We start from the raw sequence: 50,032 nt of genomic DNA on the forward strand, positions 1-50,032 counted from the left end.
CCTTCAAGCATGAATATCCGGAATTTGGCTTAGAAGCGGAAGTGTATCATCATACTGAAGTCATCTTCAAGTTAATCCAAGAAGGTCGTATCCAACCTACTAAAGAGGTAAAAGAAGCAATTGCCTATCACGATTCTTGCTATATCGGCCGATATAATAACATTTTTGATATTCCACGACAAATCTTAAAATCCATTCCTGGAGTCAATGTGTTGGAAATGGAGAGAAACAAGCAGGATGCCATGTGCTGCGGAGCTGGTGGCGGCAATATGTGGATGGAAGAGACCCAAGGGAAACGGATTAACATTGAACGAACAGAGCAAGCCCTTCGACTAAGTCCAACGACGATTGGAAGCAACTGTCCTTATTGCTTAACCATGATGAGTGATGGAACCAAAGCCAAACAAGTGGAAGGACAAGTAAAAACTTTGGATATTGCGGAGATTGTGGAGCGTTCTTTAGCAGGATAATATGCGATCTAAGGTTTTACCTCGGGGTTCTGTAGAAAAAGGGATGATGTGAAATAGCTAGTTATTTTACTTATTATTCAGTAACGAAGTTGTGATTCTAGTAAATTTCCCTTTTGAACATCATAGTATCTACCTTTTTAATTATGAATGAATATGGAATGTGAGGTCAAATGATATGAAAAAACATCTGTTTATTAATGGGGAATGGATAGAAGCAAAACAGTACCATGCTCTGTATAGTCCATATAACGGGGAACAAATTGCAGAAATTCCTTTTGCCAATGAATTCGAAGTGGAAATGGCCATTGAAGCAGCGGAAAATGCAAAGACATTAATGGCCAAAATGCCGGCACATCAACGGGCAACTATATTGGAGAACCTAGTCAGACTGCTGGAAGAAAATCAAGATGAATGTGCTCGTCTCATTGCACTGGAGGCAGCGAAGCCTTGGACAACGGCAAAAGGGGAAGTTGCACGGACCATCATGACCTACAAATTTGCAGCTGAAGAAGCGAGGCGCATTCATGGCGAAACCATTCCGATGGATGCAGCCCCAGGTGGGGAAGATCGGGTGGCCTTTACGATTCGTCAATCCTTAGGAGTGGTAGCGGCGATTACTCCATTTAATTTTCCGATGAACCTGGTTGCGCATAAAGTGGGGCCTGCCATTGCAGCAGGAAATACGATTGTGTTAAAACCTGCAACGCAAACGCCTTTGACTTCCCTGTATCTGGCAGAGTTATTGAAAAAAGCCGGACTGCCTAATGGAGCTTTGAATGTGGTAACGGGAAGCGGCAGTAAGGTAGGAGAACAATTAATTCAAGACCCACGGGTAAAAGTGATTACTTTTACCGGCAGCCCAGCTGTTGGTATCGGGATCAGAAATAAAGCCGGACTGAAAAAAGTCACGCTTGAACTCGGTTCAAATTCAGCTCTTATTGTGGATCAGGGAGTGGATATCGATTCGATCATCCCTCGAGCCGTGACGGGTGCGTTCGCATTTGCTGGCCAGGTTTGCATTTCCTTGCAAAGGGTGTATGTTCACGAAGAGCTTTATGATTCGTTTGTGGAGAAGTTTGTGGCGCAAACCCAAACATTAAGACTTGGAAATCCGCTTGATCCTGAAACGGACGTTTCGGCGTTAATCAGTCCTAAGGATGTCGAACGCTCTCTACAATGGATTGAGGAGGCCAAACAATCAGGTGCAGCGGTTGCTATTGGCGGTGCTGCACAAGGGAATATTCTACAGCCAACGGTTCTACTCAATGTAAGTCCGAAAGCAAAGGTTTCTTGTCAGGAAGTCTTTGCTCCGATTGTATTGATTAATAAAGTCTCCAGCGTACAAGAGGCGATTGAATATGTAAATGACTCCCGATACGGCCTACAGGCGGGGATTTACACCCCGAGCGTGGCAACAGCCTTACAAGCAGCAGAGTCATTAGAAGTGGGTGGGGTTATGATCAATGATATCCCAACCTTTCGTGTCGATCACATGCCTTATGGCGGGGTCAAAGAAAGTGGGGTCGGACGTGAAGGTTTGAAATACGCCATAGAAGAAATGACAGAAATGAAATTGGTATGTTTTAAGAAATAGCAATAATCTATGAAAAGGGGTAGAAAAAATGAAAAAAACAGCTGGAAGATATATTAATTTAACCATCTCCATTCCTGGACCGAAAGCCTCCGCGTTGTTGGAAAAGAGAAAGACAAATGTCCCTCAGGGCGTATCCAATTCAGTTCCGTCTTTTGCTGCCAAAGGAGAAGGCGCACTTCTTACCGATGTTGACGGTAATACCTTTATTGATCTTGCAGGAGCCATCGGGACATTGAATGCCGGCCATTGTCCGCCCAAAGTGGTTGAAGCCCTTATTGAACAGATCCAAAATTATATTCATCCCGGTTTTAATGTGATGATGTATGAACCTTATATTAACTTGGCGGAGAAGTTAAATCAAATTACGCCGGGGTCCCATGCGAAGAAGACATTCTTTTTGAATAGCGGAGCAGAAGCCGTAGAAAATGCAGTGAAATTAGCTCGAAAATTTACCGGTAGAAAGGCGATTATCTCCTTTGACCGTGGATTCCATGGACGAACCTTATTAGCGATGTCTTTGACTAGCAAAGTCAAGCCGTATAAGTCCGGCTTCGGGCCATTTGCACCGGATACCTATAAAATGCGATATCCGTATTATTACCGGGCACCACTAGGTGTAAGCACGGAGGAGCTCGACCAGCTTGTATTAAATCAATTAGAGGAGTTTTTCTTATCCGAGGTACCTGCAGAAGAGGTAGCGGCGATCATCATGGAGCCTGTACAAGGGGAAGGTGGATTTGTTGTTCCTTCAAAGACATTTGTACAAGGGGTGAAAAAAGTATGTGAGAAATACGGCATCTTATTTATTGCCGATGAAATCCAGACCGGATTTGGGCGGACAGGGAAAATGTTTGCGATGGAGCATTTTGATATCGTGCCGGATATGATGACCATGTCTAAATCGATTGCGGCAGGTCTGCCTATCAGTGCCGTAACGGGAAGAGCAGACATTATGGATTCGGCAGCGCCAGGTGAAATTGGCGGAACCTATGGGGGAAGTCCATTAGGGTGTGTATCAGCTCTTAAGGTCATTGAGATGATGGAAGAAGAGGGGCTTCTGGACAGAGCACAGGTCATCGGCCAGACGATTATATCCCGTTTCGAGAAGATGAAGGACCGATTCCCATTCATTGGAGAAGTCAGAGGATTAGGTGCGATGTGCGCAGTGGAATTAGTGAAAGATCAAGCAACGAAGGAGCCGAATAAAGAGTTAACGGCACGGGCTGTTCAAGAATGCTACCGCCGAGGAGTGATCGTATTAAGTGCCGGATTGTACGGTAACGTACTGCGCTTCCTATCTCCATTGGTCATTACGGATGATCAATTAATTGAAGCTTTGGACGTTATTGAAGAAGTTTTGGCTGATCTCGTCTAGTTAATCCCTGCTAAACTTGCTTATATTATTTGATATAAGCAGGTTTATGGAGTGTTTAACACTCTACTTCTCCTAACAAGTGGAAGAGGTTTTCATCTCCATCCCAGTTTGAGGGAGCGTTAGCTCCCTCTTTTTTTAGGATGAAAAATCAGAGTATTAAAATTGAGTAAACATTATAGAGAGTGGATGTGGATAAAGTGAGGCTTAAAAGTATTCAAATGAAAATCATGATTCTTATGATTCCCATCTTAAGTATTCTCCTCATTGTCTTAGTGAGTCTCGCTTATCTTCAGTCTAAAAATCTATTGACTCAACAAATTCACCAAACGATGCAGAAACAAGCTGAGTCCGTTTTGAGCAAGACAGAAAATCACTTGCTTGCACATAGTAAACTATTACAATCGTTGGCAAAAGCTATAGAACCGATTTCTACTTTTTATTCGCTTGAACAATATCAATCTATTTTGAAGAATTCTCTAGTAGCGAATGAAAATACTCTCGGTTTAGGGGTTAACTTTGAACCTGAAAAGTATAAGAGAGGTACTATTTATTTTTCTACTTATGCGTACCGGAATCAAGGTGCCATCGAAATCACTCAAGAGTTTAATAGTCCCTCCTTTGATTATCCGAACCAAGAGTGGTATCAACTTGGCAAAACAATAAAGCAAACCTCGGTACCCTTATTTACTGATCCATTTTATGATGGAACCATAAATATGACCTTGGTAACGGCCGTTTCTCCGTTTTTTGATCAAAAGGGAAATTTCTCAGGTGTAGTTGTTGGGGATGTTACCCTAGAATATATCCAGAATTTAATAAGTGATATTAAGGTAGGGAGTTCTGGTTGGGCATTTCTACTAGAGCAAAAAGGGACTTATATTGCCGGTCCTGATACAGAACTCATCATGAAAACAAAGATAACAGAGCATCCTAATTCCTCCTTATCTACTTTGGGTAAAGATATATTAAATAAAACCCAAGGTACAGGAGAATTTAGTACAGAGAAGGGGAAGAATATCGTCTACTTTATGACATTACCTTCTACTCATTGGAAATTAATTTTGGTAGTTCCTGAATTAGATCTTATGGGACCCATTAATGAATTATTAAGCAGACTCATTTTCATCAGTTTGATCGGTCTTGTTATCATTGTGTTTACAATCTACTTGTTCACAAAATATCTTTCTAGAAGAATAATAACAATCAATGGATTGCTGCTTGAAATGGCGAAAGGAAATCTTATCCAGCAAGCAGCTGTAGATAGTGAAGATGAGTTTGGTCAAATGGCTCAATCCTTTAATACCATGAACCAGAATTTTCGGTCCATGATTTCACAAGTTACGAATTTAACAGATCAGGTAGCGGCTTCTTGTGAACAACTATTGGCAGGTGCTGAAGAAACCGGAAAAGCAACTGAACAAATCTCTTTTGCAATCCAGGAAGTAGCAACAAGAAGTGATGGACAAAATACACAACTAGAGAATGCGAAACATTCTATAGCTGAAATTGCTGAGGGTATGAGTCAAACCACAGCTGCTATTCAAAAGTCAGCTGAGTACGCAAGCACAGCGAATCAAAAGGCCATAGCAGGAAACCATGCTATTGATAATGCATTAGAGCAGATGAGTGTGATTGAATATACATCCAAAACCGCAGCAGAAATGGTATATCCCTTGGGGGAAAAGTCCAAAAAGATTGGACGTATCGTCTCTATAATTACAAATTTATCTAACCAAACCAACCTACTTGCTTTAAATGCAGCAATAGAAGCCGCACGAGCAGGAGAGCATGGGCGAGGATTTGCTGTTGTTGCTGATGAAATAAGGAAATTAGCTGAACAATCTAATCTCGCAAGCAAAGAAATTGGCCATCATATTGTGGAAATTCAGGCAGGAATTTTACAAGCTGTACAATCCATGCAAAATGGAACTGATGGGAGCATTAAAGTCGAACAAGCAGGAGAGTTGTTCCGAGATATTAACTATATGATTTCTGAAATCTCAGCTCAATCTGAGGGTTTATCGGCCATTGTCAAACAGATAAATGATGGTTCGCAGACCATAGTAACATACGTTGAAGAAATATACACCCTTTCCCATCAAACCGTAGAGAACACTCAAAATGTGGCTGCTTCAGCACAGGAGCAAAATGCGGCAATGGAGGAAATTTCCTCAGCAGCGAAGCAATTAACACGAATGGCAGAGGATCTTAAAGTATCTATACAGCAATTTATCGTATAACAAAGTTTTCAAATTGATTCTTTAATAAAAGCTGAAATGGAACAAAACCAATGATCAATTTAAAGGGGATGGAGAATTTGTCTATACGTGTCCGTTTTGCACCCAGTCCAACAGGGCATTTACACTTAGGTGGTGCTCGCACCGCATTGTATAATCACTTATTGGCTAAAAAGTATGGAGGAAAGTTCATTATTCGGATTGAGGATACGGATCAAACACGAAACGTGGATAGAGCGGATATTGGGTTTTTGGAAAACCTGAAATGGTTGGGGTTGGATTGGGACGAAGGTCCGGATATCGGGGGAGAGTACGGTCCTTATCGCTGTATGGAGCGTTTGGATATCTATAGAAGATACGTAGATCAGCTGCTCGCGGAGGGGAAGGCTTACCCTTGCTACTGCACGGAAGAAGATCTGCAAGCTCAACGGGAAGAATCCCTCCTGCATAATCAAACCCCAAAATATAATGGACATTGCTGGCATTTAACTCCTGCTCAAAAAAGCATCTTCGAGCAGGAAGGGCGTTCCAAAACGATTCGATTTCATGTTCCGGAAGGTCAAACCATCGCCTTCTGTGATGAAGTTCGGGGGCGGATGCACTTTCAATCGGATGAGATTGGAGATTTTATTGTGGTGAAATCCGATGGGATCCCTACTTATAATTTTGCGGTTGCGGTGGATGATCACCTAATGGAAATTACTCACGTGATACGAGGAGAGGAACACATTTCAAATACGCCTCGGCAGCTCTTGATTTATGATGCTTTTGGTTGGGAAAAGCCGCGGTTTGGACATTTGCCGTTGATTTTAAAACCGAGCGGAAAAAAACTTTCCAAACGGGATGAGTCGATTATTCAGTTTATTGAGCAGTATCGTTCATTGGGCTTTCTTCCGGAAGCAATGAATAATTTTCTCGCTTTGCTCGGATGGTCACCAGGAGGAGAGAAAGAACTTTTTACAGACCAAGAATTGATTCAAGCTTTCTCACACGATCGAATCCAAAAATCCGGGGCGATTTTTGATAAAGCAAAGTTGGATTGGATGAATCACTACTATATCAAACAAGCGGATCAAAAAAGATTAATAGATCTAGCCATTCCAATTTTAAAGGAACAAGGTCTACCAGCAGACACCCTCGATAGGAAGTGGATGGGGGACTTGATTACTCTTTATCAGGAACGCTTGTCACATGTAGGGGAATTGGCTAAGCTGGCCGAGCCGTTATTGAAAAGGGACATCGAGTATAATGACCAAGCGGTTCAAGTATTAAAAGAAGACCAAGTCCGGTTAATCATAGATGCTTTCTTTTCGAAAGTGAAAGAGGTACACCTTTGGAGCGGAGAAAATATCGCCATACTCATGACGGAAATTCATAAAGAGACAGGATTACGAGGACGCTCTTTATATTTGGCGATTCGTGCTGCGGTATTAGGGGAAACCCAAGGGCCCGATCTCATTCAGTGTTTGTTTTTATTGGGCAGAGACCAGGTGATAAGGCGCTTGCAAAAACTATCATTCATTATTGAATGAAAAGTTTAAATCTGGTGTTGAAGCAGTTGGAGGTATTTTTTTATCGGATGTTCCAGTCGAAGAGGTAGCAGCGATTATAGCAAGAGGTATTTGCTGACTTGGCCAAGTTAAATATTGCTAGACCGGCTTATTTAATTAATAAGCCAGTCTCTGGAGTGTTTAACACTCTTACTTCGATAGTTGTGAAGGGCTTGACAAGTACTCCAGATAATCCTATCTATTGGAGAGGCGACTCTCCTTTTTTTATTTGATTTATTTATATATGACCGGGAAGTGGGGGGATATCTGGAAAGTGGAGAGCTATTCTCCATCAAACAAATCGATAGAGAAGCTTCCTGTAAAGCTTGGAGTATCAAAAAATCATTTTTTTGCTTTCGTTAAATTATAACTTTGTCTTATCATTTCGTATATCTCTTCCTCTGGAATGGTACCGTCCAGAATAATAGAGTTCCAATGTTCTTTATTAAGATGGTATGCCGGTACTACAGAATTGTAAATTTGACGCCAGAAATCAAGATGACCAGGTTTACACTTTACATTGATCCAAATATGCTCATCTTTTTGAAAGATCCATGCAAAAACTTTCTTGTTTTCTTTGTGCCGCATCAATGTCCAATTTTTATCACGAAACGGATAATCTTCATACGTGTTTTCCAATTTCAAACAGTATTCAATAGCTTCCTCTCTCAGTTTCATTGTTTACTACTCCTCCAACACCGGAATATGCAAAGCTTTCTTAAGTTAAGCCGCACCGTTAGATTAATTATAGTTCCAACAAACATCATAATTTTACCATAAAATCCAATGGTCCTCTATGTTAATGATTTGGAAAAACAGAAGAAAGCGGCGTCAAAATCCTTAACGCCGCTTTCTGCATTACAGTACATTATTGGATAAAATCTAAAATATCATCAATAAATCTTTTCGGTAGATTGGAAATTTGTTTTGACTGTGAACTTGATGTGTTAGTAGGCAGTATAATTCCCCTTTTGGAGAAGTATTATTAATTAATTTTACACAAGTCAGAAAACTATACATGTATTTAGGCTAATTAATTCAAGCCAATTAGTTTGCCAATCGTGTAATAGTCTCAGCCTGCATTTGTTTTTGTTTAGCTTTAGGACCTGTCTCCTCAATAAACATTTGTAAGAATATACTTCCAAGTGTCGGGATGGTAAAAATGAGCATTACTATCTGCATCGACATTCCGAGATTAAGCAACGCCTGGAAAATCGCAGGAACGAAGAAAGCAGGTGACCAGGCACATGCAAGTATGATTGCAAACGCTGCACCAATAAAGGAAGGATCGGATTTCGAAAGATCTAGCGAAATCATTGAGTAGTATACAAAATAACCAACGGAACCTACCCCAAATAGAAATGCGCCTGCTAGAACAACATAATAGTTGTCCATGAATATTATCAACATCGCACTGAAAAATATAAGAATTAGTGAAGATAGACCTATTATTTTTCTTCGTCCCAGGGCTGTCATGATTAAACCGCAGATAAAGCCAAATGAAGCGGATCCTATTGGGCTGACGCCAGCCAACTTGGAAGAGGCTTCTTTGCTCATACCGTGTTCCAACTCAAGAAAAGCAGGTAAGTAGTCCATAAATGCTATGCTAGTAATCCCCACTCCAATTATAAGTACACACGTCTTCAAGATGATTTTGTTCTTTACGACCCGCGCTAGACCCATTTTGCCAACTTGGCTATCTGCTTGTTCTGCAGCATTTGCTTTTTCGCTGCGTTTCGGTTCTCTGAGAACGAATATTGAAATAACGAAAAGTACGGCCGTAATAATACCATAGAAGCCAAGAGTAGCCTGCCAGGTATGCATAAAACCAAGTACAGGTAGGGTAAAGTAAAAACCCGCTGAAACCCCAAGAGTGCTTATCGAAGTACGCGCACCCAGCCAAGCAGGCTGTTGTGTCCTTGGAATCCACTGTGCCACGATAACACCAGGAAGTGGAAAATATAATCCATAACCAATACCAACGATAACTCTTGCGATCAGGTGCAGTACAAAGTTGTCTCCTGAAAAGAAAGCCATGACACCGCCTATTGCTACCATTGCCAATGAAATGACCGCAGTCCACTTGGCACCAATTTTTTCAATAAATACGCTTCCAACAAAGACGGAAATAACTGTTGTCGCATAAATTGCAGATAATAAATACCCAGTCTGACCTAAATTCCAATGTGATTCCTCAACAATTGTCGTCATAATTGGTGCGGGCGCAACCAGAATAATGCTCGTCAAAAAAGTCATAATCATCGCGAATACACCATTTAAATAACCTGTAAATGTCGCCTTTTCCATTTATTTCCCCCCACTCTCTTAAATTAAGATAGAAATCCAATATTTCCTTATAGAACATTACCAATTTGCGAATCTATCTTTACAGCCTTGTCTCTAAATTAATTAGTATTATATCGTCCTTCTTTTATTATTGCTTTCTAATGCCCTCCTTTATTCGCCATTTAGTGCTTCCTCCTTTCACTATTAGTATACATGCAATAATTATACCAACTGTTTTTCTTCACAAATCATAATGTTTAGACCCCTTTTATTTTCATGACAATAGCGAAAATGATATATATAGTAGCGGATTTACCATTGCGTTTATAACAGTCTTATTGATTATTATATAACACTTACTTAAAAGAATACAATTATGAACTAGAAAACGTGAAATTTTAATGAAATCAGATGGATTCCAGGATTTCCTAAATATAACCGTTGTTTTCTATATCTTTTTTGCTATTGCAAAAAAGGATATCTTATAACAAAAATGCAATGTTATAAGTGGTTTACCAATGTCAGCGTTACAAAAACCCAGATTCAAGGAACTCAATCATGGAGAATGTGCGGGAACACCTATTTTTAAAAAAACTTGAGGACCGTTTTGACTTTTCTTTGCTACTTACTCAATCCGGTATTATGAAGTAGTGGAACACCGTCTTTATTAGAATTTATGGTTTGGCACGTTTATTGCATTTGAGTTTGTATAGATAGGTAATTAATTATAGAAAAAATAATTTTATATATCGATCAAATTAAATTGAAATGTGAAGAAGGGAGGAATATATCTGGTGGTATCAAATATTTTTTGGATAAAACTGTAAAATGGAAACTGAAAGATGGGGTAGAAAAAATGGACTTAAAATTTACTGAGAAAAATTGTAGAGGGTGCCATGTTACATTATCAGAATTTGAATCCAACGAATATAAAACCCTCTGCATCGATTGTTATCGAGAAGAAAACGAAATCGTATCCAAAACCAAAGCTCGTACGCTAGTAAGAACGAAAGGGAAGAGATTTATTCTATCTGCATAAAGCAAACAGGAATGGGGTAATGGTGACAAAGAGGTTTGTCTTCTGTACAGAGAAAAACTTGGATCTTGTTCCTTTTCATAAGCGCTGCATTTTGCTACCTGTATCGTATTGTTTCTTCAAATAAATCATGGAGGGAGTAAAGATGACAGATAACCTTGATTTTTATAAGAATATACCGAAAAAAGAGTGCGGTAAATGCGGTGAATATTTTGAAGAGCAAGCAGAATCTTATAGTCATGAGTGTGAGAGTTGCTTCAGACATAGAGAAGAGTTGTAAGGTGCTTTAATAAAATATTTTCTAAACAGGAGGAGAAAAGATGTATATGTGTCGTGAGTGTTTTGGACAAGGTCTTATTCATTTTTCTGGCGAAATAGTAAAATGCATTACATGTCAAGGATCTGGAGAAATAGAAATCCCTGAAGAAACAACCCTTGATGTAATATAGGGACTAGGAAGGGTAATTTTATCTAATCATGCACTTCTTTGTAAAATATCCAACTTTACCCCTATTGTCAGGGAGTATATGATTCTCCCGGCTTTTACAAACCCTTGGAGAGGATTGCTATGTTAGATACGAAAAAGAGCTTGTGCTTTTCATATAACGATCCTGAAATCGTGAAACGACTCGGTACCATATACTTGAGATTTAATGCTCTTAACAACACATCGAAACAAAGTAAGAAGAACCGATACACAAAATGTTGTTGAATCTTTCGAGGATCAAGAGCGGAGGAGTGCTGTAATGGCACTCCTCTTTTTTGATGAATAAAGGGATTAGAAAGAATACCATTCAGTAGATTTGAATGCCACTATCTGTAACATGGGCTGTTGTGCATGTAAGATCTACGATGATTACGAAAATGGTTTATTTCAGGAATTCCATAACAGAATCATTAAACTTCTTATAAGCAGTCTGGTTGAGGTCATGGCCTCCAAATTCCTCCGCGGTAAAACGAACTAACTTACAATTTGGGATTGTCTTGGAAATCCAATCACCGCACTCTGGTGTCGTGCAGTTACTGATATCACCAATAAGATAAAGAACAGGAACTTTTATCAACGGGAAAATCAATACCAGGGGCAGTAGGGAACATCACAACAAACAGTGAAAATACACTGATATAATACACATCAAATGCACGAGTCCAATTTCCATCAGCAGCCCAAAAAACCGCGAAAAAGGAAGAAACCAAGATGCCTACTGTACACATTGCATCGCTCCAGCCACAAACCTTGCTACGCATTTTTTCTGGAGTAATTTCAGCCAGGATAGCGTAATTTACTGCGGGGATACTACCTGCAGCAAACCCGGTCAATGAAGAACCGATGATGGCAAGGATTCTACCCGCTTATTGGCATGTTGAACGGTATCAATCTCTTTTGATTATTTCGGTTGGGTACAAATATTTTTTTTTCGCTGTTTGCGGATTTCCTGACGTTGAGGTGCGGTCCGGTACAACTCCTTTTCAAATTCGCTTTCGGGTAAAACCGGGGGAACGGGCACACTCTTTCCCTGTTCATCTACAGCTACCATCGTAATGAAGGAAGTAGCTGTTAGCAGCTTTTCTCCTGTTTGCAAATTTTCCGATGATACCTGGGCGAAAATCTCCATCGATGAACGACCTGTATAGGTTACAAACGCTTCTACAGAAATGGCATAGCCTCTCTTTACGGGATGAAGAAAATCAACAGAGTCAAAAGAAGCGGTAACGACAGCCATTTTACAATGTTTCATGGCGGCAACGGCGGCACCCTCATCGATATAAGCAAGGATTTTTCCGCCAAAGATATTGTCATAATGGTTTGTATCCGGAGGTAGGACAAGCGATGTACGAATAGTCCGGGACTGACTGGCAGGTACTGGATTCATGATGATGAACCTCCTCAAACGTAATGATTTTAGAAAGTGTTATACCGTGTGGTTACAGATAGCGGTTTCAAATCTACCGAATGGTATGAAATTGTTGATGTAATTTATTTCAGGAATTCCATAACAGAATCATTAAACTTCTTATAAGCAGTCCAGCAGAGATCATGGTTTCCAAATTCCTCCGCGGTAAAACGAACTAACTTACAATTTGGGATTGTCTTGGAAACCCAATCATTGCACTCCGGTGTCATGCAGTGACTGAGATCACCAACAAGATAAAGAACAGGAACTTTTATCAACGGGAAAATGCCACGCCAGTCAAGCCAGAGGTGGTCACGTATAAGGTCTGCTAGGAATTGACCATGTGCTTTGTCAACTTTCGGGCGCTCCGGCATTAATGCCATTTTTTCGGCATAATTATCCGGAAGCGAAGCAGAAGTTTCCGGTGTTACATAATTATACGGACGTTCAAAATAAGTCTCGGCCACAGGCCAACCATCGTCGAAATTTCTACTATATACGTGATGAATATGCCATATGTCTAAGTGATTGCCACCATATTGGAGGATTTCTTCCTTAGAATCATAGGGGTTTGCAGACAAGTAAGGTGGTTCATCATCAAAAACAAGTTTATTAATCTTATCCTGACCAAACAGTTCAATATAACCCCATATAACAGCGCATCCCATAGACCAGCCAATCAAATTAACTTTGGGTGCATTCAAGGATGCAATAAATTCATGAAGATCAGCAGACAGTCTGAATATATGGGCACCATGTGCTGGTGCATCAGAAAATCCATGACCACGCATCTCAAGTACGTAGACAGAAAAATTATCTGTGAATGCAGGAGCATTCAATGCATATCCATCAGCCATACAACCAAAAGCAGGGACAAAAATTAGTGGCATACCACTTCCTTTATGAAGATAACGGATTTTTACTCCGTCATTTGCAACGAAATAACCTTCAGTAAAACCTTGCATCAATGGATTTCTTGTGTATGGCGTGCTCATATTAATTCCTCCATAATTACGTTTTCATAAAAATAGGTCCGCGAGAATCAATTTTGCTTTTCTGCGCCATGGTTAAAACAGAACCATAGCTGGAGTGATGGTGTTCATTCCGAGACTAAGCAACATCCAACTAATAATAATACCAGGGACAGTAGGGAAGACCACAACGAACAGTGAAAATACACCTATTAGTATGCTGGCACCCATAAAAATCTTCATCTAAACTGGCTGTTGTGTATGAAAGATCTACGATGATTACGAAAATCGTTTATTTCAGGAATTCCATAACAGAATCATTAAACTTCTTATAAGCAGTCTGGTTGAGGTCATGGCCTCCAAATTCCTCCGCGGTAAAACGAACTAACTTACAATTTGGGATTGTCTTGGAAATCCAATCACCGCACTCTGGTGTCGTGCAGTTACTGATATCACCAATAAGATAAAGAACAGGAACTTTTATCAACGGGAAAATACCACGATAGTCAAGCCAAAGATGGTCACGTACTAGGTCTGCTAGGAATTGACCACGTGCTTTGTCAACTTTCAGGGACTCCGGCATTAATGCCATTTTTTCGGCATAATTATCCGGGAGAGAAGCTGAAATTTCTGGTGTTAAAGGAATTTCAGGACGCTGAAAATATGTCTTGAGTACAGGCCAACCATCGTCAAAATTCCTACTATATACGTGATGAACATGCCATATGTCTATGCGATTGCCACTGTATTGGAGGATTTCTTCCTTAGAATCATAGGGGTTTGCAGACACGAAAGGCGGTTGATCATCAAAAACAAGTTTATTAATCTTATCCTGACCAAACAGTTCAATATAACCCCATATAACGGCGCATCCCATAGACCAACCAATTAAATTAACTTTGGGTGCATTCAAGGATTCAATAAATTCGTGAAGATCAGCAGACAGTCTGAATACGTGGGCACCATGTGCTGGTGCATCTGAGAATCCATGCCCACGCATCTCAAGTACGTAGACAGAGAAATCATCTGTAAATGCAGGTGCATTCAATGCGTAGACATCAGCCATGCCACCAAAAGGAGGGACAAAAATTAGTGGCATACCACTTCCCTTATGAAGATAACGGAGTTTTACTCCGTCATTTGCAACGAAATAACCTTCAGTAAAACCTTGCATCAATGGATTTCTTGTGTATGGCGTGCTCATATTAATTCCTCCATTCCCTTGGATGGTGACCCAAAGATCCAGTTATTATTGCTACTTGTCCTAGTTAAATCTAAATTGCTTTGCATTGAAGTGACTCCTTTGTTATATATTGTTATCCTTATCCTTTTTATAGGTTATACTAACTAATCCACACCTCCGTTTCTTCTCAGCACTTAATTATCTAGCAATTATCATGCCAATATATTAATTTCTCCTTATTTTGCAAGTATTTATAAAAATATATTGGCGAAAAAGGGATGTTATTTTTATTAAAAATTAACTTTGTATTGCTTTTTGCCAATGTGCCACCTGAAAATAATAACCCACATTAAATAACTTGACTTTAAGACTTGAACGTTCACAAAATTTCTAACTTACTTTGATGATGGATGATTTTATTCTGAATAAATTTTTTTTAGAAATTAGAGAAGCGATTATAAGGTGTATGGTTGTTAATGCAATAGCAAAAATGAAATATTATTGCATTTTTACAATATTGCTTAATTCTGATTAATTCCGAACAAGCTATTCAAGGGTATACCTGGGAAATACCAATGGAAGAATTGGATCTCCGCACGATGTCGCCCAGTCTGTTGGTTTTTTAGCATATCCTGCATCAAGCTATGGAGGACAGACTAGAAATAATTGAATTATTTTTATTCACTGAAAAAAACCGATGATCACTACCGGGTAGTGGTCGTCGGTTTTTGCTGGATTATAAATAAGAAAAACCTTAGTTTTATAGCCCGTATCTCTTTTTCTTCCGGAAAAGAGTGGTTAGATCCATACCCAGCATCTCTGCGCATTTTTTTAACGGTTTATATTTGGACATATAATAAGAAAGAATTTTCTTTTCGTGTTCATCAATCATTTCTTTTAAAGTCAACTCAGTTGTATTCTGAAAATCATCCTTTATTACTTCGTTCATTTCCTTGTTTTGATCAGATCTAATGTGCGATGGAAGTAATGTTTCGTCGACTGTATCTTCATCTGATACTACAACAAGCCGTTCTACTAAATTTTTAAGTTCACGGATATTACCAGGCCAATGATATTCCATTAACAAATTTATCAGAGTGGGCGAGAATGTCCTCTTCATATTGTGTTTATGATTGAAAAAATTAAGAAAATGTACTAAGAGGGCGAAAACATCTTCCGACCGCTCGCGAAGAGGTGGGATGTTAAGGGATAAAACATTAATTCTAAAAAAGAGATCTTCTCGGAAACGTTTTTCTTTGATCATCTCTTGTAAATTAGCATTAGTTGCAGCGATGACTCTAACATCGATGGGAATTGGTTTTGTACCTCCGACTCTTTGGATTTTCATATCCTGAAGAACCCCTAATAATTTCACCTGTAATGAATAAGGCATGTCTCCAATTTCATCTAAAAATATAGTTCCGTTATTTGCCACTTCGAATAGTCCGGCTTTTCCTTGACGGTTAGCGCCGGTAAACGCACCGGCTTCATATCCAAATAATTCAGATTCCAAGAGATGTTCGGGAATAGCACCGCAATTTACTTTGACAAACGGCCCTTTTTCATTTCGGCCACTAACCTTATGAATATAATTGGAAAGCACATCTTTACCGACCCCGGATTCACCGAGAATAAGGATAGGAGTATCAACAACAGAAAACTTGTTGGCAAGTGAAACGATCTTTTCCATTACCGGACTTCGATAGATAATCTGATTTCCATCTACGTTAGATAACTGGATTTCTTGTAATGTTTGTTGATAGCTTTTAGTCAGGATGGTTGTTTCATCTAAATCACGTTTCAATTTATTCAATTCCGTGATATCTCTAATATTGTTTATAACAAAAAGTATGTTTTCTTCGTTATCGAAAACCGGAGTGGAAGTGATTAAAGCTTCAACCCCTGTAGGGTACTTACTGATGTTATTCACGGTTTTCTTTTGGTTAAGAGCGTCAATCCCTCCGGCTTTTTCCAGGTAACCTTTTTCGACTAGCTCATACATCGTATAACCATTTAATTGATAGGGTGTTAACCCGGATATGCGTAAGAAAGATTTATTATACCAGTGGATAGTGCCTTTAGGATCAACTATGGTAATTCCATCATATAAACTATCTATTAGATTACGAAGTAAGAATTCTGATTCAAAGGGAGTTTGTACGATATCATCTCTTTTCATGTTTTATCCTCCTCTGCTTACCTTTTATTTAGTAAATGGAAGTATGGCAATAATGATGTTATTATATCAAATTAACCATTGCATATATGATATGTCGTGATTTAATTATATCATTTTTAAAAAATTTCGCTATAAGAATCTAGTGAAAACGTATTTGTAAGATAATTTTCTTCAGAAAATCAACTCGAAAGTTTAGAGGTAATAAAAATGTAGAACATAGGTGGAAAAAAATGTGCCTATAATTGAGATTAAGTAAAATCAATCAATGGTAAAAACTATTTTAATTTCTTTGATGACGGCTAATATGCAATATCATAAATGCTACTCATATGGCGTTTTTGAAAGTTTATATTAACTGTTTGATATCCATCGTGATTAATGATGTGGCCATGCTTTTAGGTCTCATTAAGGTTCCCTTTAGGTTATAGACTTCACATCTATTTGTTCTCACTATGAATACCTCTATTACGATATGAATGATTCAGTTTTTTGGCATGGATATTGCAAGTTATATCTAATGTAAATAAAGAAAAGGAGAAAACATATGTCGAAAATAAGCAGTAATCATAATTTAAGTGAACAAGTTGCAATTGTAACAGGTGGTGCCCGTGGTATAGGAGCTACATGTGCTTATACACTAGCGCGGGAAGGAGCGAGTATTGTAATTGTAGATCTACTTTCAGCGGATGACATTCTGACGAAAATACAAAGTGATTTTCCTAACTGTAAAACTTTTTCCTATCAAATTGATATTCGAAAGCGGGACGAGGTTCTGCGTGTGATCGATGAAACCGTTAGTAAATGGGGAAGAATTGACATCCTAGTGAATAATGCAGGGACCGCTTCACGCGTAGGACTGGAGGAAATGTGTGTGGAGGATTGGCAGCGTGATATTGACACGAACCTCTTAGGAACTTTTCTGTTTACACAAGCAGTGATTTATCCTCATATGAGGAATCAAGGCTACGGCAAAATTATCAATATTAGTTCGGTTTCCGGCATTATTGGGGGGGTTATGTCTTCAGTTTCCGACAACAAGCAGGGAAGATCAGGCCCAGCTTATGCTGCATCCAAAGGAGGCATCATCGCCTTGACGAAATGGGTGGCTAAGGAAGTTGGGGAATTAGGCATCTACTGCAATAGCATCGCCCCGGGAGGAGTCGTAACTGAACTGACCAAAGGGTATGAGTACCCCTTAGATCAACAGCCAATCAAGCGGATGGGGGATCCATCAGATATTGCCGAGGCGGTCTTATATTTGGCTTCTCCCGCTTCCAATTATGTAACCGGCCAAGTCCTGAAAGTTTGTGGCGGGCTCGCCATTGGATAATTTAGCAGGAGATAAGTAGAATTTAAAAGAACAAGTAGGCTGTTCGATAATTAAGGAGGAAAGAGGAATGAAAAGCCAACGGGAAAACCATTCCGTTTTTGACCAAACGACTGGGACGATTTTCGGTTCATTAGTTAAAGGAACTGACCTCATGCAAGGTATTATCCAAGAATATGAAAAGTACAGTGCTGAAGCGGGCATGGTCACCTTTATAGGGTCTGTATCACAGGCAGGTTATGTCTATCCGGCAGAAAGACCAGATGGGAGCTTATGCTATTGTGATCTCGTTGAAAGAGAGGGTCCCTTTGGAATTTTAAGTGGCACAGGCTTTCTAAGCAAGAATGAAAACGGAAACACCGATTTGCATATGCATGCAGTATTTTTCGGGAAGCAGGGAATTATCTTCGGGGGACATCTTATTCCTGGAAAAAATCCCGTATGTGTAACGGTGGAGTTTAGCATTCGAGTTGGAAATAACATAAAGGCTATACGTTCATTTAATGAAGACCTTGGTTTTCCAACGATTAATTTCAAATAGGAGGGATACTACATGAAAACACTAGGTACAATATACCGAAAAACTTTTGGTAACTTTTCTGATTCTGTTGCTGTGCGCGACGAATATACAAGCTATACGTTTGCACAGCTAAAAGAGCGTTGCTTTCGTTTGGCCAACGCCTTGCTTTCCTTTGGTCTCAAGAAAGGTGATCGGGTAGCCATCCTCGCATCCAATCGGATCGAGCATATCGAATTAGAAGTGGCAGTAGCTTTCGCTGGGCTCATTAAAGTCCCTCTTAATTATCGTCTGCATCCAAGGGAACATGAATATATGCTCCAACATTCAGGAGCCAGTCTCTTGTTAGGAGAGGAAAATTTGATTGAGACCCTTGATATTGACATTCCAACCGTCAGATTCGGAAAAGAGTATGAATCATGGATTGCTGATTCTCCGGATATCGACCCGAATGTTGAGGTTAGTGAGGACGATGTAATCTCCATTATGTATACCTCTGGAACAACCGGCAGACCCAAAGGAGCTATGCAAACACATCGTAACTGGATTTCCTGCACATTAACATTAATTAAGGGCAGCGGCATGTCTGATGAAGATGTGGTTGGACATGTAGCACCTTTGAGTCACGGAAGCTTGGCTATGGCTTATAGTGCGTTATTCTTGGGGGTCAAACAGGTTATATTTAATAAGTTTGAACCACAACAATTTTTGGAAGCTATTGAAAGTGAACGAATTACTGCTGTCTTTCTCGTTCCCACCATGGTTAATCTAATGATTCACGAAGAGAGCTTTTCTAAACGAGATCTCAGCTCTTTGAGAACAATTAATATGGCAGGTGCCCCGATGGCAGCTGAAAAAATAAAGTTAGCTATAGATCTTTTGGGTCCTATTATTCTTGAAACCTTTGGGCAAGCGGAAGCACCTTTGACGATTACCGTTATGCCAAAGGACGAACTAAAAGACAGGCCTTCTTCATGCGGGAAGGTCGGAATGTTTGCGGAAATGAAAATTGTAGATAAAAATGGTCAAGAAGTACCAACCGGAACGATTGGTGAAATTGTCTGTAATGGTTCCTTAGTAATGAAAGGGTATTGGAATAACCCGGAAGCAACAGCAGAAACGATCAAGGATGGTTGGCTTTACACGGGAGATCTCGGATGGGTAGATGATGAAGGCTATCTCCATATCGTCGACCGGTCGAAAGATGTGATTATTAGCGGTGGGGCAAATATTTATCCTCGAGAAGTAGAAGAGGTGTTAAATCTGCATCCTGGCGTTAAAGAAACATGTGTATTTGGCATTCCGGATGAAAAATGGGGTGAATCTGTTTGCGCCTATATTGTGCCTAGGGATCAACAAACGGTATCAGAGCAGGAACTTATTGATTTGTGTAAAAAACACTTGGCAAGCTTTAAAAAACCGAAGAAAATTCGCATCATGGACAGTCTACCTAAAAATTCGTATGGAAAAATATTGCGTAAAGAGATTCGAGAATCTTACTGGGGGAGTAGAGTATGAGAAGTGTTTCTGTAACGGGAACAGGAATGACCAAATTTGGAAAACATGAAGCCTCTTTAAAATCACTTGCTGTATCGGCTAGTCGTGAAGCCTTGCTGGATGCGGGACTTCCGAAAGTCGATGCGATTTATGTAGGGAATTTTTCGAGCGGACGGTTAGCGGGGCAGGAAGTCCTCGGATCTATCTTAGCGAGAGAATTAGGGTTAGGACCCATCCCGGCTGCCAAAATGGAAGGAGCTTGTGCGTCTGGGGGAATTGCGTTTCGTCAGGCCTATCATATGGTAGCTGCTGGCATCTATGATACGGTATTGGTTGTCGGCGTGGAGAAAATGACCCATGCTCCAACAAACGTAGTGACAGAAGCGCTAAATGTGGGGATGGACAATGATTCCAATGAAGGGATATCAGGTCTAACCTTTGCAGGATGTTTTGGTGTTATTGCCAACCGATACATGTATGAGTATGGTGCCGGTGTAGAACATCTGTCCATGGTATCTTTGAAAAACCGGGAGTATGCCATAAATAACCCGAAAGCACAGTTTAGAAAAGCAACGAGTCTAGAAGAAATTATGCAGGCACGTCCGATTACCGCACCTCTTGGGCTATTCCATTGCTCCCCGATTACGGATGGAGCTGCCGCTGTCGTAGTTACCGCCGGAGATAAGGGAGTTAAGGTGCTTGCATCTAGTCAAGCTTCCGGACCACCGCTCTTGCAAGATATTCCTGACTTATTAAGCATTGGGGCTATTCAAGAATCCGCACGCCAAGCCTATAAGCAGGCAGGGTTAGGACCCAACGACATTGATGTGGTAGAACTTCATGATTGTTTTGCTATTACCGAAATTTTAGCCATTGAAGACTTAGGCTTCTTTGAAAAGGGGACTGGGTGGAAAGCGGTTGAAGACGGTTTAACCAAACACGGGGGGAAGGTCCCTGTCAATACTGGTGGAGGGTTAATCTCGCGTGGTCATCCGATTGGAGCTACAGGGGTGGCCCAAATTATTCAAATTGTTAATCAGTTGCAAGGCAGAGCAGTTAACCAAGTCGAAGGAGCACGGATTGGTTTGGCACAAAATCTTGGGGGTACTGGGGCTTATTCAACGGTCCACATTTTTGAAGGGAAGGGTCTGTAATGATGGAAATGGCATTATTATCGTGTGAAGGTTGTAAAATGGTCTCTATTCCTCCTAAGTATATTTGTCCAAATTGCTATAGTGAAGAATTAATAGAAAAAAAGGTAAGTGGCATAGGTCAGATTTATTCCTATACCACGATCTATGCTGCACCGGAAAGGCTTGCTGTTGAAGCTCCATATCCTATCGTTTTAGTAGATTTAGATGAAGGGCCACGCATAACAGCTCGTCTTGTTGAGGGTGAACCAACCATAAATCAAAAAGTTAAACTTTACAAGATCGAAGATTCCGTTTATTGGTTTAAATCCATCTAGGTCATTTGAATTTTTTGTAGAATGGAGGGGCAATGATGACAAATCGATTAGAGAACAAGGTTGCTCTTGTTTTTGGAGCAGGATCAGTTGGGGAAGGATGGGGGAATGGCAAAGCGGCAGCAGTTGCTTATGCACGTGAAGGTGCAAAAGTCATGGTCGTAGACTTATATGCTAATGCTGCGGAACAGACGTGCCAAATTATTCATAATGAACATGGGGTCTGTTCTTATCGAACGGCAAATGTGACAAACTCCGTTGAAGTTCAAAAAGTCGTTACAGACACGATTCAGGAGTTTGGTCAAATTGATGTTCTTCATAACAATGTAGGATTAGCTCAAATGGGAGGAATCGTCGATCTACCTGAGGAGGATTGGGAAAAGGCGATTAACGTAAACCTGAAAAGTGTCTACCTCACCATGAAGTGTGTTTTACCACACATGGCGGAAAGAAAAACAGGTGCCATTATTAATGTCTCTTCTCTTGCAAGTATTCGGTTTACAGGCTATCCATACCCTGCATATAGTGCTTCAAAAGCTGCAGTGAATCATCTAACATCCGTCGTAGCGCTTGAATATGCCTCCTATGGAATTCGAGTGAATGCGATCTTACCGGGTCTGATTGACACCCCGTTAATTTATAAGGACATCGCTGGCCAATATGAGAGTGTAGAAGAAATGGTAGCAGCTCGAAATGCTAGTTGTCCTATGGGGCGCATGGGAACAGCCTGGGATATTGCCCATGCAGCTGTCTTTCTTGCCTCAGACGAGGCCAATTTTATCACGGGTGTTTGTATGCCCGTTGATGGGGGTCACTCCATTCGTAGTTAATAATGATCTCGTATGTGGGGACTGGTTCTTGGGAAGTCTAGTCCCCCACTAAACTAAGTATGTCATTTAAAATAGGAGGGATATTTTCATGTTTTATTCGTATAAAAACAGATTTCCCCAAATTGATGAAACCGCCTATATTGCACCGGGTTCAAAAATCATTGGAGATGTAACTATTGGAAAGGAATCGTCTGTATGGTTCAATTGTGTACTAAGAGGCGACAACGACTCCATAAAAATTGGAAATAACGTAAATATTCAAGACGGATCCATTTGTCATGCAGATAAAAATTTTCCACTTTCCGTAGCGAACGACGTATCGGTAGGCCATAACGTAATTCTTCATGGGTGTACGGTTGGCCAAGGGGCTTTAATTGGTATGGGGTCTATTATTTTAAATAATGCTGAAATTGGCGAGTATGCATTGGTTGGTGCCGGATCCCTGATTCCAGAAGGAAAAAAGATTCCACCGCGAACCCTGGTGATGGGTTCTCCAGCCAAAGTTGTTCGTGAGTTAACCGATCGAGATCTAGAGAATTTAAACATGACAACCCAGGGTTATTTGAATCATTGTCAACAATATAAGGAAGAAATGGTAAAAGACAAAAAAGAGATTTCTCCAGCTTTATAGGGTGTAATCTGGTAGTGATAACTTGAAAAATGTAGTTGAACACTAGCAATATTGCACTATTATTACAAAAAAGACAATGCATTATTGCTAGTATTCCCCCATATATAATTCAGATGTATATAAATTATCGCTAATATACTTGGCATAGAAATTGCTACAATTAAGATTATATTATTATGGATGGTATGAAAGGGTGGGTTGAATGAAAAAGTTCAGCAAGGGGTTTGTGTCATTTGCATTATCATTATCTTTGCTTGTCACTGGATGTTCGTCTAATGAAAGCGCTTCGAACAATGGTTCAGGAAAAACGGATTCAGGTCAATCTCAAACCGCGGATCAATCGACAGATAAACATAATCTCAAGTTGTCAATTACAGTAGGTGATTCTTCAACTTGGTACCAAGCAGCACAAAAATTCGCAGATGAAGTAAGACAAAATACAGATGGACGTATCAATATAACCATTTATACCAATGAACAATTATCTGGGGGTGATTCAGGAAAGGCCGTTGAGATGTTAATGAAGGGATCGATTGATTTAACCTTTAATTCTGCTATTATTTATTCCATTATGGATGAGCGTTTTGGTGTAGTAACCGCTCCATTCATGTTTAAAAGTTTCGATGAAGTTGACCGAGTGATGGCAGGCGAGGGGGGAGAAGCCCTTAAGAAATTGCTTCGCGAAAAGGGTGTAGAGCCTCTTGGTTTTGGACAAAACGGGTTCCGTCAAGTAACGAATAGCGTTCGGCCGATCAAAACACCAGGTGATATTAAAGGTATGAAGATCCGCATTCCGGGTATCAAAATGTTTGTGGACCTATGGCAAGGTCTAGGGGCCGATCCGACTAGAATGACGTTCTCAGAAGTCTTTACATCTCTGCAGCAGAATACCATTGATGGACAGGAGAATGCTGTAGATGTCATTCACTCTTCCAAATTGAATGAAGTTCAAAAGTTTATGACATTATGGAACTACTCCTATGATCCGCTAATTGTCGGCATGAACAAGAAACTGTTTGATTCCCTGCACCCTCATGATCAGAAAATTGTTCAAGAAGCAGCTGCCAATGCCAGCGCCTATCAAATTCAGCTAGCGCGCGATAAAGAAATGAAGCAGATTGAAGAACTCAAGAGCAAGGGAATGGAAGTATACGAGCCATCCGCCGAAGAATTAGAAACCTTTAAGAAGGCGGTTGAGCCCATTTACGATCGATATGAATCGGTGTGGACCAAAGAATTGTTGGAGGCCTTCCAAAAGTAAGTAATATCCTCTAAGGCAGGTAGAGTCCATTGTCTACCTGTCTTTTACAAAGCAGAAAGGGATTGATGATATTGAGTAAATTCCTAACGAAGATCGAATACACCATCCTGGCATTCAGCCTTGCAGTCATGTGTACGGTTACATTTGTAAATGTAATTTCAAGGTATTTTTTGACCACATCGCTCGCGTATACGGAAGAGTTAACCATCAACCTGTTTGTCCTCTTGACCTTTGTGGGAGCTGCCGTGGCTATCCATCAGAAAGGTCACTTAGGATTTAGCTTATTGTATGATTCCATTCAGAGAAAAGGAAAACTGTTCCTTGCGATTCTTTCAGGACTTATTAGTACTTTTGTTTTTGGCATCCTCGCGTATTTTGGCGTAGAGATGATTATGTTTCAAAAACAGCTAAACCAGATCACACCTGCTTTAGGCTGGCCCCAATGGATTTTCTCTCTTGGGCTACCGATAGGAAGTATCATCTGTTTGATTCGCGTTATACAAGTTACGAGCCTTGAGGTGAAAATACTATTAAATGGGAGGGAGGGATAAAGGATGATCGGTGCAATGCTCTTTGGATTGTTCGTGGTTTTGTTAGTAATGAATGTCCCGATTGCTCTTTCCTTGGCCGCATCGGCGGGCATCACCCTGTTGTTCACCGCCGGCTTTGATTCACTTTCTTTGCTGACGGATGTTATGTATGCTAGTGTAGCTAAGTTTACGCTCCTAGCCATTCCTTTCTTCATTCTTGCGGGAGTTATTATGGAGTTTGCCGGAATTTCACGGCGATTGATTCACTTTGCGGACGTTTGTGTCGGTCATCTAAGAGGTGGAATTGCGCTTGTAACAGTGTCTACGGCCATCTTTTTTGCAGCGATTTCGGGATCCGGCCCTGCAACCGTCGCCGCATTAGGATCCATTCTAATCCCTTCATTGGTAAAAAATGGTTACACAAAAGCTACGGCGGCTGGTCTTCTTGCAAGTTCAGGTTCGATTGGGATCATCATCCCTCCTAGCATTGGGTTCATCGTCTTTGCTGTCGTGGCCGGAGATCAAATTTCCGTCTCGGTTGGTCGTTTATTTGTTGCCGGTATCATTCCAGGGTTGATCCTTGGAGTTGCCTTTTTTATTGCAACCATGATTGTCATGAATAAAAAAACAAAAATAAGGAGCAATGCAACCGCTGATGAAGTGGCAGCAACCATGCAACGGGAGAGGGCCAGTTTGAGGGGAATGGCAAGAGCATTTGGCGATGCCATCTGGGGTTTGCTAATCCCTGTGATCATACTAGGTGGAATCTATGGCGGGGTGTTTACTCCGACAGAAGCGGCTGTTGTTGCCGTGTTCTACGGTCTTGCTATTGGGTTATTTGTATATAAGGAGTTAAAGTTAAAAGATTTGGTTCCTATACTGGTTAATTCCTCCATCCAAACAGCTATCGTAATGCTGATTGTAAGCTCTGCTTCAGTGTTTGCTTACATTATTACAACAGAGCAAATAGCCCAAAGTATTTCTGATATGGTACTGTCGGTAACGGAAAATAAAATTCTGATTCTTTTGCTTGTCAACATCCTGCTTCTGATTGCGGGTGCCTTTATTGACGCTATCTCGGCCTACTATCTCTTCATTCCGATTCTACTGCCGATTATGTTGCACTTGAACGTGGATCCGACCGTGTTCGGGGTCTTCATGACGTTGAACTTAGCAATTGGACTGTTTACTCCACCCGTTGGCATAAATCTCTATGTGGCAAGTGGTCTTGCTAAGATTTCCCTAAATGAAATTTCGGTAGGAGTAGTTCCATTCATTATTGCTTCTTTAATTGTGTTGGGACTAGTGACTTATTTCCCGATTTTCTCGACTTGGTTACCAGATCTCTTAGGCGTGTAAACTGTGCTTAGAGAATCGATTTCAAAAAAACTAATCACTTTAATGACTGTTCTGATCGCATCGGAACAGTCTGTTTTGTTTGTAAAAGTTTAGCCAAATTCTCCATCATGTTCAGAAAGTGTTATCCAAATTAAGATTTGTCTATATTTGTTATTGACAGATCGTAATAAAATATAATTTAAGTTTTTCTGAGAAATCACACGAATATTAATTAAGAATTTGTCTGATAAAACTTAACTGTTTATTAAATATTTGATACTCAATTCAAGGGGGAATATCTTTGCAAATGACTAGAATTTCGGAAGGATTTTATAGGATGTCTGAATGGATCATGAAATTTGCCTATATTAATATTTTATGGATCTTCTTTACACTGCTTGGTTTATTCTTGTTTGGTCTTTTTCCTGCAACCGCTGCCATGTTTGCTGTCAACCGCAAATGGGTGATGGGAGAAACGGGTGTTCCAGTTTTTTCAACATTCTGGACAACATACAAAAAGGATTTTTTGAAAAGCAATATACTTGGTCTGATTCTTGTTGCTATAGGCAATGTGCTTATTTACGGTTATAGATATTTTTTGCAATTTCCAAGCAATTTCTCTCAGGTATTAACCGTCGTTTTCCTATTGGTGTTTTTTTTCTATGTTGTAATTCTTTTGTATGTCTTTCCTATTTATGTTCATTTTGACATGAAAATAATCCAGGTTTTCAAAAATGCCATCTTAGTCATGATCATGTATCCTATATCAACAATTATGATAGTTGTGGGAAGCTTTATTGTCTATTTTGCCATGTCAACGTTTCCTGGCTTGGTCCCTTTCTTTGGAGGCAGCCTATTATCCTTTGTAATCACATGGTCTGCTCACTATGCGTTTTCGAAAAATGAGGAAAAGAAACAAGCGGGCAACAAAGAAAACTAACGTTGAAAATGTCTCTAAGATTGTCTCTCCCAGTTATAATTTAAAAACAAGATAGGAAAAGGCACGGTGGCAGTGACAGCACCATGCCTTTTTGCTGTTAAACATTTTTTATTACACCCTCACGAAATTCCTGTGGGGTTACACCGTAATGCTTTTTAAAGACTTTGATGAAATGAGGAGTAGCCGCATAGCCTAATTGGAAGGTGATCTCGTTTACTTTTAAAGCTGTACTTTTTAATAAGAAAGCGGCACGTTCCATTCTAAGGGCAAGCAAATAGTCGCCAATGTTTTCGCCGGTTATCGTTTTATAAAGCTTAGATAAATAAACAGGGTGGAGGTGAACATGGTCGGCGATGGATTGTAGTGAAATCCCTTCTTTCAGATGATCCTCGACATACTTTTTCACTTGGTGTACAATGCTGTGCCTGTCAGTTTCGATGCATTGATATACTTCTTCGCGTATACGGATAAGGACATTCTGGGACCAAGTCTTTAGAAGTTTCACGGACATAAATCCGGGCTTTCGAAGCTGCATGTCAATCAAGTTGCGAATAGAAGCGGAGTCGATTCCTCTGTGCTTGTTAGCTGTATAGTAATAAGCCGACCCTAAATGAAAAAACACTTCCATCAGTTGGTCCGGATGGGGTTCTTGAATACGATCCAGTTCTTCAAAGATTTTGCCAAGTTTTTGTTCCGCCTCGTCCCAGCGCCCGGATTCAAGGAGCATGGAGAGCAGTGGAGGCTCATATAACGCGGTAGTCGGTACAGCAGGAGTGTCTGAAATATCATCATCGGTAATGAAGAATCCCTTGCTATGACCTACTTTACTGTTTATAGCTGTAATGGATTTCTGGTACATATTCGGAACATCATGAGGAAAAACACCGGGGTTGCTGATATAAACCGAGACGCTGCCTTTTAAGTAAGTTTCGATATAATTCTGTAACTTTGCAGTGCTAGATTTGATGAATTCCTCCGAAACAGGGTACTTTTCTTTAATCAAATAGATTTGGAAGCCTTGATCTGTGATGCAATGCCAGAGATGAAAGGCATCCTGAAAGATTTCTTCGGCCATATTGGTGATGGCGTAATCGAACAAAGATTGGGATCTGGTGTCATACAGGGTGGAATATTCTTCCAATCGGACGAGCATCATCGTGATTCGGCCTCCTGAAGAAAAGGGATGCAGTTTAAAAAGCTGTAGTTTTTCTTCAAGCACGTTTGGAGATAGGGGTTTATTATTCAATATGTCATAAAGTAAACGATCTTTCAAAGTAGGCAAATGGACTCTTACAGTATTTTGCAAGTAGTGTAAAGAACTGATTTGATCCCATTCTTCTTTTAGGATTCTAGCAGCTCTTTCTACGGCTTCAATCAGCTGGTCAATATCGACCGGCTTCAGCAAATAATCGATGGCCTGATGTTGGAGCGCTTTTTTAGCATAAGTAAAATCGTCATAGCCCGAAAGAACGATACATTTGATTCTTTTTGACATTTGGGAAATTCGTTCGATTAATTCCAAGCCATTCATCTTGGGCATTCGAATGTCGGTTACAACAATATCGATGGCTTGATCATGCAAAACACTTAATGCCTCTGTGCCTGAAGAAGCACTATGAACTTCGCTAATTCCGTAATCATTCCAAGGGATAGTTAATGTCAGGCTGTCTACAACTGATTGTTCATCATCTACGATGAGAAGCTGGAACATAATATTCATCCTCCAATTTTGGCCAAGTAATTATAGTCGTTAATCCTCCGTTAACGGTTGGCTTAAAGTCAAGACGAGCCGATTCTCCAAAATGAATGGTCATTCGGTGTTGAATATTCCATAGGGCACAGCCCATCGATTCGTCCAGAGGCTTCATCAATTTTTGCTTTAATTCTTGTATTTCCAGAGGGGATAACCCCTGACCATTATCTTGAACATAAATATAGTAATGGGTTTCATCTTCTGTACTCCAAATATTTATATTTCCCTCAGTATCCATGGGTTCAATGCCATGAACCACGCTATTTTCCACAATGGGCTGAAGCAAAAGTTTAGGGATAGGGAGCATTTTCATTGATTCCAAAATCTCAATCTTGAAATTCAAGCGTGGCATTCTTAATTTATAGATATTTAAATAGTTTTCTATCACTTTGATTTCCGCTTCCATCGTTGATGTGAGCTTCTCTGTCCGTGTGGTATAGCGGAAATATTCCGCTAAATTTTTTGTCATGGCATTTATGGCATCATCATTGCCGAGGCGGACCATATTGTTTATAAAAAACAGACAGTTATACAGAAAGTGCGGATTGATCTGTGCCTGCAACTCCTTTAACTGTGCTTCCCTAGATATAATTCTTTCCTTGTAAACATTTTCAATTAATTCTTCAATATGTGCCGCCATTTCGTTGAAATGCAAATTTAAGAATTCAAACTCGTTATGGCTTTTATCTGAAATTCTTACGGAATAATCGCCATGCTTGATTCGTTTTACAGCATTTATTAATTTCATAATGGGTTGTTGAATGTTTCGATAAAGGAAAAAGGAAGCAATAAAACCTGAAATAATCAGAACGGCACTCGATATATAAAACCAATGCTTTGTTTTTTCTATGGGCAGAAATGCTTGGTCTAGCGGAATATAATCAATGAGATACCAATCCAGTGAACTTGATTTTGCATAATTAATTAGATACTTAATTTTGCTGATCTCAATGATTTCCGTTCCGTCCATGCCAAGTTGCTTACCGGATAATGCATCAACGATGAGATAACTGACCTCTTGGTTTGAGCTGGTATTAAAGAGGAGAGAGCCTGAAAAGGGAGCATAGAAAAAAGGATCATTATTTCCACCGACTTTAGCTCCATCTAACATTTTGGTTATATTCGTTACAGGAAATGAAACTTTCGTAATAAATCGACTACTTTGGGGTTCAGAAAAGGGATGTAGGGTATATCTGACAAATTGGTCATGATCAAGTTTCCACTTCTTGCTGGTAGCATCTAATTTGAAAGGTTCGATATTGTTGGATGAACCTGTATTAATCCATCGATGTAAAAGGATTGAATAGATGGACAACTGATTCGGCCACCCATAGGATAAACTTAGAAAATCCAGCATGTCCGACACATCGGATTGCAACTTGATTTTATTGTACGTATCCAATGTATCGATGTGGTTAAATTGGGATACCATTTTTTCTTGACCCAGAGCAATGCCAAGCATTGCGAGTTGTTCAACGTTACGGTCCAATTGGCTGACTAGGAACCTATTCTTATTTTGGTTATTGGTTTGAATAGTAGACTGTACTGTATTTAGACTACGGTTTATCGAATACGTGTACACTGTAAGGATACTTACTAACAAAATGATGAGCAAGATATTGATTTTATGAAAAGTGCTTAAGTACTGTTGTCTCATTTCAGTCCCTCCATACTAAAAGGAAACCATAGATTTTCGAAAAATACAACTTTTATAAACAGTAGACGAACAAAATTAAGAAAACGCTATCAAGATTAAGGATTGTCTATACAGAATCAATGAGGTTACCTGTAGAATGAAAATATAAATATTTTTAAATATTATATCTATAAGGGGAGGTTCACAGTGATCAAGAGAAAAAAATTTTTGGCCGGCATGCTTGCGGTTGTTCTATCCGGCAGTCTGTTAGCCGGGTGCAGCAATTCTAACAGTGAGGTAAACAAGGGGACTGCAGAAGATAATCTTTCTTCGGCTAATAAGTTAAACATTGTAAACGGTAAAATCGAGCCGGCCGTAACCATTACGTCCGCTTTAGCGGATGATGGAGTTCACAGGAAAGGTGAATCAATTAGCGACAACGGCCATTCCAAATGGGCCAAAGAAAAGCTCGGGATTGATATCAAGCTGAACTGGAGCACTACACCCGATCAATTCGATTCCAAGCTTAGGCTCATGCTCGCTTCCGGTGATAAGCTACCGGATGTGTTCCGTATCAATAATAAAGACACCTACAACATGTTCGTCCAATCAGGCCGATTGTTGTCCATTGATGAAGCATTCGACAAGTATGCATCTGATGTAGCGAAGAATGCCATGAGTCAAGCTCCAAAAGCTTGGATTCCTTATCAAAATAATGGGAAGCATTATGGGATACCGGCTCTCGTCGATGACTATGCCACATCTCCGGTACTTTGGATTCGTAAAGATTGGTTAGATAAATTCGGGCTTCAACCACCAAAGACAATGCAGGATTTAGAAAAAATATTGGATGTTTTTACCAATGGGGATCCCGATGGCAATGGCAAAAAGGATACGTTCGGAATAAGCTTTTCTCTAAAAGATGGGTTTGCTAACAAAAGTGATGGGATACGAAATGTAACTTTTGGAAATGTGAGCTGGGTATTCGGGGCACATGGTGTCGTTCCGGGCATATGGAGGGCGAATAACGGAAAATTGGAGGCTACTTCTGTGCAACCTGAGATTAAGCCGGGGCTCGAGACGCTGAATCAGTGGTATCAAAAGGGATATATGCCCCAGGATGTTGCCCTTTATGATTTTAATAAGATGACTGAACTTGCAGTAAACGGTAAATTAGGGGTGTTCGCTGCTCCAAGATGGATCCCCTCATACTATGTAAAACCTAGTATAACAAAGAATGATCCGAAAGCCGATTTTCAGCCTTACCCTATTCCTGTCGGTCCTGATGGAAAGGCGATGCGTGATGGATCCTTTCCGGAAACCGGCGCAGTAGTTATCAGCAAAGATATTTCGCCTGAAACCCTTCAAGCATTTTTCCACTATTATAATTACCTTTATGGAGCCATGGTAACAGAAGATGCTTTATACTTTAGGGATTTTCAAGAGGGGTACATTTATACCGTGAAGGATGGGAAGCCGGATTTTGATGTTTCTAAACTTCCTGATGGACAAATCTGGACAGGTAAATATTCAATAGTAGCAGGGGTTGGAGCGAGTAATCCTATTGATCCAGAACGGTTTAATATGGTATATAAGAAGATTGCAAACGGTGAACCTTTGAACAAGAACGATGTGGCAGTGTGGGCGTCGGCCGACTTACCTGCGGATGCAGATGATCCAGGTTTCGCCCTTCATGCTAAGGGTTGGCTGGTTGCAGATACTCAAAAGTCAATTGATGTCCTTAATGAATACCTGGGTCCTTCTACCACAACGATGAGCTCGAGAGGGGAGCTTTTAGTTAAATTGCAGAATGATACGTTCATGTCTATTATCTATGGCAAGGAACCTATAGAAAAGTTTGATCAATTTGTAGATAAGTGGTATTCCTCTGGCGGGGATCAAATCACCGAAGAAGTGAATGAGTGGTATGCAGCCTTAAAAAAATAAAAGTATTTTATCGGAGGGGCGGGTATGGTACCTGTCTCTCCGAGTCCTTTTACTAGAAGTGTGATGTAGGACTGAATCTATATGAATTTGAGGTGAAACACAATGGAAGAGACAGTGATTGTTGAAAAATCCTCCCCACAGGGAAAAGTGGGAGAGACTGAGTCTTACAAAATAGTTAAAAGAAAAAAAGCATTTAGCAGCAACCAGTGGCAACTCCATCTGTTGATAGTTCCGGCTGTCGTTTTGACTTTGATTTTTATTTATGTTCCTATGCTGGGGCTGGTCATGGCGTTTCAGGATTATAAACCTTATTTGGGAATCATGCAATCCCCATGGGTCGGACTCGACCAATTTAAGTTGTTATTCTCCCTTGAGGAGAGCAGGCAGGTCATTTGGAATACATTAATCATTCAAGTCTCGAAAATTTTCCTGGTCGTTTTGATGGCTTTGGTTTTTTCTCTTCTCTTGAACGAAGTGAGGAGAATGTCGGTTAAAAAGTGGATTCAAACCGTAGTCTTCTTCCCACACTTTCTGTCGTGGGTTGTGTTAGGAGGGATTTATACAGATGTGCTGGCATTAGACGGAGGATATATTAATCGTTTAATACAGACCTGGTTCGGGATGGAACCGCTCTTTTTTCTCGGAAATGGCGATCTTTTTCGATTTACGGCCATTTTCACAGATGTTTGGAAGGAATTTGGATATTTTTCAATTATTTATTTGGCTGCATTAACCGGTATTAATCCTGCTTTGTATGAAGCGGCTGAAATCGATGGGGCAAATCGATGGCAACAAACCTTATATATTACGTTGCCTTCCTTGATTCCAGTCACTATCGTTCTGCTTACACTGTTAATGGGCTACATTCTCAGTGCAGGGTTCGACCAGATTTTAAACTTATACAATCCGATGGTTTATGACAAAGGGGACATTATTGACACGTATGTGTATCGGATAGGCCTTCTCGGGGGGAATTTCAGTTTCGCTACAGCTGTTGGCTTTTTCAAATCCGTCGTTTCTGTCATTTTGGTTGTATCTTGCTACAAGCTCGCTCATAAATACGCAAACTATCGAATTTTCTAGGGGGACTCACCGTGGGGCGCAAATCTATTTTATATAGAGGATTTGAAACTTTTAATTATTTATTATTGGTCATCATTGCTATATCCTGCGTTTTGCCTATCGTCCACTATTTAGCCCAATCCTTTAGTTTGTTTCAAGCGGTACAGGCCAATCAAGTGGGGCTGTGGCCGGTAGGTTTCCAATTACAGGGTTATATACAAGCTTTCCGATTAGAGGCACTGCCTAACAGTTTTCTTGTGACTATTAAAAGAGTCATACTAGGTGGAGTGATAGGTTTGAGCGTTACGGCAGCTGCGGCCTATGCCCTTTCTAAAGGGCAGGATGTGTTAAGAGGCCATAAGTGGTATATTTCGTTCTTTGTTATTGCATTATTGTTTAACGGAGGATTGATTCCTACTTATCTTCTTGTAAAGAGCCTAGGTTTGCTAGATACGATCTGGGCACTGGTTCTGCCAGGGGCAGTGAATGTATTTAATATGATCCTTCTGCTGAATTTTTTTAAGGGGCTGCCGAAAGAACTGGAAGAAGCTGCTATGATAGACGGAGCCAGTCATTTTGATATATTCACCCGGATTTATTTACCCTTGTCGATGCCGGTTATCGCAACTGTTGCGCTTTTCACGTTGGTAACTGACTGGAATTCCTGGTTTGACGGAGCCATCTACATGAACAGCGAAAATGCTCCTTTGGCTACTTACTTGCATAATTTGCTGATGCAGCCCGGCATTGACGCCAACACGTTGACTGATCAACAACAATTTTATAAACCGCAAATGTTTAAGGCACCCATTGTTTTCATTACTATCCTTCCAATTATGTTCGCTTATCCATTCCTACAGCGATATTTCGCTAAAGGCATTATGCTTGGCGGAGTAAAGGAATAGGAAGAAACACATAGGTAATTCTAGACTTCTTTTAGGTAACTAATTTTGGTAGGAGGTAGGAAATATGCCAGATTCGAAATCAAAAATGTATTGCTTGTCTGAGGAGCACCCACTGCAAAAATTCTTCACCAATTCAGTGGGGATGTCAGAGCAGGATAAAGTGATGTATGTCATGAGTTGTTCAGGGGATGAGTCTTACGAACTCGGTCCTGAGTCTATGGTACAGAGCGGCGTTCCGCAAGGAGACATCACAAAATATCACTGGAACAGCAGCAGTATCTATCCGCAAACTGCCAGGGACTATTGGCTGTATGTGCCGAAGCAGTATGACGCCAGTCGACCGGCTTGTCTCATGGTTTTCCAGGACAGCAAAGAGTATCTCAGCCCGGAAGTGAACGTACCGGCGGTATTCGATAATCTGATTCATAAAGGGGAGATGCCGGTCACAATCGGACTATTCGTGAACGCTGGAGATAAGGGGCCTGGCTATCCGATCTACGGCGGTACGGACAACCGAAGTATTGAGTATGACTCCCTCGGTGATAGGTACGCACGGTTTTTGATCGAGGAGTTGATCCCGGAAGTCGAAAAAGAATATGCGATTACCCAGGACCCGGAGGGAAGGGGGATTTGCGGGTTTAGCTCCGGAGGCATCTGTTCCTTCACCGCGGCTTGGGAACGACCTGATGTATTTCGGAAAGTGGTCAGCCACTGTGGAAGTTTCATTAACCTTCGTGGAGGACATAACTATCCCTCCCTGATTCGAAGAACGGAAGCCAAGCCGATTCGGGTATTCCTTCAGACGGGGTCGAAAGATCTCGACATCATTCTGGGAAACCTTATTATCGCAAATCAGGATCTGGCCTCGGCACTGAGCTACAGGGGATACGATCACCAATTCGTCTTTGGCGTCGGCGGTCATACGCTCAAGCACGGCGCCTCGATTTTTCCGAATACGATGCGTTGGCTCTGGCGCGATTATCCTAAGCCTTAAGAATCTATCCAAAATAAATCATTCCGGCATTTTCGCTAACCTATTTTAATATGGAAACGTACGGAAGAGTGTACCTAAATCTTACCTTAGTCCAAATCGAGGATTGAGTCCATGAAATGATACATCTCCGCATGCGATTGCATCTGATGAACGTAGTATATTAGTGGTACAGAAATGGATGTTAACGGGATGGCATAATGACTAATTAACATGAATATTGATATTTATTCTAATCCCCTCTCAATAAGAGTGGGGATTTGTTATTTACCCACCTTTTGGTTCTGATTGGAATTTTTAATTAAAACAAACAGGTGATTCGATGAAGTGCATCTATTTATTTGATTGGCACGGGATTTGCTTTTAATGTGTAATTGAGAGGTTAATTAATTTTCTTAGAGGAGGCTTAATAGTGGCTCAAGAAAAAATTCAAATCAAATTAAAGAATGGTCTTCAGTCACGTCAAGCAGCTTTTTTTGTACAAGAAGCCAACCGTTTTTCTTCTGAAATATTTATAGTTATAGAAAAAGGAAATAAAAAATTAAATGCCAAAAGCATTATTGGAGTCATGAGCTTAGCCGCTAAATTTGGAGACACTATAATTATTTCGGCTCATGGATTTGATGAAATGGAAGCAATCGAATATCTAAAGCACCTAATTATTCAAGATGAAATGTATTGAACCTTCCAGCCTTTCCAATCAAATCGCCTCATTGAGCTATGGCGTTTGCGCAATAACGCAGTGATTATGCTATTGTATTATTGCGATCTACGAGAGCGAAACAATATGAACCGATATATTCCATATGTCACACTGGGGGCTTTTAAAGCCAAAAGTGATGGTACCCCAAAAACTCCTAAACGGGCGGAAAATATACCTGAGGTACCTGAGAATACTATTCGAGAACTTGCTCGTGAGATGGCATCTCATAGAAATCATAGAGACAACGCCCATACCGGACTAACAACATTCCTTTTATCTTGGGAGTAACTTTTATGAAATTCTTGTAGGGTCATGCCATTATTCTGTTTTAAGCTTTTGATATCTTTTCCTGAGTAAAGCGAACAACAGCAAGGCGGTCGGTATAATTACAAGCATTATAGGATGTAGAATTGGGTAAATCAGGTTTGAGGCATAGGCCTGTTCCGACAGGTTGGGGAATACCCAGATCCCAAACAGGGTCATTAATAAGCCAAAGGGCAGGGTAAGCGGCTTATAATCGGACAGATTCAGCCATTGGGCGGTATTCAGGACAACTGTGTATTGGAATAACCCTAATTTGATGAACGTTCCGCCAATCCAAATCGCCATAACCACAGCCTCCAGATTTTCAAAAAAATCTGCGTAACTAATGTACCGGGCAACGGTCATAATCGGAAATATAAAACTGCCCGTTATTCCGCCAAATAGTAAAAGTGCCGCTAAGTTAGTCATTACTAGAGTTACCATCACAGCGACTACCGAGATCATTCCCCATTTCAAGCCTTGTTTCCGGTCACTCAAATATGGAAGCAAAGTGAATATGTAAAAGTAGAGTTCAAAGAAGGGTGCAACGATAATTGCCGCTTTTAAAGAAGGTGTTATTCCATTCTCCATTATGGGAAGCATATTTTTCACTTCCAATTCAGGAATAAGCAATAAAACAATAATCAGCCAAAGAAGAAAAATAATAGGGACAAACATATCCGAAAGTCTGGCTAGTACTTCCAGACCGGCTCGTACTGCGAAAGTAGTGGCCAGGGTCAAGATTCCCATCACGAGAACAAGGGGAGTGCGGTTCAGAAACACCCCAATGAGGAATTCTCCATACATTCTGAGTGAGGCTCCGCAATTATAAAGGAAGAAAAACAAATAGACAAAACCGACTGCTTTTCCTGCAATTTTCCCGAGGATATGTGGTGTATACTGGATTAGTGTCTGATTAGGATAAAGTCTGTTTAATTGCCAAATAATATATACTACAAGAAAACCGGGAAGTGAAGCCCAAATTGGTGCAAGCCACATGTCATGTTCGGCATATTTAAAAGAGAGGCCAGGTAATGTAAGCATGGCTGTAGATACTGGGTTGGCATATATCAAAAGCGCCATTTGCAGGGCTGAAATTCGCCCCTTTTCGATCATGGAGATCCCTCCTTTCCTTCTATTTTTCAAGCATCTTCCCAAACGGCTTGAATATCGTGTCAAACAGATCGGTCGGACCGGGTAACTTAGGGTAGAACACTAAGAGCACCACCGCCACTTCCGACTCCTTTTCCCAGTACTTTGGGAATATGCATCACTGCGGGGACCTATCGATGATAAGGGCTTCGATCCACCTTTGTGCTTTCATTTATGATTTACATACCTTCCGCTGATTTCTGTTTCGGAGTATAGCAATCAGAAGCAATGCAGCAGGTATAACTAAAAAGAAAGTTCCTGCTACAAAGGGAAAGGTCACTGAGACGCTCTGGGAGAATTCCGGCAGGTTGGGGGTTGCCCAGATCCCAAATAAGGTTATTAATAAGCCAAAGGGTAAGGCGAGCGGCTTGTAATCCGAGAGTTTCAGCCATTGGGAGGTATCTAGGACAAGTATGTAATAGTATAACCCCAATTGGATGAACGATCCGCCAATCCAAATCGCCATGATAACCGCCTCGAGATTTTCAAAAAAATCTGCGTAACTAATGTATCGGGCAGCGCTCATCACCGGATAGAGGAAACTACCCGTTATTCCGCCGAATAGCAAAATAGTGGCCAAATTAGTAATGACGAGAGTCGCCATCACAACGAGTACGGTGAACATCCCCCATTTCCTGCCCTCTTCCCGCTCCTTCAGAAAAGGCAGCAAGGAGGACATAAAAAAGAATAAGGTATTCCAAGCCAATGGGGCAACCGATCCCCTAAGCGAAGGCATGATCCCGTCCTCCAGGATGGGAAACATATATTTCACTTCCAATTCGGGAAGGAGCAGAAGAACAATGACCAACCAGAGAAGGAAAAGAATCGGGACAAACATGTTCGAAAGTCGAGCCAGCACTTCCAGTCCTGCCCGCACCGCAAAAGCGGAGGCAATAGCCAAACATCCCATCACCATCAGAAGGGGAGTCTTCTGTAGGAACGCCCCCACGATGAAGTCTCCATACTCCCTAAGAAGACCCCCGGCATTAGTGAGGTAAAAAAACAAATAAACAAAACCGACCACTTTTCCAAGAATCCTACCAAGAATATGCTGACTGTATTGAATCAGTGTCTCCCCGGGGTAAAGCTTGTTCAATTGATATACAATGAATACCACCAAAAAGCCGGACAGGGAGCCCCAAATCGGTGAAAGCCACAAGTCCTGTTTGGCATATAGAAAAGTGATGCCCGGAGCAGTTAAAATGCCCGTGCCTACGAGGTTGGCATACATCAGAAGCGACATCTGTAAGGCGGAAATTTTACCTTTCTCGATCAAGGAGATCCCCCCTTCCTACTTTCATCCTTTCATTTTTCAAGCAGCTTCCCAAACGGCTTGAATATCGTGTCGAACAGATCGGTCGGGCTGGGCAAATCAGGGAAGAACACCAAGAGCACCCCAAGCAGCCACCCCATGGCCGTTAATCCTATAAAAGTTGCCTTTTCCTTTTTCTGGTTTGAATTCATTTTTGGCCATTCAAACAGAACCATACAAGCGACAAGGACCGAAAGCCCAAATACAGCCCCCCATTTCACTCTTTCTTCACCTCATCTTCCGGTAACCCTTGCGGATTAGTCGCAAGGCCTGGCCTTCTAATGTAAGCCTTGATATCATATGTCACTTCCACCGAAGGAAAGATCTCGTCCCAATCCTTTTTGACCTTTTTCCACTCTTTTGGATATTTTCGGCGGAATTCTTCAGCAAAACCTAATATATCAATCTTTAGCTCTTTCTGTACTTTTTCCAGCGTTTGCGTGAGGCGAAGTTCAATGTCCTTTTCCAAATCTTTTTGGAGCATTTGAGTCACTTTCGGATCCATCACGTTTAAATTGCTTTCGTTCACGATCAGATCATCTTCCGTCACACCTTTTAAGGTCATCTTCCATTTTCCGTCTTCGATCTTGGGAATCAGCTCACTGTTTGCACGAAGCAGAGTAGCGGACACATATCCCTTTCCCTCTTGCGGCTTGAGGCTGACATTCGCTTGCTTAATTTCATCTCTAAACCACAGCACGCCACGGGTTAAAGTATCGCTGATCTGTCCGACCATTTTATCTTTCTTAAAAATGGCCGTTTGGTTGATATAGGCAATGGTCTGCAGCGGATCCATTCCTTCCTGAGGAGGAAGAATTCTGACCATCGGAAGGGCTGCCGCCTGAGCGTCTCCGTGTAACATCTGCAATAAGTCCTTTAAGGTGACGTCCAATAACACTTCCGACACCGCTAACTCTCGCAACACCTCGGATGCACTGCGTTCCAAAGGAGGCTGTAATTCCATGACATCCTTGGCTTTTCCCTTAGCGACAAACACATAGGTTCGCAATCGTGGCTCGGGGTGGCGTGTCAAAAAATCCAGAAGCCCGCGGATTCCTTCTTTTGCTAACTTCTCTCCAATTACCATGACTTTTGTCTGACCCCAGAAAATCTCGCGTGGGGTTTTTAACTGCAAGTTCGAAATGGCATCGGCTATCGTATTTCCTTCTCCGCTCCTGATAAACGTTTGGGGTCCGCCACCGCTGCCGCCATTGCCTCCTCCGCCTCCTCCACCCACTGCCTTGGGAATATGCATCTCTGCCGTGAGCTCAATCGTCTTTTCATCTTTTTGGTCAATTCCGATTCCTGTGATTAACGCTACATCATTGATTTCTGTGCGATCCCAACAGCCGGCAAGCAGCAAAGGATTTAGCAAAAGTACGAGAACCATAAGCCATTTTTTCATTCCTCCGACTTCACCTCCTTCTTCCCTATGGATTAATCGTCCCCCTGTGTCGGATGCGGTTTCTGATGGGGAGCCTGACGGTACTTGTTATAATCGCCCGTTAAATGTGGACGAGTCTTCAGCATCCACCAGGGAGCCCGTATTAAAGTATCTTTCATGTCTCGGAACTTCATTGGAGCCATTGGACTCAAATAAGGAACGCCAAACGATCGCAAGGTACATAAGTGGATCAAGATAAAAATGATCCCCAGCATAACACCCATTAATCCTAACGAACCCGCCAGAATGATCATAGGGAAGCGCAGCATCCGCAGGGCAATTCCCGCCGTATAGCGAGGGAGGGTGAAAGATGCGATTCCCGTAATGGCCACTACCATCACCATTGGGGCGGAAACGATCCCTGCTTGAACCGCCGCTTGACCAATGACAAGAGCCCCTACAATGCTTACCGCCGCTCCCACCTGTTTGGGAAGCCGGATTCCTGCCTCCCGCAGTGCTTCAAATGTAATCTCCATGATTAGGGCCTCGATCAACGCCGGAAAAGGAACTTGTTCCCGGGAAGAAGCCATGCTCAGTAGGAGGGTTGTAGGTACCATTTCATGATGAAAAGTCGATACAGCAACGTAGAGCGACGGAAGAAGTAGGGAGATCAACACGAACACATAACGAAGCCAGCGAATCGCCGTGCTAATCAAGAACCGCTGATAATAATCTTCGCTCGATTGAAATAAAGAATAGAGCGTAGTGGGAGCAATCAAGGAAAAGGGAGTTCCATCCACCAAAATCACTACTCGTCCTTCTAACAAACTGGAAACGGCGACATCGGGACGTTCCGTACTCAAAATCTGAGGAAAAGGGGAAAAGGGATTGTCTTCGATCATTTCCTCGATATAAGCGCTCTCTAAAACCCCATCCATATCAATTCGTTCCAGACGTTTGGTTATTTCTTCAATCAGTGTTGGATCAGCGATTCCGTCCATAAAGGCTAAGATAATCTCCGTTTGAGTATACCGGCCGATACTTATCGGTTTTATTTTTAATTGGGGGCTACGGATCCTTCTCCTCAAGAGTGATGTATTCACACCTAAAGATTCCGTAAATCCCTCACGGGGTCCACGGATGACTGATTCGGCAGTTGGCTCTTCCACAGATCGTTTTTCCCATTTGGCGAGCCCGAATGTGAAGCCTTCGCTTTCATTCTCTACCAATAAAACTGGACTTCCCATAGAAAGATACTTAATGCAATCAGAAACTGTATTGACCTCTTCGACTTTGGTAACCGTTATTTTCTTTTCCAGCAACTCATGAAAGGCATGATTCCCAGCACTTTCGTCCATCAAAGGAGTCATCACGCTAGCGTTCATTTCCTCCGTGTTGCATAGCCCTTCAATATAAATAAGGTAAGCCTTTCTTATACCGCCGATGAAAAATGATCGGAACACGACATCGGAACAATTTTCGTAAATCGAACGGAGAAGTTGAATATTTTGATCCAAGTTTGAAGACAGTAAAGTCGGTTGATTTTCTTTTTCTTGAACTTTGTTCCTTTGTTTGTGTTTTCGAAACCGAGGATATTTAAACATGCGTTTCTCTTCCTTATAAAAGATTCAAGATCATGCGAAAGTTAAAGCTTTAGATCCCAGCTTTTGTTAGACTTTGTTTCAAACTCATCTTTTCCATTAAGTCCCCTTGATAATCTCCAAACTCTCCAAAAATTATTCACTATATAAACACTGACTGTTCCAAAACAATAACTTTTTTACTGTTGATGTGATTTATAAAATTCCCTTTGTTCTTAATAAGTAATAAAGATTAGACACGGCCTACTATTATATAAATCTGAAGATGGATTTGAATCGCTTATTCGCAGTAATGCATTAGCAAAAACGCATTGTTTTATTGCGTTTTTGCTAGTTTGTTGAATGATAGACACACAAATCAAATTTTAAGTAAAACAAATAGGCGATTTTATAAGAAGTATATAAAAATGTTTAATTGGCACGAGATTTGCATTGTAAATATGTTAGTTAAGAGGTGAATTAATTTTCGATTACATTTGAAAAGGAAATGATGATAATGCTTTTGAAAGACTTACTTTCTTTAAAAAGATCTATAGAAGAAGATCGCAAGTCTATGTCCCATTTGGCTAAGAAAAAAGGTATACAGGATCCAGAGGTAATAAAATTCAGTCAAGAGTTAGATGAAAAAATTGTAAATCTGCAAAGAGTTTTATTGGATATTCAAGCCATGTAATCATGAATCCCGGCCATGACCACGAAAATGATAGCTTGCTAAGCAGAAGTTCGAGTTTCATTTGTTGTCATTTGCTAAGGTGATTTATGTATTTAGTCTTATTTATATCAAAATTAGTCTGATGACCTAATAACATGACTAATAGGAGGGCTTATGCAAACCATTGAAAGTAAAAGAAACAGTAAAATTAGTCCCGAAATAAAAAAACAGCTTCAATCAATCGTAGGTGAAAAATGGTATCTAGATAGTCCTAATGATTTGTATGCGCATTCCTATGATGCTACCCCGATTTTCCATTCGATGCCTGATGCGGTTGTGCTGCCCGGTACCACCGAAGAAGTTTCAGCTGTGTTAAAAATTGCAAATGAACATCATATTCCCATTGTACCTCGGGGATCCGGCACGAACTTAGCTGCAAGCACGATTCCTGTTCAGGGCGGAATTGTGTTGAATATGACTCGATTCAATAAAATTATTGAAATTGATCAAAAAAACTTAACGGCTACAATAGGTCCTGGCGTGGTTACGGCAGATCTTCATAAGGCAGTAGAAGCAGTCGGGTTATTTTATCCGCCAGATCCAGGAAGCATGCGAATCTCTACGGTAGGCGGAAATATGGCCCAATGTGCGGGAGGCATGCGTGGGCTTAAATACGGAGTAACGAAAGATTATATTATGGGTCTGGAATATGTGCTGCCTTCAGGAGAGATCCTGCGCTCAGGCGGAAAAAACGTAAAAGATGTAGCAGGATACGACATGACGAGACTTTTAGTCGGTTCCGAAGGAACGCTCGCTGTCATTACGGAGATCACCTTAAAACTTATTCCTCTTCCCGAAACCAAACGTACCTTGGTTGCTTATTACACGAATCTGGTGGATGCCGCAAGGACGGTAGAAAAGGTCATTGCGTCTAAGATCATTCCGGCCACGATGGAATTTATGGATCAAGGGACCATGAAGGTCGTGGATGACTTTGCCAAGCTAGGCTTGCCATTGGAGATGAAATCGATGCTCTTAATTGAACAGGATGGACCCGAGGAATTGGTTGTTCGTGATATTGAAAGAATTGCGGTAATTGCCAAGCAAGAAGGAGCCGCCATGGTTCAAGTGTCAAAAACGATGGAGGATGGTGCCAAGTTACTGGCTGCCAGGCGTGCGGCTCTCTCTGCCTTATCCCGCTTAAGACCGACCACGATTATGGAAGATGCCACCGTTCCCCGTTCGCGACTGGCAGAGATCGTCGAAGAGGTGGAGCGTGTAGCTAAAAAATATCAAGTCCAAATTTGTACCTTTGGTCACGCCGGGGATGGAAACTTACATCCTACCTGTATGACGGACGAACGGGATAAAGAGGAGATCCACCGCGTGGAACAAGCCTTTGAAGAAATCTTTCATGCTGCCATACGCCTTGGCGGGACGATTACAGGAGAGCATGGAGTTGGTATGGCTAAGATGAATTATTTGCATTTGAAAGTCGGTGAAGGGGGTATTGAACTGATGCGACGGATCAAAGAAGCTTTTGACCCGAACAATATCATGAATCCAGGCAAGATCTTTGCCAATAGTGAACGTCGTAGATTGGTGGTGAAAAAATGAGTACAAATGTCAAAACACCTGAGATGAAACCTTGTGAATCGATGGAATTGACCAAAACCGGGGAGGGTTTGTTGCAAAAGTTCGATATGGATGAAATCATGAACTGCATGCATTGCGGTTTTTGCTTACCGGCCTGCCCGACCTTTCGCCAAACGGGACTAGAATCCTATAGTCCACGCGGTCGTATTGCTTTGATGAAAGGAGTGGCTAATGAGCAGCTATCCGTGGACGCTGAATTTGAGAAAAATATGTTTGCGTGTTTAGGTTGCCGTGCCTGTGAAACGGCCTGCCCTGCCGGTGTCCCGTACGGAAGCCTTGTCGAAACCGCCCGTGAAGTGGTAGAGGAACATAAAAAGAGTCAAGCCAAGCCACCCTTGGTTCGCAAAATCGTATTTGAACATTTATTCCCGCATCCGAAACGGATGAAAAGGATGGGTACAGTATTATGGGCCGCTCAAGCTGCGGGTCTTCAGACCTTGGCGAGCAAGACTGGATTGATCAAGATTCTTCCTCGTCCAATGGCAGAAATGCAGGAAGCGGTGGAAAAAGTGGCTTCACCAATGGAAAGAAAGAAGCGAAAGCTTAAGATGAAAGCGGAAAAGGAAAGGCTGTTTACCGTTGGACTTTTCACGGGATGCGTTATGGATGTCATGTTCTATGAAACTAATCAGGCAACAGCTCGATTATTAACCAAGGCAGGTTGCGAAGTGGTCTTTGTAGAAAATCAATCCTGCTGCGGGGCTTTGCATGCTCATTCCGGTGAAATGAATGGCGCGAAGGATCTGGCTAAACGAAATATTGAAGCGTTTGAGAAGGCTAACGTGGATTTTGTCGTCAATAATGCCGGCGGTTGCGGGGCTGCTTTAAAAGAGTACCACCATTGGTTTCATGATGAACCGGAATGGATGAATCGGGCCATGTCCTTTGTGGCAAAAATGCGCGATGCCAATGAATTGCTCGCCGAGCTGCCTCCGCTTATGTTTACCAAATCGATGAACGTTCGAATCACCTATCAAGATTCCTGCCATTTGGCCCACGGACAAGGTATTCGAAATCAGCCACGTCAGCTGATTCGAAGTATTCCTGGAGTTGAATTCGTTGAATTGCACAATGCAGACAGCTGCTGTGGATCTGCTGGAATCTACAACATTACCAATTATGATATGTCCATGCAGATTCTAGACGATAAGATGGTCGATGTAAAAAATACAAAAGCCCATTTGATTGTCACATCCAATCCAGGTTGTTTGCTTCAAATGAAGCAAGGTATCATCCGCGCAGGGATGCAGGATCAAATGGAGGCGATCCATATCATGGATTTATTAGCCAGGGCACTTTAGAACGAGGAATATGAGAATAAAGCAACGTTCAGTTGTTGTATCTCATTTTGTTTATTCATTTGTTGCAAATTTATTTTGGGAATCCAATATCCCTTATCGGCTCATTCCTAGAACGCTCTTTTTCGCTTTCGTAGGTACAAGGTCGATAAAGGGGAAAGTTATCATATACCGCTTTATCTTGCTTTCCTATTTTGGGATGGCAAGATCATGGGGTATCTGATACTCTAATAATTTTTTATCTCCACAACTCCACTATTGGGGGCATTCTATCTGCCCCATTTTTTTGAAAAGTATGATTGAAATATAGGCATATCATGGCACTTTAGTGGACAATGTTATTCAATACTTTTCATGATAGGAGGTTTTATAGTGACTCAAGAAAAAGTTCAAATAAAATTAAAGAAGGGTCTTCAGTCACGTTCAGCAACTTTATTTGTACAAGCAGCTAACCGCTTTTCTTCGGAAATATTTATAGAGGATGGAAATAAAAAATTAAACGCCAAAAGTATTATAGGAATTATGAGTTTAGCTGCTAAACCTGGAACTGAGATGTTTATTACGGCTCATGGCTCGGATGAAATGGAAGCGATTGATGCTTTAAAACGATTAGTTAGTAAAGAAGACTTGTAGTGGACTTTTGGATAAGCTTTTGTAAGAACGTAGTGGTGGTAGGTTGAGGGGCATGTTGATAAATCTCAATCGAGAAAGAGGAGGGAAAAAACCTAATTTATCGTGGGAGGAAGATGATGAATCTAAGCAAAAAAAATTATGAAATCATTACTGAAGAACTACAACGCATCATTGAATCAGGACTTATTAAACCTGGAGAAAAAATGGATACCATTGAAAACCTTGCTAAACAATATTACGTAAGCAGGTCTACGATTAGAGAAGCTTTGAGCCACCTAAAAGCAATGAGGTTAATAGAGTCGAGACAGGGTGGAGGAATCTATGTAAAGCATACTACACTCCAAAGCTTAAGTGACATCGACTTGAACAACAATATGGAATTAACACAGCTTCTTCAGGTAAGAAAAATTATTGAGGTTGGATGTATCGAATTGGCATCTGAACTACGTACATCTGATGATCTAGCAGAATTAAAAAAAATTGTCCAGCAAATGAGAGACTGTGTTGGAAATGAGGAATTGAGTCAAATCTACGATATTAATTTTCATTTTGCCATTGCAAAGGCCACAAAAAATCCCTTTCTACAGATGATGATGGAAAGCATTTCTTCTTCCATGACCCGGACGATTCGTGATTCCAGGAAGCTATGGCTTTATACTGAATCCAAATCAGCGTCAAAACTCTTTGAGGAACATAACAACATGCTTAAATATATCACTAATCGTGATTCTAAAAGTGCCGTGGACGTTATGAGAGAGCACCTTGCTAAAGTCGAATCGGTTATGAGAGGGAATAACTGAAGAGGGGGGATTAGGAAGAGCTATCAATTAACTTTCGAAGAAAAAGCTCCGATTCGGATAATTGTTGGTTAATGTTGGTTTTATTACCTTCTATCCCTTTCCAACAACACCTCTTTGATTATGGCGCTTGTGCAATAATATATAGTGTTTTTGCCATATCGTTATTGCGAATTCAATAGAGATGTTAAAAGATTAATAATGCATACCGCTCAATATTAGGTATGTGAAGGAATAAAATACTTGGCACGTTCTTTGCATAAAAGATCAATGAAAAAATAATACGAGACAAAAAGAGAAAATGTCCTGATACCCCAAAGATATCCAGCTTTATATGTTAATTCCTACGCTGCTATTTGTAGTGGATCTGCAAAAGGATACGCGCTTCTAGTAAAGGTAGTAAAGATCATAAATAAAACGTTTAATAGGAGAGTGGAATTTATGAGTATTCAAACATTTATGGTGATTGGTGCTGGACAAATGGGCAGCGGGATAGCACAAGTGGCTGCTCAAGCGGGTTTACAAGTCATTTTGAACGATATAAAACCGGGGTTAGTAGAGAAAGGATTAGCAGGAATTCAAAAAAACCTTTCTCGTGATGTGGAAAAAGGAAGAAAAACGCCAAAAGAGATGGCTGATATCTTGGCTCGATTGACTGCCTCTTCAGACTTGAACGACGGGAAAGATGCAGATTTTGTGGTGGAAGCCGTAATCGAGAATATGCAAATCAAGTTGGAACTATTCAAGAAACTAGATGAGATTTGCCCCGATCATACCATCTTGGCGAGTAATACGTCTTCTCTACCCATTACAGAGATTGCTGGAGTAACCAAGCGACCTGAAAAAGTGATCGGTATGCATTTTATGAATCCAGTACCTGTCATGAAGTTAATCGAGGTCATTCGAGGGTTAGCGACTTCCGATGAGACGTACTATATGGTGGAAGACTTATCGAAAAAGATGGGCAAAGTGCCAGTAGAAGTAAATGATTTCCCGGGTTTTGTTTCTAACCGAATTTTACTTCCGATGATCAACGAAGCCATTTACTGTGTATACGAAGGGGTAGCGACGCCGCAATCAGTAGATGAAGTGATGAAACTGGGTATGAATCATCCGATGGGACCACTAACGTTGGCTGACTTTATAGGTCTGGACACGTGCTTATATATTATGGAAGTATTACATGAGGGATTAGGTGATTCAAAGTACCGCCCTTGCCCGTTGCTTCGAAAATATGTGAAAGCTGGGTGGTTAGGAAAGAAAACCGGACAAGGATTCTACGTTTATGAATAGTCCCTGTTCTAAGATGGCAAGGTAGACAAATTTATGAAGGAATGATTTGAACGGAAACGGACTGAGTAGTCGCTCATATCGGGTGAATAAAGAGAATGAATGACACGATTAAAGTCATATTTAGAAAGGAATAACGATATGCAACTTCAAAAAGTAAAGATGAGGGTTGAAAGTCAAATCGCTTACATCACGATAACAAATCCGCCGGCAAATGCGTTAGATCAACAAACATTGCAAGAATTAGAACAAGTCATGAACGCAGTGGCATGTGATTCTGAAATCAAGGTGGTTGTGCTGACGGGAGAAGGCAAAATGTTTATTGCCGGGGCCAATATCAAGGAATTTACCCTCATTGATCAAGAGAATTTAGGCACAGAGTTCGCTCGAAAGGGGCAACAAGTTTTTCAAAAGATTGAACAATTGAAGAAGCCTGTGATTGCGATGATTAATGGAGCTTGTCTCGGTGGAGGATTAGAGTTGGCTATGGCATGCCATATACGGATAGCAGCGGATACGGCTAAATTGGGTTTGCCTGAGTTGAATTTAGGATTGATACCAGGGTTTGGAGGCACACAACGGTTAGTTCGGTTGACGAACCGAGGGAAAGCGACCGAATTAGTTCTAACCGGCGATATGATCGATGGAAAGGAAGCAAGCCTGATTGGTTTAGTTTCAAAAAGTGTACCGCTGGACGAGCTCGAAGCAACGGTAAAACAAATGGCAGAAAAAATCAGTGCCAAAAGTTCAGTAAGTATTGGAGCCGCTCTGTCTGCTATGGATCAAGGGATCGTGTTTGGACAGGAGAAGGGATACTTGTCGGAAGCGGAGCTATTCGGAAGCTTATTTACAACCGAAGATGCAAAAGAGGGAATTCAGGCTTTTATTGAGAAGAGACCGCCCATATTTCGAAATCGCTAACAAATAAATATCTTGCCCGCAGAGGCTCTTATATAGCCTTCTGTGATTATAATCTCTTCATACTATACCCATATAAAACAGCAAGAAGTCCATCCAAGTTAGGAGAGTAATCATAATGAAAGATCAACTAGAGGAACAACGTGTTTTACCAAATGTAATCAAAGCCAAAAATGGTATTCCCACTGTGATTGAGTGGAACGGGCAAAGATATGTTTTAGACCACTCCAATCAATATAAACCTGGATTGAAGAAGCCACTCAAAAATATAAAAATTACCCTTAAATGAAACTCGCTTCAATGGAAATTATGGTAGAGGATGGTTAGTTATCCATTAGGAGTGATCTGACTATGAAATTTAAAGGGGTCATATATAAGAAGAGAGCTTATGTAGATCGTGAAAAACCAAACGTTACCGATATTTTGTTTATCGAATTAGAGGAGAAGATCGACGTAAATGGTGAGACGATTAGGATTATTCCAATCCTAAGTTACAAACCATCCAGCTACCGTGTCGGAGAGCAGGTAGAAGTGAATGGGGAAGTAAGGTTCGAATCTATTTTGACATCAACAGGAAAACGTAGTTTTTCGCCAATACCTGTTATTCGTGTTGCTATTTAGTTAACCTGAATATTTTTAGGGATAAATTTACAGGTAAAGGAGGTTCACCCATGTTATCGTTACTTAATTTTTTAGCCCTGATGGCTGTCGCCGGTTATGCCGTTTACCTGTTTATCCATGTCGTATACAGCCGCTATTTGTTTGTGAAGCTCGGTAAGAGAGCAGCATATGAACCGAATCTGAAAGAACGAATTAATGCTGTATTGGTGAATGGGTTCGGACAGCGAAAATTGTTTAAAGACAAAAAAAGCGGATGTATGCACTTGATCCTGTTTTATGGCTTCATGATCATCCAAGTGGGACTGA

General features: G+C 40.9%; 47 protein-coding genes and 1 pseudogene. 34 read left to right on the forward strand and 14 right to left on the reverse strand.

From position 1 onward, the window contains the following. The 5 genes from ABLT31_RS32360 to gltX all read left to right on the forward strand — a co-directional run. A partial coding sequence (locus ABLT31_RS32360) for a (Fe-S)-binding protein (RefSeq protein ID WP_367759500.1) occupies positions 1–470 on the forward strand: 470 nt, incomplete at its 5' end. A 175-nt stretch (positions 471–645) separates the two neighbouring features. After that, a complete protein-coding gene (locus ABLT31_RS32365; protein ID WP_367759502.1) occupies positions 646–2,064 on the forward strand; it encodes an aldehyde dehydrogenase family protein in 1,419 nt (472 codons plus the stop codon). 28 nt (positions 2,065–2,092) lie between these two features. Continuing rightward, positions 2,093–3,439, forward strand: coding sequence for a 4-aminobutyrate--2-oxoglutarate transaminase (gabT, locus tag ABLT31_RS32370; protein ID WP_367759504.1), 1,347 nt, complete (start codon positions 2,093–2,095; stop codon positions 3,437–3,439). 182 nt (positions 3,440–3,621) lie between these two features. Continuing rightward, on the forward strand, positions 3,622–5,679 hold the full coding sequence (locus tag ABLT31_RS32375; protein ID WP_367759506.1) for a methyl-accepting chemotaxis protein: 2,058 nt from the start codon (positions 3,622–3,624) through the stop codon (positions 5,677–5,679). A 77-nt stretch (positions 5,680–5,756) separates the two neighbouring features. Next, positions 5,757–7,208, forward strand: coding sequence for a glutamate--tRNA ligase (gene gltX, locus ABLT31_RS32380; protein ID WP_367759508.1), 1,452 nt, complete (start codon positions 5,757–5,759; stop codon positions 7,206–7,208). Positions 7,209–7,568: 360 nt separating this feature from the next. On the opposite strand, the gene ABLT31_RS32385 is transcribed toward gltX, so the two are convergent. Next, a complete protein-coding gene (locus ABLT31_RS32385) occupies positions 7,569–7,904 on the reverse strand; it encodes an MmcQ/YjbR family DNA-binding protein (RefSeq protein ID WP_367759510.1) in 336 nt (111 codons plus the stop codon). 369 nt (positions 7,905–8,273) lie between these two features. After that, on the reverse strand, positions 8,274–9,533 hold the full coding sequence (locus tag ABLT31_RS32390; RefSeq protein ID WP_367759512.1) for an MFS transporter: 1,260 nt from the start codon (positions 9,531–9,533) through the stop codon (positions 8,274–8,276). Positions 9,534–10,275: 742 nt separating this feature from the next. Here ABLT31_RS32390 and ABLT31_RS32395 point away from each other — a divergent pair. From ABLT31_RS32395 to ABLT31_RS32405, 3 genes are all read left to right on the forward strand, one after another. Further along, positions 10,276–10,551 carry a hypothetical protein gene (locus tag ABLT31_RS32395; protein WP_367759514.1) on the forward strand — a complete coding sequence of 92 codons (276 nt, stop codon included), beginning with the start codon at positions 10,276–10,278 and terminating at the stop codon, positions 10,549–10,551. A 142-nt stretch (positions 10,552–10,693) separates the two neighbouring features. Beyond that, entirely contained in the window at positions 10,694–10,828 is a 135-nt protein-coding gene (yhfH, locus tag ABLT31_RS32400; RefSeq protein ID WP_367759516.1) for a protein YhfH, read from the forward strand. Between the two features lie 40 nt (positions 10,829–10,868). Further along, complete coding sequence (locus ABLT31_RS32405) at positions 10,869–10,997, forward strand: hypothetical protein (RefSeq protein ID WP_367759518.1); 129 nt, start codon at positions 10,869–10,871, stop codon at positions 10,995–10,997. A gap of 580 nt (positions 10,998–11,577) precedes the next feature. Here ABLT31_RS32405 and ABLT31_RS32410 read toward each other — a convergent pair. The 5 genes from ABLT31_RS32410 to ABLT31_RS32430 all read right to left on the reverse strand — a co-directional run bounded on the left by ABLT31_RS32410 (position 11,578) and on the right by ABLT31_RS32430 (position 16,776). Further along, on the reverse strand, positions 11,578–11,892 hold the full coding sequence (locus ABLT31_RS32410) for an MFS transporter (RefSeq protein ID WP_367759588.1): 315 nt from the start codon (positions 11,890–11,892) through the stop codon (positions 11,578–11,580). A 44-nt stretch (positions 11,893–11,936) separates the two neighbouring features. Continuing rightward, a complete protein-coding gene (locus ABLT31_RS32415; protein ID WP_367759520.1) occupies positions 11,937–12,422 on the reverse strand; it encodes an acyl-CoA thioesterase in 486 nt (161 codons plus the stop codon). A gap of 104 nt (positions 12,423–12,526) precedes the next feature. After that, complete coding sequence (locus tag ABLT31_RS32420) at positions 12,527–13,438, reverse strand: alpha/beta fold hydrolase (protein WP_367759522.1); 912 nt, start codon at positions 13,436–13,438, stop codon at positions 12,527–12,529. Positions 13,439–13,706: 268 nt separating this feature from the next. Beyond that, complete coding sequence (locus ABLT31_RS32425) at positions 13,707–14,618, reverse strand: alpha/beta fold hydrolase (RefSeq protein WP_367759524.1); 912 nt, start codon at positions 14,616–14,618, stop codon at positions 13,707–13,709. A 739-nt stretch (positions 14,619–15,357) separates the two neighbouring features. After that, positions 15,358–16,776, reverse strand: a complete 1,419-nt coding sequence (locus ABLT31_RS32430; protein ID WP_367759527.1) for a sigma-54 interaction domain-containing protein — start codon at positions 16,774–16,776, stop codon at positions 15,358–15,360. Positions 16,777–17,320: 544 nt separating this feature from the next. On the opposite strand from ABLT31_RS32430, the gene ABLT31_RS32435 reads away from it, so the two are divergent. The 11 genes from ABLT31_RS32435 to ABLT31_RS32485 all read left to right on the forward strand — a co-directional run bounded on the left by ABLT31_RS32435 (position 17,321) and on the right by ABLT31_RS32485 (position 27,112). Further along, positions 17,321–18,106 (forward strand): SDR family NAD(P)-dependent oxidoreductase, encoded by a 786-nt coding sequence (locus ABLT31_RS32435; RefSeq protein ID WP_367759529.1) that lies wholly within the window; start codon positions 17,321–17,323, stop codon positions 18,104–18,106. Positions 18,107–18,173: 67 nt separating this feature from the next. Beyond that, positions 18,174–18,644 (forward strand): PPC domain-containing DNA-binding protein, encoded by a 471-nt coding sequence (locus ABLT31_RS32440; RefSeq protein ID WP_367759531.1) that lies wholly within the window; start codon positions 18,174–18,176, stop codon positions 18,642–18,644. Positions 18,645–18,656: 12 nt separating this feature from the next. Then, positions 18,657–20,138: a class I adenylate-forming enzyme family protein gene (locus ABLT31_RS32445; protein ID WP_367759533.1), complete on the forward strand. Its 1,482-nt coding sequence runs from the start codon at positions 18,657–18,659 to the stop codon at positions 20,136–20,138. Further along, a complete protein-coding gene (locus tag ABLT31_RS32450) occupies positions 20,135–21,271 on the forward strand; it encodes a thiolase domain-containing protein (protein WP_367759535.1) in 1,137 nt (378 codons plus the stop codon). The genes ABLT31_RS32445 and ABLT31_RS32450 overlap by 4 nt, the downstream gene beginning before the upstream one ends. Then, complete coding sequence (locus ABLT31_RS32455) at positions 21,271–21,585, forward strand: Zn-ribbon domain-containing OB-fold protein (protein WP_367759537.1); 315 nt, start codon at positions 21,271–21,273, stop codon at positions 21,583–21,585. The genes ABLT31_RS32450 and ABLT31_RS32455 overlap by 1 nt, the downstream gene beginning before the upstream one ends. Positions 21,586–21,620: 35 nt before the next feature. Continuing rightward, the gene (locus tag ABLT31_RS32460; protein WP_367759539.1) at positions 21,621–22,412 is read left to right on the forward strand and encodes an SDR family NAD(P)-dependent oxidoreductase; all 792 of its coding nucleotides are present in this window, start codon (positions 21,621–21,623) and stop codon (positions 22,410–22,412) included. An 88-nt stretch (positions 22,413–22,500) separates the two neighbouring features. Continuing rightward, positions 22,501–23,043, forward strand: a complete 543-nt coding sequence (locus ABLT31_RS32465) for a gamma carbonic anhydrase family protein (RefSeq protein WP_367759541.1) — start codon at positions 22,501–22,503, stop codon at positions 23,041–23,043. Positions 23,044–23,245: 202 nt separating this feature from the next. Beyond that, entirely contained in the window at positions 23,246–24,304 is a 1,059-nt protein-coding gene (locus tag ABLT31_RS32470; protein ID WP_367759543.1) for a DctP family TRAP transporter solute-binding subunit, read from the forward strand. Between the two features lie 71 nt (positions 24,305–24,375). Beyond that, complete coding sequence (locus ABLT31_RS32475) at positions 24,376–24,855, forward strand: TRAP transporter small permease (RefSeq protein ID WP_367759545.1); 480 nt, start codon at positions 24,376–24,378, stop codon at positions 24,853–24,855. A 3-nt stretch (positions 24,856–24,858) separates the two neighbouring features. Continuing rightward, positions 24,859–26,193: a TRAP transporter large permease gene (locus tag ABLT31_RS32480; protein ID WP_367759547.1), complete on the forward strand. Its 1,335-nt coding sequence runs from the start codon at positions 24,859–24,861 to the stop codon at positions 26,191–26,193. Between the two features lie 316 nt (positions 26,194–26,509). Next, positions 26,510–27,112 carry a YesL family protein gene (locus ABLT31_RS32485; protein ID WP_367759549.1) on the forward strand — a complete coding sequence of 201 codons (603 nt, stop codon included), beginning with the start codon at positions 26,510–26,512 and terminating at the stop codon, positions 27,110–27,112. A gap of 97 nt (positions 27,113–27,209) precedes the next feature. Here the strand turns inward: ABLT31_RS32485 and ABLT31_RS32490 are convergent, their stop codons facing one another. Beyond that, complete coding sequence (locus ABLT31_RS32490; RefSeq protein WP_367759551.1) at positions 27,210–28,832, reverse strand: response regulator; 1,623 nt, start codon at positions 28,830–28,832, stop codon at positions 27,210–27,212. After that, positions 28,798–30,522, reverse strand: a complete 1,725-nt coding sequence (locus ABLT31_RS32495; RefSeq protein ID WP_367759553.1) for a sensor histidine kinase — start codon at positions 30,520–30,522, stop codon at positions 28,798–28,800. Before ABLT31_RS32495 ends, ABLT31_RS32490 begins: the two co-directional genes overlap by 35 nt. Positions 30,523–30,708: 186 nt before the next feature. Here ABLT31_RS32495 and ABLT31_RS32500 point away from each other — a divergent pair, with 186 nt between their 5' ends. From ABLT31_RS32500 to ABLT31_RS32520, 5 genes are all read left to right on the forward strand, one after another. Beyond that, the gene (locus ABLT31_RS32500) at positions 30,709–32,448 is read left to right on the forward strand and encodes a type 2 periplasmic-binding domain-containing protein (RefSeq protein WP_367759555.1); all 1,740 of its coding nucleotides are present in this window, start codon (positions 30,709–30,711) and stop codon (positions 32,446–32,448) included. A 102-nt stretch (positions 32,449–32,550) separates the two neighbouring features. Then, positions 32,551–33,531: an ABC transporter permease gene (locus tag ABLT31_RS32505; RefSeq protein WP_367759557.1), complete on the forward strand. Its 981-nt coding sequence runs from the start codon at positions 32,551–32,553 to the stop codon at positions 33,529–33,531. Positions 33,532–33,542: 11 nt separating this feature from the next. Beyond that, a complete protein-coding gene (locus ABLT31_RS32510; protein WP_367759559.1) occupies positions 33,543–34,415 on the forward strand; it encodes a carbohydrate ABC transporter permease in 873 nt (290 codons plus the stop codon). Positions 34,416–34,479: 64 nt separating this feature from the next. Continuing rightward, the gene (locus tag ABLT31_RS32515; RefSeq protein WP_367759561.1) at positions 34,480–35,409 is read left to right on the forward strand and encodes an alpha/beta hydrolase; all 930 of its coding nucleotides are present in this window, start codon (positions 34,480–34,482) and stop codon (positions 35,407–35,409) included. A 409-nt stretch (positions 35,410–35,818) separates the two neighbouring features. Further along, positions 35,819–36,088: an HPr family phosphocarrier protein gene (locus tag ABLT31_RS32520; RefSeq protein ID WP_367759563.1), complete on the forward strand. Its 270-nt coding sequence runs from the start codon at positions 35,819–35,821 to the stop codon at positions 36,086–36,088. 339 nt (positions 36,089–36,427) lie between these two features. Here the strand turns inward: ABLT31_RS32520 and ABLT31_RS32525 are convergent, their stop codons facing one another. The 5 genes from ABLT31_RS32525 to ABLT31_RS32545 all read right to left on the reverse strand — a co-directional run bounded on the left by ABLT31_RS32525 (position 36,428) and on the right by ABLT31_RS32545 (position 41,864). Beyond that, complete coding sequence (locus ABLT31_RS32525) at positions 36,428–37,528, reverse strand: GerAB/ArcD/ProY family transporter (protein ID WP_367759565.1); 1,101 nt, start codon at positions 37,526–37,528, stop codon at positions 36,428–36,430. A gap of 208 nt (positions 37,529–37,736) precedes the next feature. Further along, positions 37,737–38,840, reverse strand: a complete 1,104-nt coding sequence (locus ABLT31_RS32530; RefSeq protein ID WP_367759567.1) for a GerAB/ArcD/ProY family transporter — start codon at positions 38,838–38,840, stop codon at positions 37,737–37,739. A gap of 29 nt (positions 38,841–38,869) precedes the next feature. Then, positions 38,870–39,097, reverse strand: a complete 228-nt coding sequence (locus ABLT31_RS32535) for a hypothetical protein (RefSeq protein ID WP_367759569.1) — start codon at positions 39,095–39,097, stop codon at positions 38,870–38,872. Then, positions 39,094–40,281, reverse strand: coding sequence for a Ger(x)C family spore germination protein (locus ABLT31_RS32540; RefSeq protein ID WP_367759571.1), 1,188 nt, complete (start codon positions 40,279–40,281; stop codon positions 39,094–39,096). The genes ABLT31_RS32535 and ABLT31_RS32540 overlap by 4 nt, the downstream gene beginning before the upstream one ends. Before the next feature lie 32 nt (positions 40,282–40,313). Further along, complete coding sequence (locus tag ABLT31_RS32545) at positions 40,314–41,864, reverse strand: spore germination protein (protein ID WP_367759573.1); 1,551 nt, start codon at positions 41,862–41,864, stop codon at positions 40,314–40,316. A gap of 499 nt (positions 41,865–42,363) precedes the next feature. On the opposite strand from ABLT31_RS32545, the gene ABLT31_RS32550 reads away from it, so the two are divergent. The 10 genes and pseudogenes from ABLT31_RS32550 to ABLT31_RS32595 all read left to right on the forward strand — a co-directional run. Next, complete coding sequence (locus ABLT31_RS32550; RefSeq protein WP_367759575.1) at positions 42,364–42,534, forward strand: aspartyl-phosphate phosphatase Spo0E family protein; 171 nt, start codon at positions 42,364–42,366, stop codon at positions 42,532–42,534. Positions 42,535–42,687: 153 nt separating this feature from the next. Next, positions 42,688–44,130 carry an FAD-binding oxidoreductase gene (locus ABLT31_RS32555; RefSeq protein WP_367759577.1) on the forward strand — a complete coding sequence of 481 codons (1,443 nt, stop codon included), beginning with the start codon at positions 42,688–42,690 and terminating at the stop codon, positions 44,128–44,130. A gap of 41 nt (positions 44,131–44,171) precedes the next feature. After that, the gene (locus ABLT31_RS32560; RefSeq protein WP_367759589.1) at positions 44,172–45,470 is read left to right on the forward strand and encodes a (Fe-S)-binding protein; all 1,299 of its coding nucleotides are present in this window, start codon (positions 44,172–44,174) and stop codon (positions 45,468–45,470) included. A 369-nt stretch (positions 45,471–45,839) separates the two neighbouring features. Further along, the gene (locus ABLT31_RS32565; protein ID WP_367759579.1) at positions 45,840–46,100 is read left to right on the forward strand and encodes an HPr family phosphocarrier protein; all 261 of its coding nucleotides are present in this window, start codon (positions 45,840–45,842) and stop codon (positions 46,098–46,100) included. A gap of 116 nt (positions 46,101–46,216) precedes the next feature. Beyond that, positions 46,217–46,900 (forward strand): FadR/GntR family transcriptional regulator, encoded by a 684-nt coding sequence (locus ABLT31_RS32570; RefSeq protein WP_367759580.1) that lies wholly within the window; start codon positions 46,217–46,219, stop codon positions 46,898–46,900. A gap of 438 nt (positions 46,901–47,338) precedes the next feature. Then, the gene (locus ABLT31_RS32575; RefSeq protein WP_367759582.1) at positions 47,339–48,190 is read left to right on the forward strand and encodes a 3-hydroxybutyryl-CoA dehydrogenase; all 852 of its coding nucleotides are present in this window, start codon (positions 47,339–47,341) and stop codon (positions 48,188–48,190) included. 159 nt (positions 48,191–48,349) lie between these two features. Beyond that, positions 48,350–49,108, forward strand: a complete 759-nt coding sequence (locus ABLT31_RS32580; protein WP_367759584.1) for an enoyl-CoA hydratase — start codon at positions 48,350–48,352, stop codon at positions 49,106–49,108. A gap of 115 nt (positions 49,109–49,223) precedes the next feature. Beyond that, positions 49,224–49,394, forward strand: a complete 171-nt coding sequence (locus ABLT31_RS32585) for a hypothetical protein (protein WP_367759585.1) — start codon at positions 49,224–49,226, stop codon at positions 49,392–49,394. Between the two features lie 62 nt (positions 49,395–49,456). Further along, positions 49,457–49,726: a hypothetical protein gene (locus ABLT31_RS32590; protein WP_367759587.1), complete on the forward strand. Its 270-nt coding sequence runs from the start codon at positions 49,457–49,459 to the stop codon at positions 49,724–49,726. A gap of 50 nt (positions 49,727–49,776) precedes the next feature. Beyond that, positions 49,777–50,032: pseudogene (locus ABLT31_RS32595) on the forward strand (hypothetical protein); the annotation flags it as partial.

This window comes from Ammoniphilus soli, from assembly GCF_040813775.1.

What these genes read in the sequence shown, in the direction of transcription:
- ABLT31_RS32365 (WP_367759502.1), top strand. Translation starts at nt 646, where the DNA reads ATGAAAAAACATCTGTTTATTAATGGGGAATGGATAGAAGCAAAACAG.
- gabT (WP_367759504.1), top strand. Translation starts at nt 2,093, where the DNA reads ATGAAAAAAACAGCTGGAAGATATATTAATTTAACCATCTCCATTCCT.
- ABLT31_RS32385 (WP_367759510.1), bottom strand. Translation starts at nt 7,904, where the DNA reads ATGAAACTGAGAGAGGAAGCTATTGAATACTGTTTGAAATTGGAAAAC.
- ABLT31_RS32390 (WP_367759512.1), bottom strand. Translation starts at nt 9,533, where the DNA reads ATGGAAAAGGCGACATTTACAGGTTATTTAAATGGTGTATTCGCGATG.
- yhfH (WP_367759516.1), top strand. Translation starts at nt 10,694, where the DNA reads ATGACAGATAACCTTGATTTTTATAAGAATATACCGAAAAAAGAGTGC.
- ABLT31_RS32405 (WP_367759518.1), top strand. Translation starts at nt 10,869, where the DNA reads ATGTATATGTGTCGTGAGTGTTTTGGACAAGGTCTTATTCATTTTTCT.
- ABLT31_RS32415 (WP_367759520.1), bottom strand. Translation starts at nt 12,422, where the DNA reads ATGAATCCAGTACCTGCCAGTCAGTCCCGGACTATTCGTACATCGCTT.
- ABLT31_RS32420 (WP_367759522.1), bottom strand. Translation starts at nt 13,438, where the DNA reads ATGAGCACGCCATACACAAGAAATCCATTGATGCAAGGTTTTACTGAA.
- ABLT31_RS32425 (WP_367759524.1), bottom strand. Translation starts at nt 14,618, where the DNA reads ATGAGCACGCCATACACAAGAAATCCATTGATGCAAGGTTTTACTGAA.
- ABLT31_RS32430 (WP_367759527.1), bottom strand. Translation starts at nt 16,776, where the DNA reads ATGAAAAGAGATGATATCGTACAAACTCCCTTTGAATCAGAATTCTTA.
- ABLT31_RS32435 (WP_367759529.1), top strand. Translation starts at nt 17,321, where the DNA reads ATGTCGAAAATAAGCAGTAATCATAATTTAAGTGAACAAGTTGCAATT.
- ABLT31_RS32440 (WP_367759531.1), top strand. Translation starts at nt 18,174, where the DNA reads ATGAAAAGCCAACGGGAAAACCATTCCGTTTTTGACCAAACGACTGGG.
- ABLT31_RS32445 (WP_367759533.1), top strand. Translation starts at nt 18,657, where the DNA reads ATGAAAACACTAGGTACAATATACCGAAAAACTTTTGGTAACTTTTCT.
- ABLT31_RS32450 (WP_367759535.1), top strand. Translation starts at nt 20,135, where the DNA reads ATGAGAAGTGTTTCTGTAACGGGAACAGGAATGACCAAATTTGGAAAA.
- ABLT31_RS32455 (WP_367759537.1), top strand. Translation starts at nt 21,271, where the DNA reads ATGATGGAAATGGCATTATTATCGTGTGAAGGTTGTAAAATGGTCTCT.
- ABLT31_RS32460 (WP_367759539.1), top strand. Translation starts at nt 21,621, where the DNA reads ATGACAAATCGATTAGAGAACAAGGTTGCTCTTGTTTTTGGAGCAGGA.
- ABLT31_RS32465 (WP_367759541.1), top strand. Translation starts at nt 22,501, where the DNA reads ATGTTTTATTCGTATAAAAACAGATTTCCCCAAATTGATGAAACCGCC.
- ABLT31_RS32470 (WP_367759543.1), top strand. Translation starts at nt 23,246, where the DNA reads ATGAAAAAGTTCAGCAAGGGGTTTGTGTCATTTGCATTATCATTATCT.
- ABLT31_RS32480 (WP_367759547.1), top strand. Translation starts at nt 24,859, where the DNA reads ATGATCGGTGCAATGCTCTTTGGATTGTTCGTGGTTTTGTTAGTAATG.
- ABLT31_RS32485 (WP_367759549.1), top strand. Translation starts at nt 26,510, where the DNA reads ATGTCTGAATGGATCATGAAATTTGCCTATATTAATATTTTATGGATC.
- ABLT31_RS32490 (WP_367759551.1), bottom strand. Translation starts at nt 28,832, where the DNA reads ATGAATATTATGTTCCAGCTTCTCATCGTAGATGATGAACAATCAGTT.
- ABLT31_RS32495 (WP_367759553.1), bottom strand. Translation starts at nt 30,522, where the DNA reads ATGAGACAACAGTACTTAAGCACTTTTCATAAAATCAATATCTTGCTC.
- ABLT31_RS32505 (WP_367759557.1), top strand. Translation starts at nt 32,551, where the DNA reads ATGGAAGAGACAGTGATTGTTGAAAAATCCTCCCCACAGGGAAAAGTG.
- ABLT31_RS32515 (WP_367759561.1), top strand. Translation starts at nt 34,480, where the DNA reads ATGCCAGATTCGAAATCAAAAATGTATTGCTTGTCTGAGGAGCACCCA.
- ABLT31_RS32525 (WP_367759565.1), bottom strand. Translation starts at nt 37,528, where the DNA reads ATGATCGAAAAGGGGCGAATTTCAGCCCTGCAAATGGCGCTTTTGATA.
- ABLT31_RS32540 (WP_367759571.1), bottom strand. Translation starts at nt 40,281, where the DNA reads ATGAAAAAATGGCTTATGGTTCTCGTACTTTTGCTAAATCCTTTGCTG.
- ABLT31_RS32545 (WP_367759573.1), bottom strand. Translation starts at nt 41,864, where the DNA reads ATGTTTAAATATCCTCGGTTTCGAAAACACAAACAAAGGAACAAAGTT.
- ABLT31_RS32555 (WP_367759577.1), top strand. Translation starts at nt 42,688, where the DNA reads ATGCAAACCATTGAAAGTAAAAGAAACAGTAAAATTAGTCCCGAAATA.
- ABLT31_RS32560 (WP_367759589.1), top strand. Translation starts at nt 44,172, where the DNA reads ATGGAATTGACCAAAACCGGGGAGGGTTTGTTGCAAAAGTTCGATATG.
- ABLT31_RS32570 (WP_367759580.1), top strand. Translation starts at nt 46,217, where the DNA reads ATGAATCTAAGCAAAAAAAATTATGAAATCATTACTGAAGAACTACAA.
- ABLT31_RS32575 (WP_367759582.1), top strand. Translation starts at nt 47,339, where the DNA reads ATGAGTATTCAAACATTTATGGTGATTGGTGCTGGACAAATGGGCAGC.
- ABLT31_RS32580 (WP_367759584.1), top strand. Translation starts at nt 48,350, where the DNA reads ATGAGGGTTGAAAGTCAAATCGCTTACATCACGATAACAAATCCGCCG.
- ABLT31_RS32585 (WP_367759585.1), top strand. Translation starts at nt 49,224, where the DNA reads ATGAAAGATCAACTAGAGGAACAACGTGTTTTACCAAATGTAATCAAA.
- ABLT31_RS32590 (WP_367759587.1), top strand. Translation starts at nt 49,457, where the DNA reads ATGAAATTTAAAGGGGTCATATATAAGAAGAGAGCTTATGTAGATCGT.